At 33.2% G+C, this 45,805-nt stretch carries 60 protein-coding genes; 8 read left to right on the top strand and 52 right to left on the bottom strand.

Annotated elements, in window-relative coordinates; all coding sequences use genetic code 11:
* Positions 1 to 36: 36 nt before the first annotated feature.
* The 29 genes from PBV87_RS12945 to PBV87_RS12805 form a co-directional block, all read right to left on the bottom strand.
* Entirely contained in the window at positions 37 to 591 is a 555-nt protein-coding gene (locus PBV87_RS12945; protein WP_271012568.1) for a phage tail protein, read from the bottom strand.
* A gap of 4 nt (positions 592 to 595) precedes the next feature.
* On the bottom strand, positions 596 to 1,708 hold the full coding sequence (locus PBV87_RS12940; protein WP_271012567.1) for a baseplate assembly protein: 1,113 nt from the start codon (positions 1,706 to 1,708) through the stop codon (positions 596 to 598).
* Positions 1,705 to 2,019 carry a hypothetical protein gene (locus PBV87_RS12935; RefSeq protein ID WP_271012566.1) on the bottom strand — a complete coding sequence of 105 codons (315 nt, stop codon included), beginning with the start codon at positions 2,017 to 2,019 and terminating at the stop codon, positions 1,705 to 1,707. The genes PBV87_RS12940 and PBV87_RS12935 overlap by 4 nt, the downstream gene beginning before the upstream one ends.
* Before the next feature lie 3 nt (positions 2,020 to 2,022).
* Positions 2,023 to 2,562 (bottom strand): phage tail protein, encoded by a 540-nt coding sequence (locus tag PBV87_RS12930; protein WP_271012565.1) that lies wholly within the window; start codon positions 2,560 to 2,562, stop codon positions 2,023 to 2,025.
* Position 2,563: 1 nt separating this feature from the next.
* On the bottom strand, positions 2,564 to 2,761 hold the full coding sequence (locus tag PBV87_RS12925; protein ID WP_271012564.1) for a hypothetical protein: 198 nt from the start codon (positions 2,759 to 2,761) through the stop codon (positions 2,564 to 2,566).
* A 3-nt stretch (positions 2,762 to 2,764) separates the two neighbouring features.
* Positions 2,765 to 3,655 carry a phage late control D family protein gene (locus PBV87_RS12920; RefSeq protein ID WP_271012563.1) on the bottom strand — a complete coding sequence of 297 codons (891 nt, stop codon included), beginning with the start codon at positions 3,653 to 3,655 and terminating at the stop codon, positions 2,765 to 2,767.
* 4 nt (positions 3,656 to 3,659) lie between these two features.
* The gene (locus tag PBV87_RS12915; protein WP_053983741.1) at positions 3,660 to 3,869 is read right to left on the bottom strand and encodes a tail protein X; all 210 of its coding nucleotides are present in this window, start codon (positions 3,867 to 3,869) and stop codon (positions 3,660 to 3,662) included.
* Positions 3,862 to 5,721 (bottom strand): phage tail tape measure protein, encoded by a 1,860-nt coding sequence (locus PBV87_RS12910; RefSeq protein ID WP_271012562.1) that lies wholly within the window; start codon positions 5,719 to 5,721, stop codon positions 3,862 to 3,864. Before PBV87_RS12910 ends, PBV87_RS12915 begins: the two co-directional genes overlap by 8 nt.
* Positions 5,722 to 5,874: 153 nt before the next feature.
* Complete coding sequence (locus PBV87_RS12905) at positions 5,875 to 6,210, bottom strand: hypothetical protein (RefSeq protein WP_271012561.1); 336 nt, start codon at positions 6,208 to 6,210, stop codon at positions 5,875 to 5,877.
* A 33-nt stretch (positions 6,211 to 6,243) separates the two neighbouring features.
* Positions 6,244 to 6,756: a phage major tail tube protein gene (locus PBV87_RS12900; protein ID WP_053983744.1), complete on the bottom strand. Its 513-nt coding sequence runs from the start codon at positions 6,754 to 6,756 to the stop codon at positions 6,244 to 6,246.
* Positions 6,756 to 8,201, bottom strand: coding sequence for a phage tail sheath protein (locus PBV87_RS12895; protein WP_271012560.1), 1,446 nt, complete (start codon positions 8,199 to 8,201; stop codon positions 6,756 to 6,758). Before PBV87_RS12895 ends, PBV87_RS12900 begins: the two co-directional genes overlap by 1 nt.
* A 14-nt stretch (positions 8,202 to 8,215) precedes the next feature.
* Positions 8,216 to 8,737: a hypothetical protein gene (locus tag PBV87_RS12890; RefSeq protein ID WP_271012559.1), complete on the bottom strand. Its 522-nt coding sequence runs from the start codon at positions 8,735 to 8,737 to the stop codon at positions 8,216 to 8,218.
* Positions 8,738 to 9,397, bottom strand: a complete 660-nt coding sequence (locus tag PBV87_RS12885; RefSeq protein ID WP_053983747.1) for a hypothetical protein — start codon at positions 9,395 to 9,397, stop codon at positions 8,738 to 8,740.
* Position 9,398: 1 nt separating this feature from the next.
* On the bottom strand, positions 9,399 to 9,719 hold the full coding sequence (locus PBV87_RS12880) for a hypothetical protein (RefSeq protein ID WP_271012558.1): 321 nt from the start codon (positions 9,717 to 9,719) through the stop codon (positions 9,399 to 9,401).
* A gap of 14 nt (positions 9,720 to 9,733) precedes the next feature.
* Positions 9,734 to 10,777 (bottom strand): major capsid protein, encoded by a 1,044-nt coding sequence (locus tag PBV87_RS12875; protein WP_053983749.1) that lies wholly within the window; start codon positions 10,775 to 10,777, stop codon positions 9,734 to 9,736.
* A 15-nt stretch (positions 10,778 to 10,792) separates the two neighbouring features.
* Positions 10,793 to 11,134 carry a hypothetical protein gene (locus PBV87_RS12870; RefSeq protein WP_271012557.1) on the bottom strand — a complete coding sequence of 114 codons (342 nt, stop codon included), beginning with the start codon at positions 11,132 to 11,134 and terminating at the stop codon, positions 10,793 to 10,795.
* The gene (locus tag PBV87_RS12865) at positions 11,134 to 12,207 is read right to left on the bottom strand and encodes a head maturation protease, ClpP-related (RefSeq protein WP_271012556.1); all 1,074 of its coding nucleotides are present in this window, start codon (positions 12,205 to 12,207) and stop codon (positions 11,134 to 11,136) included. The genes PBV87_RS12870 and PBV87_RS12865 overlap by 1 nt, the downstream gene beginning before the upstream one ends.
* On the bottom strand, positions 12,208 to 13,746 hold the full coding sequence (locus tag PBV87_RS12860) for a phage portal protein (protein WP_271012555.1): 1,539 nt from the start codon (positions 13,744 to 13,746) through the stop codon (positions 12,208 to 12,210). It lies immediately after the preceding gene.
* 51 nt (positions 13,747 to 13,797) lie between these two features.
* Positions 13,798 to 14,031, bottom strand: coding sequence for a DUF6148 family protein (locus PBV87_RS12855; RefSeq protein WP_053983752.1), 234 nt, complete (start codon positions 14,029 to 14,031; stop codon positions 13,798 to 13,800).
* Entirely contained in the window at positions 13,973 to 14,152 is a 180-nt protein-coding gene (locus tag PBV87_RS12850; RefSeq protein WP_271012554.1) for a hypothetical protein, read from the bottom strand. Before PBV87_RS12850 ends, PBV87_RS12855 begins: the two co-directional genes overlap by 59 nt.
* A gap of 24 nt (positions 14,153 to 14,176) precedes the next feature.
* Entirely contained in the window at positions 14,177 to 16,006 is a 1,830-nt protein-coding gene (locus PBV87_RS12845) for a phage terminase large subunit family protein (protein ID WP_053983753.1), read from the bottom strand.
* Positions 15,999 to 16,532, bottom strand: coding sequence for a MerR family transcriptional regulator (locus PBV87_RS12840; RefSeq protein ID WP_271012553.1), 534 nt, complete (start codon positions 16,530 to 16,532; stop codon positions 15,999 to 16,001). Before PBV87_RS12840 ends, PBV87_RS12845 begins: the two co-directional genes overlap by 8 nt.
* Before the next feature lie 230 nt (positions 16,533 to 16,762).
* Complete coding sequence (locus tag PBV87_RS12835) at positions 16,763 to 17,344, bottom strand: hypothetical protein (protein WP_271012552.1); 582 nt, start codon at positions 17,342 to 17,344, stop codon at positions 16,763 to 16,765.
* A 361-nt stretch (positions 17,345 to 17,705) separates the two neighbouring features.
* Positions 17,706 to 18,515 carry a hypothetical protein gene (locus tag PBV87_RS12830; RefSeq protein WP_271012551.1) on the bottom strand — a complete coding sequence of 270 codons (810 nt, stop codon included), beginning with the start codon at positions 18,513 to 18,515 and terminating at the stop codon, positions 17,706 to 17,708.
* Positions 18,516 to 18,983: 468 nt separating this feature from the next.
* Entirely contained in the window at positions 18,984 to 19,628 is a 645-nt protein-coding gene (locus tag PBV87_RS12825; RefSeq protein WP_271012550.1) for a hypothetical protein, read from the bottom strand.
* Positions 19,629 to 19,739: 111 nt separating this feature from the next.
* Entirely contained in the window at positions 19,740 to 19,919 is a 180-nt protein-coding gene (locus PBV87_RS12820; protein ID WP_271012549.1) for a hypothetical protein, read from the bottom strand.
* A gap of 373 nt (positions 19,920 to 20,292) precedes the next feature.
* Entirely contained in the window at positions 20,293 to 20,742 is a 450-nt protein-coding gene (locus PBV87_RS12815; protein WP_053983758.1) for a sigma-70 RNA polymerase sigma factor region 4 domain-containing protein, read from the bottom strand.
* Between the two features lie 135 nt (positions 20,743 to 20,877).
* Entirely contained in the window at positions 20,878 to 21,051 is a 174-nt protein-coding gene (locus PBV87_RS12810) for a hypothetical protein (protein WP_271012548.1), read from the bottom strand.
* Positions 21,052 to 21,131: 80 nt separating this feature from the next.
* Positions 21,132 to 21,335: a hypothetical protein gene (locus PBV87_RS12805; protein ID WP_271012547.1), complete on the bottom strand. Its 204-nt coding sequence runs from the start codon at positions 21,333 to 21,335 to the stop codon at positions 21,132 to 21,134.
* 1,527 nt (positions 21,336 to 22,862) lie between these two features.
* Between PBV87_RS12805 and PBV87_RS12800 the strand changes: the two genes are divergently transcribed.
* Both PBV87_RS12800 and PBV87_RS12795 read left to right on the top strand, forming a co-directional pair.
* The gene (locus PBV87_RS12800; protein ID WP_271012546.1) at positions 22,863 to 23,225 is read left to right on the top strand and encodes a hypothetical protein; all 363 of its coding nucleotides are present in this window, start codon (positions 22,863 to 22,865) and stop codon (positions 23,223 to 23,225) included.
* Between the two features lie 176 nt (positions 23,226 to 23,401).
* The gene (locus PBV87_RS12795; RefSeq protein ID WP_271012545.1) at positions 23,402 to 23,569 is read left to right on the top strand and encodes a DUF6440 family protein; all 168 of its coding nucleotides are present in this window, start codon (positions 23,402 to 23,404) and stop codon (positions 23,567 to 23,569) included.
* A gap of 268 nt (positions 23,570 to 23,837) precedes the next feature.
* Here the strand turns inward: PBV87_RS12795 and PBV87_RS12790 are convergent, their stop codons facing one another.
* A complete protein-coding gene (locus tag PBV87_RS12790) occupies positions 23,838 to 24,299 on the bottom strand; it encodes a class I SAM-dependent methyltransferase (RefSeq protein WP_271011923.1) in 462 nt (153 codons plus the stop codon).
* A gap of 179 nt (positions 24,300 to 24,478) precedes the next feature.
* Complete coding sequence (locus PBV87_RS12785; RefSeq protein WP_271012544.1) at positions 24,479 to 24,850, bottom strand: hypothetical protein; 372 nt, start codon at positions 24,848 to 24,850, stop codon at positions 24,479 to 24,481.
* A 349-nt stretch (positions 24,851 to 25,199) separates the two neighbouring features.
* On the opposite strand from PBV87_RS12785, the gene PBV87_RS12780 reads away from it, so the two are divergent.
* Positions 25,200 to 25,463, top strand: coding sequence for a toxin C-terminal domain-containing protein (locus PBV87_RS12780; protein WP_271012543.1), 264 nt, complete (start codon positions 25,200 to 25,202; stop codon positions 25,461 to 25,463).
* A gap of 43 nt (positions 25,464 to 25,506) precedes the next feature.
* Here the strand turns inward: PBV87_RS12780 and PBV87_RS12775 are convergent, their stop codons facing one another.
* The 17 genes from PBV87_RS12775 to PBV87_RS12695 form a co-directional block, all read right to left on the bottom strand.
* Positions 25,507 to 25,878, bottom strand: coding sequence for a hypothetical protein (locus PBV87_RS12775; RefSeq protein ID WP_271012542.1), 372 nt, complete (start codon positions 25,876 to 25,878; stop codon positions 25,507 to 25,509).
* A gap of 59 nt (positions 25,879 to 25,937) precedes the next feature.
* Positions 25,938 to 26,471: a hypothetical protein gene (locus tag PBV87_RS12770; protein WP_271012541.1), complete on the bottom strand. Its 534-nt coding sequence runs from the start codon at positions 26,469 to 26,471 to the stop codon at positions 25,938 to 25,940.
* 25 nt (positions 26,472 to 26,496) lie between these two features.
* Positions 26,497 to 26,994 carry a Holliday junction resolvase RecU gene (locus tag PBV87_RS12765; protein WP_271012540.1) on the bottom strand — a complete coding sequence of 166 codons (498 nt, stop codon included), beginning with the start codon at positions 26,992 to 26,994 and terminating at the stop codon, positions 26,497 to 26,499.
* Positions 26,987 to 27,490, bottom strand: coding sequence for a hypothetical protein (locus PBV87_RS12760; protein ID WP_271012539.1), 504 nt, complete (start codon positions 27,488 to 27,490; stop codon positions 26,987 to 26,989). Before PBV87_RS12760 ends, PBV87_RS12765 begins: the two co-directional genes overlap by 8 nt.
* Complete coding sequence (locus tag PBV87_RS12755; RefSeq protein ID WP_271012538.1) at positions 27,453 to 27,653, bottom strand: hypothetical protein; 201 nt, start codon at positions 27,651 to 27,653, stop codon at positions 27,453 to 27,455. The genes PBV87_RS12760 and PBV87_RS12755 overlap by 38 nt, the downstream gene beginning before the upstream one ends.
* Before the next feature lie 4 nt (positions 27,654 to 27,657).
* Positions 27,658 to 28,452: an ATP-binding protein gene (locus PBV87_RS12750; RefSeq protein ID WP_271012537.1), complete on the bottom strand. Its 795-nt coding sequence runs from the start codon at positions 28,450 to 28,452 to the stop codon at positions 27,658 to 27,660.
* A complete protein-coding gene (locus PBV87_RS12745) occupies positions 28,427 to 29,314 on the bottom strand; it encodes a Lin1244/Lin1753 domain-containing protein (RefSeq protein ID WP_271012536.1) in 888 nt (295 codons plus the stop codon). The genes PBV87_RS12750 and PBV87_RS12745 overlap by 26 nt, the downstream gene beginning before the upstream one ends.
* Before the next feature lie 15 nt (positions 29,315 to 29,329).
* A complete protein-coding gene (locus PBV87_RS12740; protein WP_053983774.1) occupies positions 29,330 to 30,016 on the bottom strand; it encodes an MBL fold metallo-hydrolase in 687 nt (228 codons plus the stop codon).
* Positions 30,006 to 30,287: a hypothetical protein gene (locus tag PBV87_RS12735; RefSeq protein WP_271012535.1), complete on the bottom strand. Its 282-nt coding sequence runs from the start codon at positions 30,285 to 30,287 to the stop codon at positions 30,006 to 30,008. The genes PBV87_RS12740 and PBV87_RS12735 overlap by 11 nt, the downstream gene beginning before the upstream one ends.
* Positions 30,288 to 30,300: 13 nt before the next feature.
* Positions 30,301 to 31,158 carry a recombinase RecT gene (locus PBV87_RS12730; protein WP_271012534.1) on the bottom strand — a complete coding sequence of 286 codons (858 nt, stop codon included), beginning with the start codon at positions 31,156 to 31,158 and terminating at the stop codon, positions 30,301 to 30,303.
* Between the two features lie 23 nt (positions 31,159 to 31,181).
* Complete coding sequence (locus PBV87_RS12725) at positions 31,182 to 31,409, bottom strand: hypothetical protein (protein ID WP_053983777.1); 228 nt, start codon at positions 31,407 to 31,409, stop codon at positions 31,182 to 31,184.
* Positions 31,387 to 31,560 (bottom strand): hypothetical protein, encoded by a 174-nt coding sequence (locus tag PBV87_RS12720; protein ID WP_271012533.1) that lies wholly within the window; start codon positions 31,558 to 31,560, stop codon positions 31,387 to 31,389. The genes PBV87_RS12725 and PBV87_RS12720 overlap by 23 nt, the downstream gene beginning before the upstream one ends.
* Positions 31,561 to 31,566: 6 nt before the next feature.
* Entirely contained in the window at positions 31,567 to 33,462 is a 1,896-nt protein-coding gene (locus PBV87_RS12715) for an AAA family ATPase (protein ID WP_271012532.1), read from the bottom strand.
* Positions 33,463 to 33,507: 45 nt separating this feature from the next.
* Positions 33,508 to 33,888, bottom strand: coding sequence for a hypothetical protein (locus tag PBV87_RS12710; RefSeq protein ID WP_271012531.1), 381 nt, complete (start codon positions 33,886 to 33,888; stop codon positions 33,508 to 33,510).
* 334 nt (positions 33,889 to 34,222) lie between these two features.
* Positions 34,223 to 34,387: a hypothetical protein gene (locus PBV87_RS12705; RefSeq protein ID WP_154668800.1), complete on the bottom strand. Its 165-nt coding sequence runs from the start codon at positions 34,385 to 34,387 to the stop codon at positions 34,223 to 34,225.
* A gap of 74 nt (positions 34,388 to 34,461) precedes the next feature.
* On the bottom strand, positions 34,462 to 35,190 hold the full coding sequence (locus tag PBV87_RS12700) for an ORF6N domain-containing protein (RefSeq protein WP_271012530.1): 729 nt from the start codon (positions 35,188 to 35,190) through the stop codon (positions 34,462 to 34,464).
* Positions 35,191 to 35,219: 29 nt separating this feature from the next.
* Positions 35,220 to 35,432 carry a helix-turn-helix domain-containing protein gene (locus PBV87_RS12695; RefSeq protein WP_271012529.1) on the bottom strand — a complete coding sequence of 71 codons (213 nt, stop codon included), beginning with the start codon at positions 35,430 to 35,432 and terminating at the stop codon, positions 35,220 to 35,222.
* Between the two features lie 158 nt (positions 35,433 to 35,590).
* Here PBV87_RS12695 and PBV87_RS12690 point away from each other — a divergent pair, with 158 nt between their 5' ends.
* From PBV87_RS12690 to PBV87_RS12675, 4 genes are all read left to right on the top strand, one after another.
* A complete protein-coding gene (locus tag PBV87_RS12690) occupies positions 35,591 to 36,061 on the top strand; it encodes a helix-turn-helix domain-containing protein (RefSeq protein ID WP_271012528.1) in 471 nt (156 codons plus the stop codon).
* A 17-nt stretch (positions 36,062 to 36,078) separates the two neighbouring features.
* Positions 36,079 to 36,603 carry a hypothetical protein gene (locus PBV87_RS12685; RefSeq protein ID WP_198524880.1) on the top strand — a complete coding sequence of 175 codons (525 nt, stop codon included), beginning with the start codon at positions 36,079 to 36,081 and terminating at the stop codon, positions 36,601 to 36,603.
* On the top strand, positions 36,566 to 38,026 hold the full coding sequence (locus tag PBV87_RS12680; protein ID WP_271012527.1) for a recombinase family protein: 1,461 nt from the start codon (positions 36,566 to 36,568) through the stop codon (positions 38,024 to 38,026). Before PBV87_RS12685 ends, PBV87_RS12680 begins: the two co-directional genes overlap by 38 nt.
* Before the next feature lie 129 nt (positions 38,027 to 38,155).
* Positions 38,156 to 38,743 (top strand): dipicolinate synthase subunit B, encoded by a 588-nt coding sequence (locus tag PBV87_RS12675; protein WP_271012526.1) that lies wholly within the window; start codon positions 38,156 to 38,158, stop codon positions 38,741 to 38,743.
* Positions 38,744 to 38,819: 76 nt separating this feature from the next.
* Here PBV87_RS12675 and PBV87_RS12670 read toward each other — a convergent pair whose 3' ends face one another.
* Both PBV87_RS12670 and PBV87_RS12665 read right to left on the bottom strand, forming a co-directional pair.
* On the bottom strand, positions 38,820 to 40,571 hold the full coding sequence (locus PBV87_RS12670; RefSeq protein WP_271012525.1) for a sensor histidine kinase: 1,752 nt from the start codon (positions 40,569 to 40,571) through the stop codon (positions 38,820 to 38,822).
* Positions 40,572 to 40,574: 3 nt separating this feature from the next.
* Positions 40,575 to 41,801 (bottom strand): response regulator transcription factor, encoded by a 1,227-nt coding sequence (locus PBV87_RS12665; protein ID WP_271012524.1) that lies wholly within the window; start codon positions 41,799 to 41,801, stop codon positions 40,575 to 40,577.
* A 191-nt stretch (positions 41,802 to 41,992) separates the two neighbouring features.
* On the opposite strand from PBV87_RS12665, the gene PBV87_RS12660 reads away from it, so the two are divergent.
* Positions 41,993 to 42,961, top strand: a complete 969-nt coding sequence (locus PBV87_RS12660) for a DUF1861 family protein (protein WP_271012523.1) — start codon at positions 41,993 to 41,995, stop codon at positions 42,959 to 42,961.
* Between the two features lie 50 nt (positions 42,962 to 43,011).
* Here the strand turns inward: PBV87_RS12660 and PBV87_RS12655 are convergent, their stop codons facing one another.
* Complete coding sequence (locus PBV87_RS12655; protein ID WP_271012522.1) at positions 43,012 to 45,102, bottom strand: glutaminase domain-containing protein; 2,091 nt, start codon at positions 45,100 to 45,102, stop codon at positions 43,012 to 43,014.
* A 55-nt stretch (positions 45,103 to 45,157) separates the two neighbouring features.
* A partial coding sequence (locus tag PBV87_RS12650; protein WP_271012521.1) for an S-layer homology domain-containing protein occupies positions 45,158 to 45,805 on the bottom strand: 648 nt, incomplete at its 5' end.

The following is a 45,805-nucleotide window of genomic DNA, read 5'->3' as shown; positions in this document are numbered from 1 at the left end:
CCTCTTGTTGTAAAATCTACACTTCCAAAAGCCATTTCATCCCTCCTGTCTAATGATTATTTTGTCACCGGTATGTACTACAAACCCATAATAAAGATTTAGATTTGCACTCATCATCACTAATACTTCATGAAGTCGTGTACTTTTCCTTTTTACTGCTTCTACTGCTTTATGAAATTGATCTGCAAGTTCTCCTGTTACTTTCGTATTGGTTGTAAGTACTCTAAAATGATAAGGTTGTCCATCATACTCATACCATTCTTCTATTTGGCCATCTCCAAAATAGTCTGCTATAACTTGCTCTATAGCATAGTTAGTACCAAGTGTTCTGAATACCTTATTGCAATTTCTGATGATATTTCTCTTGATATCTGCATTCGCATTAGCATCATACCAAAATATATTTCTTTCTATTGCAATGGTATCTAATACTTCTTCTGATAAGTCCTCTAGTTGTGTCCTTATTAAACTTCTACCGATATCTATTTCATTTAATATCTCTGTTAGTACTAAACTCATTGCCTGTGTTGTCTTATCCTGCTTCATTGCTGATGTTTGCAATGTGAGTACATTAACATTACCTAGTTCCATTAAATCATCCTTTCAATCCTCCATAAATAATACTTTTAGTCGTCACTTTAGGAACTTGTGTCTCTTGAATTTCTGTATATATAGGTGATGTAATATCAACTTTATATGCTCCTGCATTTAAAATAAGTTGTTTTAAATAATCTGGATTAACTGATCTGCCTATTTTAGAATCCTGCCACTTAATATATTCATTTACAGACTCAACAACCTTAGCCTTTATAATGTTTTCACTCGCTGCATCATCTAAAGCAATGTAATAAGTTAAAGAAATACTATATTCTGATACTGTAGGCGCTGCTACACTCACTTTATCAGTCATTGGTCTTGCCTTTTTGCTATTACAAGACTCCTTTATTCTTTCTATAATAGTTTCTGATGGCAACTGGCCATTTTTCATTAGTGCTGTTATTAGTATTTCTCCTGGTCTAGGAGAAGTTACTATAACATCATCAATATCTGTATCTGCACTTTTAGCATGATAGATATAACCTAACTCATGTCCTGCTGTAGATATTTTAGCTGCTGCTAATCGAATTCTTTCTCTATAACCACTCCAAATATCTACTCCATTATCATCCTCTTCCTCTTGTGATCCACCACTGCTAGTTGTAATATTTGATACGCTCCCAACAAAAGGAATCATATCAACCAATGTCTTTATCTGTCCTGGTGCAAACCCATTATGATTCACTCCTGCTACAGTTGCCACTACATCTACTTCTAATGATGTAGTATTTGCACTAATAAACGTATCAGAAAGAGTTTCAAAAAATAATAATCCATCTGGTGTAACTCTAGTTCCTTTAGGAATATGAACTGTCTGCATTTGAGCACTAGATAATCTAAATTCTACTCTACACATTGCCTTTTGAGCTTGTAAGCGTTTTGTATCATATTCTATTCCTATAGCATCAAGAACTTGTCCTTTAGCATAGGTAAGTAAGTTTTGTTTAGCACTTTCATTAATTGCATTATAGATACCAACTATAAGCTGTACTTCTTGCTCTAAAAAGATACGTCTTTCATCTCCTGGATAAAGTACTTCTCCTAATGCTTGTTGAAACTGCACTAGTATTTCATTATATAATTGTTTTGCATCTACTTTTACAAAATTCAAATCTCAACCACCACCTTAAAAGCCATATGTCCCTCTTCATCAATACTTATAAATTTAACACTCTTTATCACTACATCTTCTTCATATGTCTCTATCATCCGATATATTTCTGATATGTAAAGCGCAATAGCTTCATCTTTAGGTAAATCTAATATTGATGGATCTAATCCTTTAGTCCTATCATAAGCTACCTCATATCTCCATGTATTGAGTAGTGTTCTTATATTTTGTAGTTTTCTCTCTACACCCTTTGCATTCCAATTCAAAGCATTTCTTTGTAATGTATCTATTTCATATAACAACTTTCTCACACCCTATTTAATTCTATTTAAATCTGCTTTTTGAGATGGACTAAGAACGTTATAAACAGACGTAGTATCTTTTTGCTTAGTACTCTTTGAGCTCTTTACAGCTTTTGTTTTTTTTGACCTCCTTGTACTTTCTTCTTTTTTACTACCAGCCTTAACAAATTCTTCAAATTTTAATGTTAGTGTAGCACTAAATAAGTTACCAGCTGCATCAAAGTTTGTTTCATTTACAGAAACATTTTTTAATATCCACTTTGTATTCATAAGTGGCTTCCCTTTTATCAAAAAGGGATATGCTTTAGCTTCATCTTTAACCTGCATCCATGATTCTATTTGTTCAAGAGGCTTAATGCCTAATTCTGCTTCTAGCCTAACCTTTATGCTAAAAGAATCAAGCCCAGCACCTTTGATATAGGTACTAGGCTTCTTATCCTTACTTTCTTGTGTTTCTGTATCTAATCCTGATTCGAGTCCAAACTCATCAAATGTAACTACCTTTTCACTACTTACTGTAAATCCCTTAGGGCCAAACATTGCTAAATACATTCTAGCCCTCCTTTACCTTTGCACTTATTATTCCATCTGTAAATGTATTTCCATAAAATGATACTACTACTTTATCATTTGTTTTTAATGGGCCAACGTGCTCTGCAACATCTAATAGATTTGTTAAAAGTCCTTTTTCTCTTATAAATACTTTTGCCTTATCATTTTTGATAACCGATATTTCACCTTTTAAATTCATGAATCACCATCCTGGAATCGTTCTTAACTTAAGCGAAGTCAAATTAGAACTTATGTTTTGAGTACATTGAAATACATAGTATTTATTATCTGCCAATCCAAATCCATTTAAATCCACTGTGCATCCTGCTGCAATACCAGGATTAAATTTGATATCAAACTCCATAATACTCTCGTACTTATTCACTGATCTTAGACCATTCTTTGCAAATCTCTCTGATTCACCAATGCTATTTGTTTCAATATCTAAGTTTATTATAGGTCCTATTGTATCTTCACACAGATAAATATAATCACCTATTCTCGCTCCACTATATGTTTTTGTTAACCCATCATAAAATCTAAATTCACCAATAACATCACTCACATGAATTTCAATAGGATGTTGAGCTTCCATAAATTTTTCATCATATACCACTAATGAGTTATTAGTAATCTTCATCACATAACCTTCAATCATGCATCTTTTACTTATGAATACAAAATCAGACTCCTCAACTTGTGTTAACCTATGGTATCTATAATTATTTATGTTATAAGTTTTAAGCTTTAGTGCATTTTTATTAGCAATTTCATTTAGTAGCTCCATTAAAGTGACGTTCTCCCATGACTTTGTGTGCTTTTCTTTAGCCTTAGTCTTAACAGGCAAACAAATCATCTTAATACATCCACTTAATTGTTGCATACCATTGATATACATTTGTCCAGATGAGAAACCTTCATGCTTAATTAGCACCATCTGGTTCTTTTCAGGCTTCCAGGAACTCCACTGATTCTTATGATTATTAAATATTATTTCAACTGAATCAAACTTTTCACCTGATAAGTCATGTATTTTACATGTTTGAATATCTACTTCCGATGCTATGTCTTTTCCTTCATATATAAGTTGCATATTTTCACCTCTTCCAAGGAGGGAGTGTTTCTGGAATATCCTCTTCAACAACTGGAACCTTAAGTACTACTCCCGCTTTAAAAGTGATTATCTTAGCGTATGAAGGGTTAGCTTGAATAATTAGATGTGATTTAAATTCATCATTGTACATATCCAAAGCAATAATATCAAAAGTATCACCATCAACTGTAGTGTACTCAATATAATTATCCAAAACTTACAACCTCCTCTTCATACTCTAATTCTTGTAATGCCTGTTTCACTGCTTCTTTAATATCTAATATAGATTGCTTACTTGTATCACCTGTAACATTAATAACGATATTTGCAACCTTCTGTGCCACTTTTTCAGTAACCGATTTATTCACACCTAAAAATTCTGCTGTTTGATTTAATAAATGAATAGATCTTGGTGTACGTTTTAAAGGTATTGCCATTTCAGGACCTGCTTCACCAAATATAGATGCTTGTGTTGCAATCCCTCCCATTGCAAATGTAGGAATTGTAGGGATATTAAATCCTAATGTCTTTCCACCCAAGCCTGGTACCCAATCTGGTACGCTAATTTGTATTTTATTAATACCTTCTGGAATCCTATTAATTCCACCTATAATAAAGTTTACAAATCCTTTAAAGCCTTCCTTTACACCCTCCCATAATCCACCAAACCATTCACCTATTCCCCCAAATGCAGACTTCATTCCTTCCCATAGCTCAAACGCTTTGACCTTAACTGTGTCCCAGTTTTTCCATAATGCTACACCTACAGCTATCAGCGCCGCTATACCTAAAACAACCAAACCTATTGGAGATGTGACAAATGCTAATACTGCTCCAAAAGCTCCCATTATCCCTGTACCTATAGCCATAATCCCGTTAAGTGCACCTTGAGCTGCTGTCATTGCCCATGTTCCTGCTGTACTTATGCCTTTTACAACAGCATCTTTTGAATATAAAGCCATTAGATATAATGTTTCTGCTTTATCCTTTATCTTAGCAAGGGTTAGTAATTTAGTAAAAGATGTAAGTTTTCCTACCCATGCAACAGTTTCTGAAATACTCCTAATAATATTTATAGCTTTTATAGATGTCATTACACCAGCTAAAGTTAGTCCTGTTGGTATAATCCAATCTATATTATCTTTCATCCAACCAACAGCATCTCCCGCTAATCTAAATCCATTTTCTATATTCAATATGACCATGTCTATATCAATTTGCTCTACGAAAGCATTAGCTTTAGCTGTTAAATCTGTCAATAGTGGTATGAATTTTGCTAATACAGCACTAGCCTTATCCATGATGTTATTCTTAAGAAGTCTTTTCTGATTCTCCCAAGATGTATCTAACGTTCTAGCAAAGTCTCCTTGAGCATCTGTAGACATTTCTAATAAATAGTTGTATCTCAATAGCGTTTGCTCTGCTTGTGTCATATCTTTATATGACTTCTTAATGCCTTCTCCTAAAGCGTATGCCTCTAGATTTGCTACGCTCATATTAATACCTAGTTGTTTGAGTGGTTCAGTCTCCCCTGACATACCAGCTCTAACCTTATTCCAAGCATCCTCATGAGATAGGTTGTAGAATGATGAAAAATCCCCAGCCAATTCAGCTAATGTTTTAGACATTATGAGCATATCATCAGCAGCTATACCACTACTCTTAAGCATTGCTCCCATACTCCCAGACCATTGTTTAGCCTGTAACTCTGTAATACCAAAAGCCTTTAATGTAGTCTTTGACCAAGCATCAATTTGAATAGCACTTGATGAGAATGTAGTATCTACAACGTTTTGCACTTCAATAAGGCTACTTGCAGTTTCTAAAGCTTGTGTTCCTAATTGTTTAACATAGTTCGTTACGGTCCTTATACCATCATAGACCATGTTACCTATCACAGAACCCTTAATGATATCCCCAAGTCTACTCGCATGCTTTGATGATTCTTGCATACTCTCTCCAAGGTCTTTAGTTCCTTTAGTTGCTTTAGATAATGCATTTTGCAAACTAGGATCTACTTTACCAGCTAAAGTAATTAATGCCTGTAATTCTTTTTTACTTGCCACTCTCTCCCTCCTTCCTCATAGCTTGTGATTCCTCTACTAGATATCTATAAAACTCAACAAAATCTATAAGAGTCATATTGTAGCAATGTTCTGCAGAAGTAGATGTATTAAGCGTTACCCTAGCTATTTGCCTATGAAGAATCTCATCTCCAATTATTCCTCCGAATTCACGTAGAAAAAACTCCTTGCCAGCTTAGCGCCTTTTTGAATATCCTTTGCACTTAATCTAAATACATCTGACATATCCATCTCTGGATTTGCTTTTACAACAGCACCTGCAAATAAGTACATGTGATAATCTGTATCTAGTTCTTCAACAGATATCGGGATACCATCTGATTTAATACGTTTACCTACATTTAACTTGTCTCTAGCAGTCATACTTTCAAAGTCGTAAATTAACTCTTTTACTTCTTTCCCATCAATAAAGATTGGTTTCGTAAGTGTTAACACGTTTGTTTTTAATGCTTCTACCATTTTTTCATTCATCTCATTTCCTCCTAAAATAAATTGAGCCACTCATTATAGAGCGGCTCTGATTTTTTCCATGTAATCTATTCCATTAATTTTGTATATGCTGTTAAGCTTATCAATAAGCAATACTTCTTTGCCATTAATTACTTGTCTGTATCTCAATACTTCAAACTCAATACTACCATCCATAGTAGCACCATTTTCTATTTTACCTGGATCATATTTTTTATTAACTCCAGAAATGAATATCTTAGTTCCCTCTGGAATCATACTCCCATCTGCTTGCATAATATCTCGGATAAATCTTAATTCAAGATTTTGCACTCCTGGCTTTGCAAGTTCAGAAGCACCACTATTAATTGAACGTGATGAAATAGAAAATACCATACTATTTACTTGACCTGTCATTGGCATATCAATAGGTCCCATAATACCTGCACCTTTGATTTCTTGAGTTGGTTTTTCAATTGATGGCAGTTGGCATGATACTTGATCATCAATCTCTACGTTATTTGATAGTAACTTATGTGCTATAATACTACCACTAATTACTTTTGACATTATTCATCACCTCCAAACAATACATTAATACCTTCTACTGTGTAACAAATCTTAGCTGTTAAACTTTTACCTGGTGGTGTAGTGGTTGTTGCTATATCAAATACAAAGTCACCTTCTACAACATCTGATGTAGGATTGCTTGTCTCTTCAAATACAATTTCTCCTAAAAGTATTTTCCCTTGTGCAATAAGATTATCTAACCATTCTTGCATATCATTTAAGATTGTATCTTTAAGCGCACGATTCATAGGCTTATCCACTTGAATACCATATCGACTCTGGAAAGTATTCGCTATGTACTGTAGCATACGAACGCTACAATCAAATACATTCTTCTTATCAATATCTTTTCCATATTCGTACTCTCCAGTATGCCCACCCCAAAGTACCCATCTTCCACCCCAGTATGAAAGTGTTCTAATACCTTTAGAATTAAGGTCATTTGCTTGTACTTGATCAAATATAATAGGTTTTCCATCTGCAAGGCACATACCAACTACATCAACTGGCTTGTTTGATGGTGTTTCATATGGTACTCCACCATTCTCATAATCCACCCATTGCATAGTTACTGTCGCTAATGTAGATAGATGATATTTTTTTGTGCCTTTATAAGCCATAGGCCAGCAAGGACTTTCATTACTACTCACATAGCTTTTTTCAACTTTAGCTTGCTTAGCATGTTTAATTGTTTTTACAGATGTACTTTCAATATCGCTATTAACAAAAGCATACCAATGGTTATTAATCTTTTGGCTTGCTGCTTTAAGTGCTGTGTCTACAGTTTCTTTCTCACTCCATCCTGGTGCACAAAATAGAGTAGGAACCATATTGTGAGTTAAATATACGTAATCAACTACGCTAATACCTGTTTTAATCCCTGTTTCTGCATCGGTTCCACCTATCAATTCTGATTCAGTAACTAATGCTAAGTCAACTTCCTTAAATGATACCTCTACAGGAGTTAAAATAGTTCCTTTGATGTCCTTAATTTCTAGCCTATTTCCATCACTAGTGTATTTTACATCATAATCTACCCCTAATTGTTTATCAGCTATACTAATGCTATTAAGAATCACTTTATTATTCTCTATATAGCCTGTCTTATTTAACAGCGATACTGTAACTGTTTTATTTTCTGTAGCATGTTTTGAAGGATCTAATACATTGATTAATACAATAGGCCCTATAGGCTTAATATTATTTCTGAAATGTGCATCAATAGCTTCACACAGTGTAAAACTGCTCCATTCATCATTATATCCAGCTTGAACCTGTGCAGCACTAAAACTAGAGACTAAGATAGGTGTATTAACTTTATCTGAGTACTCTCTAAATTGATGTACCGGTAGCGTACCGAAATAAACAGGTAACGTACCTAATGCCTTTGGTGGAATATAATCCTTTGTAGCCATAATCTCAGCAAATGCTCCATGTTTGTACATTACATCACCCTTTCCTAACTATTTAGTAATTTTTCTATATTGACTTTAGGATAAGCTTTACCAGAAATTCCAAATGTCATATAACCATACCAATATGGATATGGTTGGTCCTGATACATATCCCAAGATATTTCTTCTCCAATACAAAGTGTATTATTAATAATCTTTTCTTTAACAAGTTGTGATTTTGTTAAATCTATAAGATTTAATAAGTCAACATACCCATTAAAATTAGGTGTATATTCTCCTTGTTCCTTATGCTCTCCTGGAGAATACACTGCAAACGATATTTTTATTTTAAACTCGTTTATACTTCCATCATCTGAGCCACCATCCATTCCTACTATCAAGCATGGTACATCACCAATATTATCTGGCAACATACCATTAGGAGGTAGCCAGCCTGTGAATACGCTAGGACTAACTAGTTCGTAAGCAAATATATCATTGTCAGATGCCTTTTGAAGCTTTATCTGTTTTGATATATTTTCTTCAAGGAACGATTTAATCTCGTTTAACACATATACACTATTCAACTAATTCGCTCCCTTCACCTTTGATTGTATTTTTTCTAATGCCCTTTGGGTTTCATGCTCTAACCTCTGCTCAAATTTTTCTAAGGCAAAGTCTTGTATTCTCTTTTCCATTCCTTCTGAGGTAATCATTTGAGGTATAGAAAGTGTTCGAATAGGAGCAATCATTTCACGCTTATATCCTTTTTCAGCATATCTACCTCTTGTAGATTTCTTAAATACACCTATTCTCCTAAATACATTAAATTGAACCTTATCTTCACCTTTTGCGCCAGTCGTAGCTGTAAAACCAACTTTAGAAGGTACTTTAGGACTATTTTTTTTAATAGTAACCTTAACAACTGCACGTTTACCCTTTCTAATTGCTGTCTTAGGAGTAAAAGGAAAATGTGCAAAGCTTAAAAGCTTCCCTTTTGATGTTAGAGAAGCTTTTAAATTTGATTTAGTTGGATAATTAACTCCACCAATAAATGATTTTTTTATCTCTTTCTGCTTAATAGCATATTCTTTAGGAACTATTCTACCTATTTCAGTTTTTGTCTGATCTAGGCTTCTTTTAAGTGCATGATAAATAGCAGTTTGAGTTTGTTTAGGAAATGATTTAAGTTCTAAACTAAGTAAGTCTATTTCTTTTGTATCAATCCAAACACTCCCTTTACCCATATTAACCACCTACTAGGTTTTGATTTAGAATCACTTCATAGACTCCGTTATCTTCTCTTAACGAAAATACATACATTTGCTTTCCATCAAAAATAACTGGTCCATCTTGCTTAAGTTTTGCACTTAACCTTGATTTTGGCACAAAAAATAACAGCTCACCAACATATAAGCCGTCATACTCTTTTTTAGATCTCTCTTCAAGTCTATCATTATCTACTACAATACTTATTTTCTGTCCGTTAATAATGTGCTCTTCTGCAAATTCATCTATATTGAAAAATGTTTGATCTAAATCTTTATTTATTTGTTCTTTGAATCCCATTTAATTTCACCCTCTTAGCAAACACCTGTTGCCACTACATATGAATCTACATCGGGCATCCATGGTAACGGTCTTGACGCCAATCTCTCTGTATCAATTTCTTTTTCATCATCAACAGAGTACTTTGGAACACGTTTTTCCATGTATTTTACCCATTTACCATTTTCCTTTTGTGTAATTGCTCCGTATGTAATATTACCAGAACCAGATTGTGCAATAATACAAGTACCTTTTGGCAGTAATTGCTCTGCTACACCATTCGCTTTTACAATATTTGAGTAAGATACTACTTCAATTCCGTATTTAGTGAATCTACCATATGAAGTTACTCCTCTGCCTTTGTATTGTGCTTCAGCAAAAGAACCTGCTTGTGCTCTTAATTGAATAATTTCCTTTACAAATGAATTATTGGCAAATGTTTTCCCAGCATCAGGGTCTAAAAGAATAATGTCAGGCGTTGCTGATGATTTTGTTAAGATATTTTTTTCAATCCATTCTTCAATTTGTTCAATAGGATTTACTCCTTCTGCTGTCCACTTTTTAGCAGTGGCAACACTAATTTTATTGGTGAATCCAAAATCAACGTTGAATGTCCCAGCTTCTTTGCCGCTTTCATCATATTCGGTAATGTCAAATGATGATCCTAATAATACCTTTGCGCATAACCATTCTTCTGATAAAGTGATCTCTTGATCCATTTCAATTAAGTCTTGCATTAGCATTTCTGCTGCAATTTGATCAGGTGATTTTGTTGTATATGTATTATCCCCTGGTTGTCTCTTCTCTAAGTCTTCTCCAGTCAACACACGTTTAGGTGCTACTCTTGGAGTAGTGATTTCATTTGTTGTATAACCACGTCTAGTTTCAAGTACACCATTAACTCTTGGTGCAACAAACGGCGCTGCTGATACACCACCTTTGATAATATCAATAAGAGCCTTCTCTGTTTTCGCAAACTTTGGATTGTTAAAGAATGTATCTCTTAAGAAAGTATGTACTGGTGGTGTTTGTCTTAAAGCTTCTAGCATTGTAGCTGTTTCATAAATATTAATTCCCATTAGTTATTTCCTCCCTTATTTTAAAAAGATTCCTAGTTTTTGCAGTTCTAATTCAAAGGATGTTACTGTAACATCATCACCTACAGTAATTTCACTTGCTTTAAAATCACCACTAATATACATTAAAGCTGCAGTGGTACCAGATGAGTTTTGAGTTACATCATCACATAAAATCCCTACTGGAACATCTGATGTGGCTGTACACATAGTACCTGTTGCATTAATTAATGTACCCCTTACAAGTACACCTGATCCTGTTGCAATTTCTACCCCCTTTGTATCTATAGGATGCGTGTTCCCTGCAATAAGCTTATCTGGTGTGAATTCACCAACTTTTTGAAATGCTTTTCTTGACATTATCTTCTACCTCCCATAATTTTTTGACCTGCCGCAACTAATATGTTTACAGATTCATTTTTATCACTATTTTGTGGTGCTGGTTCATTGCTAATATTGTTAATACCGCTTTCATTAGCATCCTTCATAACATTTTGAAGATGATTTTCACCAATCTTCTTTTGTGCATTAATAATATTAATCGCTACTTCACCAGCACTAAGTCCTCTTTCAATGCCATCATCTATAACATCTTCTACGCCCTGCACTGATAAATTTTGAATTGCTTTAATACGTGATCTTTCATTTGTTACTGCTTCTTTTTGAGCATCTTCTACAATTTGATTATAGATAGATGGATGCTCTTGTTTTAATTTGTCCACCGTCATGATTTCTTCCTCCTTAGAATTTGTATTTATATTGTCAATGGTGTTTGTTACACCACTAATACCTAAATTTTTGTTAAGTAATGCTTTCTTCATATTCTCGACACTCCCAAGATTGATAAGCTTATCTATAACTTCTTGCTTATTCTCTAAAGAGTTGTAGACCTTTGGTACTGATACATCATTGTTTATAATTTCATCAATAATACCTACTTCTAATGCTTGTTCAGCTGTAAACCATGTTGTTTTATCCATCAAAGCAATCATTTCTTCATCTGTTTTTTTATTTCTCATTGTGTATGCTTTTACAATGGTATTATCAACCTGCTCTAGAAAACTTGCATTATCACGATGTGATGGAGCATTGCCTTGGTTACCATTTGCTGCTCTGTGAATCATTATCTGAGATAATGCACTTGCTTGAACTGTATTAGCAGCCATTGCAATAAATGATGCTGCACTCGCTGCAACTCCTACAATCTTTGCTGTTGTTTTCCCTGTGTATCCTTTAATAAGGTTAAATATTTCGTAACCATCGAATACACTGCCACCACCACTATTGATTAAGAAAATCACTTCTCCACCATTAGCTTGATTAAGAGCATTTTCAATCTGTCTAGGACATGTATAATCCCACTCCATCCAGTCATAAATCCAGGCATAATCATTTGGTATAATGTCACCTTTGATATTAATATTCTTTGGCATCTATTCACTTCCTTTCTCTTTAATTACTGTTACCATACTGAGTTCTTTCCTTGCTTTCTCTTCTCGTATTCGTTGTCTATTATTGTCAAAGAAATCTCCACCATTCATCTCAATAGTTTCTTGCTGTCTTGTAGAAAATCCTTGTTCTACTCTTATAGTAGCTGCATTAGCTTCTTTAACTGGATCTAATTGCCCAGGAGAAGGTCCACACCAATCACATTCACAGTATACTTTTCTTATAAGTGGGTCTGAAAAGAATCCAGGTGCATAAATGCGACCTTTTGCAACTGCTTCAGTCAGCCATTCCTCATAAATAGGCTGACAAAAATCATTTGCTAACCATGTTCTACGCATCCTAAACATTTTCCATGCTTCAAGTAACGCCCCCCTTGATGCTGAATAATTGTTAGTGAACTGCTTTAATAGTATTTCTGGTGGTATTTCTAATGCTGCACCGATTTGTCTTGCCATTGCATTTACAAAGCCCTCAAATGCTGTATTGGGTCTACCAGGATTAGCAAAACTTGCTTTTTCTCCAGGTGCTAAAGCAACCACTGCCCCACTTCCTAAAGCAATTTCACTTTCTTCCTCTTCGTATGTATTCTCTTCATTATCCTCTCCCAGTGGTTTTTGATCTATTGTTTGAGTCTCTATAAATACCGTATACATACCACTAACTACAGCAGCCATAAGTTCTGCATCAGTGTATCTACCTAATTGTTTTAGAGTTTCTATAACAGGTGCTAAAAGTGGAACTCCTCTACGTTGTCCAACTCTCTCACTTTCCATACAATGTATAACATTTCTTCTTCCAGTCTTTTCTCCATATGCACGAACACGCTTTATCTCTCTTCCGTTTGGATTCATAGATGATAACGGATGATAGTTTGCTATATGGTACGCAACAATTTCACCATCTGTATCACACTCTACTCCTTGAATGATATTTGACTCATATGTGCTGAATGTTGGATTACATACTCTATCAGCTTCAATAAGTTGTATTCTTAAATCATAAGGCATTTGTGGCCTAGGCTTATATGGTAATAATGCAAATACATCACCATTCATAATCCATGACAAAAAGGCTAATTGCTGAAGTTCATAAAAGTTATTTATACGTTCCATATCACATGCTGTAGATTCAGCCCACAAGCTAAATTCTCTCATAGTGTCACGTTCCCACTTCATTGCTTGTTCCTCTGTAAGTCCAATGAATTCACTATCTATATTTGGTCTTGGTTTTAATCCACTGCCTACAACATTAGTTCTTGTTGTTTTTAGAGCACTTGTTGCTATAGGTGCACCACCCATATAACTATCTCGTGAACGCTCTCTTAATGTTGGTAAATGATCTTCTATATCTTCCTTATGGCTTCCTCCACCATGCCTCCATCCTTTGCTTGCTTTTCTAGTGTGGCTAGCACCATAGTTACCATATCCACTATTAAGTATTTCTAACTTCTTCCTAGCTAATGTTCTATTTAAAGCTGCTTGTGGTGAAAAAATGCCTATTGCTTTGTCAATTAATTTCAACATTAATCCCTCCTTTCTTATAAATTTAGGGCTATGTGCAAACTTCACATAGCCCTAATCCAATGGTACTATTCTATATATCCTATTCCTTGCTTTTTTCTTACTTGATACTTCAATCTTTTCAACTTCATTTTTCCAAAATACTATTTGTTCTCTAATTTCTTTAAGATTTGCTCGTGTAAGCCTTCTCGAACCTATGGTGTATTCTTGTCCTGATGTTACAGTTAATTCAGCTTCTAACCATGCATTTAGATGGGTTCTTGCTTGTTCTAATGTCCACGCTGCCATGATTTTCACCTTCTCTCAATATTTTTTTATTTATTTTAATACCTAGTTTCTTTAACTCATCTATACTATCCGTACCACATCTTAATGCTTTAAAACATTCTGATATAGTTACATTTTCCATAAATACCTCCATAAAAATAAGACCCTATAGGCCTTTTGATAATACTCTTCTTTTCTTCTTAATTATTTTTTGCTCATACTTTGTTCCAGTAACACCTTGTTTTTTTAATAACTCAAAATTAGGATTAAAAATCTTAATAGCAGCTTGAGCATAGTTCCTTACATCTAGTGATTCATTTCTTATTGATGTACTCTTCTTTTCCCAGTAAATTTTCTTTCCTCTTTTTGTCATTTCTTCTACTTGTACCTCAGAAGTAAGACCTTTGAAATAATCCTCAGTATAACCTCGTATGTATTCTCCCTCTTCCCCCATAGGAAAATGGCAATATCCATCATTAACTCCACCTATATTTTCAAGCTTTAATCTCGATTGTAACATTTCTTTACCATCATCTACACCAAGTATAAATAGTACTGCTTTATTTCTTTTAGTATATGTTTGATGATAGATAAGAGGAATGCCTACACCACCTTTACCTTTGATAGCATAAATGCGCCTATGCTCTCTAACTTTTGTGAAATCATAAACATCGGATGTATAGTGGCCTCCTGAGTCTATACATGTACATGATACTCTTATTCCTGAACCATCTTTAAATCTAAATGTAGTTTGCAAATAATCATCTAACTGATCCCATACTGCCTTTTGTCCTGGGTCACCATAGAACACTTTATATTCTATCCCCCAGCTCTCCTCACCAACACCCCATCCAACAATCTCACATTCAAGACGATTATCTTGTGTGTCTACTCCGGCAGTAAGAACCAATACATCATCTGGAACTTGCGCTTCATAAGTTTCCCTCCTATCTTTAATCACTTCATAATCAAGTTGTTCCTCCTTGGCTTTCTCATATGGTAACCCTAATCTAGTATTAACAAATACCCTCATGAGTTCTTCTTTTTTCTTTGCCTTAACATATTCATCGGCTAACCTATCCCATGGTACCCATGGACTAGAAAAAGAAGTTAAATGAAAACCTCTTGTACGTCTTTCTGGATACTTAGCAATCCATTTGCCTTTTTCTCTTTTCCATTCATATTCAGTATGTACAGAACCACAGTAGGGGCACGTTAATGTGTAGTTGTTAGGATTAAATAGATCTATCGTAATAGCTACATACTCACCACATGAAATACATTTGTGATGCCACTCTTCTTGTGTAGACTCTTCATACTCAAATTCTATACGAGATTCACCTTTTACAAGCGGTGATGATACCATTACTACTTTTCTATTCCAAAAGTTTGATGTACGCCCATCTGCTAATTGTGATGGATCTCCTCCTGTTCCTGCACTAGGTGGGTAAGCATCTACCTCATCCATTAGGATTACTCTTAATGGTGCAGAACGTAAACTTGCTTCACTATTTGCACCAGCTATTTTAAGCCATCCACCAGGAAACATCTTCATCAAAGTATTATTTTTACCATCACGCTTACTTGAATCACTTATCTTATTAGTTAAACAGGGCGTATCTCTAACCATACTCATGACACGTGTTTTTGCAAAATCCTTACATAAATCAAGTTGTGGCATTACATACATCATAGGAGATGGTTCTATATCTATAAAATATCCAAGCATATTCAGTAAGAATTCTGTTTTCCCAAGCTGAATACCACACATGATGACTGTTTTTTCTGTCCTTACATCACTTATTGAATCCATCATTTCACGCTGATAAGGAGCTCTATCAGTATTCCACTTCCCTTTTTCTGCAGAAGCTTCATCAGAAAGCATACGATTCTCATCTGCCCATTGTGATATAGTCATTTTCTTTGGCGGTGCAATCATTCTTACTATTTCTTCAAGTACTATCTTAGATAAGTTAACTTGCGACTTTTTACTCATCACTATCAACCTTTGGCTCAATTTCATTTATATCTGTTTTTGATAGTTCTTCTAATGCTGCATAAATTTCTTTCGTAAGTATGTCTTGCACCGTTATTAAATTATCTATTCCTACTATGCTTGGCGAAACTTTATTAGGTAGCGCTAACATCTTTGATCTAAAATTAATGATTAATCCAGCATATAGCTGTTTAAATTCCTCGACGTTAACCAAGTCACCCGTAAGCTGCATCAATTCAAGCTCTGCTTTTTTTCTTTTTATTTTTTCAAGCTTTAGTTTCTCATTTTCAGATTCCTTCTTAACAAGGTTAACATTTTTATCTTCATTAATTCCTTCTATGTATTCATGATATTTTTGTAATGTTTCAATAAGCTTGTAACTTCCGTTTTTGTAGCGAGGTATTTTACCCTCTTGAACCATTTGCCTTATCCTGCGAGGGTCAACTCGGAATATTTCAGCCAATACTTGTGTACCAACGATTGTATCACTATTTATTTCAGTCTTTTTTTGTTTTGGCTCAGCCATTATTTGTATCACCCTTTCAGTAGACATTTTAGGAAGGAAACACCTTCTAAAAAAAATTTAGTAACTAGAGGAATATCGGGCCTCGCGAGACCCGCACCTCTTCACAGTCTCTCACAGTACCTTTTATTGTTCCTCATTTGGCCTGTGTTGGCTTTTAGTAGTATGTTGTGACTAGCACACCTACATCACTAAACACTCTCACAGACATTAAAAAAGAGCCATTGTCGGCTCTATTGTTCAAGTACTTTTAAAATTATAGGTATTATCTTGCAAGCTATATCAACACCTTTAGTAGATAACCAGTTAAATGAGTCTTTTAGCTTTTTCCATTTACCTGCACGCTTTTCATCAGTATTGGCTACTTTTTCAATTTCTCTAATCCTACTTATTATTTCTTCCACTTCTTTTTCGCCTAGACTCTCATCGTCTTCTATCTCACTAATTGTATTTTGTATAAGTATATTAATATCTATTGTATTACTATTTGAGTTTGAATTTGTATTATTGTTGGTATTCTCATTCGTGTTACTATTATTCACAATCAAACTTTCGGAATGTTTACATACAAGTTGTTTACCTCCTGAAACAAATAATTCAAGCTTCTTTTTAACTCTTTCAAGATCGCTTAAATAATATGTAAAATTTGTATCTCCTTTTCTCAATACACGCCTTCTAATACTTATCCCCGGAATATATGCTTCATAACAATCACACAATTCCTCAATCAATTTCTGCGCCTCTTCTACATTTCTATATTGTAATATTGGTTTGCACCTTTCGATATCGTTTAATATCCTCTCTTCAAAATTCATCGCATCCCCCTGAATAACACTATTTTTATTAATAATAATTCATTCAAGCAGATAAGGCAATATACGATAAAAACATTCCAATAACCCTCCTAATAATTTCCTATTCAATGAATAAACTTTGAACATAGTGTTACTATTCTATTAATGTCTACAATAACCATAGTTTCTGTTGCAATAACCCTAGTTTCTGTTGCAATAACCCTAGTTAATGTCAACATTAATCCCTAAAGTAAAGTATAGTAAAGTATAGTATAGTAAATAGAAAGTAAAGTAGTAAGTTAAAATACACTACTACTGCTTAAAAGTCAAGAACTATTTCAACACTTTTTAAAACAGAAAAAAATATTTTTAAAACAATATTTTAATACATAGCTATCTTATCAATAGACTTATATAAAGTATTCAATAGTTCTTCTGTTACATTTCTAACTTCTTGGTATTGAGATATAACCTCACTCTCTATTTCATCATATCCAAATCCTCTATTTATCTGAAGATTATCACATACACGTTCTAACTCTTTGTGACAATCTATTGAAAACCATTGATCAGCGCTCACTGCCTCTTCACATATAAATCCATTCTCTACTTGATCCTCTAGTTCATATATTTCTACATCTATTGCCGTACAGTTAAACTCTTCTCCTGTATAAAAATAAATATCTTTAATATCCCACAGTGAAATATTTGTCATACTTTCCATTTGCAATAAAACTTTCCTAATCTTCTCTTTAAAATCATCTGACATGGTTACTTCAAGCGCATCATAGCCATTTTTACATATATTATTCTCTATATGTTGTTTAATAGAATAATATATACTTCTAGTTCCAGTTGCTAGTATCTTGTCATATTTATTTAAAAGAACTATATATCTCTCTAATTTTGTACGCATTTTTTTATTCAAATATATCCTTCTATCTACGCTTATATATTTTTCTATTTCCCTTATGCTATCTGTAATCTCCATAGTTTCAGATTTATATACCTTTTCTAACTCTTTTCCTAGAGGTATTAGAATATCTTGTACTATCATTTGTTTATTTGCTAACTTAAGCTCATGCCTCTTCACCCTAATGCTACTCATATAAGTTACTCCACCACCAATAACAACTCCTACCAACGGTAATGTAGCCTTGATGAGTTCCATAGTATCTTCTATATCACTCATTCCTATCCCCCTCGTTATTTTAACTAGAGTATAAAATATGTTTTATTTAAAGTAAACTATTTTCATTTACTCCCCTACATAATAAAAAGAGATAAGGCGCACACTCTTATCTCTCTTCCTCTTCTCCAAATAGCTCAGTATAATTTGGAAATACAATAGCTTCTTGTTATTTGTTGATAATACTATCTTAGCAGCCTCACCCCTTTCGTGATTATTTAAATTCGTACTATAAAGAATCTATGAAAATTAGTTTTTGCAACATTAACCATAATTAATGCAACAATAACCCTAGTTAATGTTACATTATGTATGCAATAATCCCTAAAGCAAAGTAAAGTAAAGAAAAGAAGAGTAAAGAAAAGAAAAGTAAAAGAAAGCAGTAGCAAAAATAGTTTCTGCAACATTTTGTTGCAATAACTAAATGTTGCAGAAACTACTTGCTATTTAATCAATAAAAAAAGAGCTCTATTAGCTCTCGTTTAAAATATTATCAATAGCAATCTGTATACATATTAGTTTCTTTTTTACAATCTTACTCTGATAATTTTTATATATCTTATATATTGCATATACTATACCCGTAATATATATTACTATCATGCCAAAATACATTATATCTAATGTTCTCAAAAAATCTTTATTAATCTCTAGCATAGTCTTTACTTCTTCTGCTTCTTCAATTTTTTGTGTATCTTGTATCTGCTGTACATCTTCTTTCTTACTATCAAGCTGATTAATTAATACTTCAGCCTTTCCTATATTGTTACTTACTATATTTATACCTAAACTATATGCTGAGAAAACGAATCCTAATACAGATACAAGTAACGCTACTACACTAAGCATTCTCCCAATATGATCTAAAATATTTTCATTTGATATCATATCATCTACAACAATTTTCATTTGCTTTAGTTGCGTTTCTTCATGACCTTCTAATCTTTCTTGTAACTTATTAATGGTTGAATCATTAATATCTTTAATAAAAAAATCATTATATGTAATATTCCCTTTGGGCATATCACTCTTAACGATTTCAGACATAATATCTTCCTCAAAATCTATGGTAGACATTAATTCTCCTATATACTTGCCATATCCTATTAAATGCATTTTCTTATAATCCCCCTATATATAAATGATATATATAGAATATTACAAATATCGTCACAAAACAACTAGATTTGCTATTGTAATATCAGCAGAACATGCTAAAGCTTTTTACTACTTATCATCAGTAGGCCTAAAATTAGTTCTAAAAGCTTGCCAATATACTCCAAAAGGATCATGTTCTTTTTGGCTTATCATTGCAAAACCTTCTATCCAACCATGAAATCTAGATATTTCTCCTGTAAGCATATTAACAACATATCTACAGTTATACTCACCTTCATAAGTACTCAAATCATACCACCTCATATTTTCTAATATTTTAAGCTATAATCAATTATAGACTTCTAGGTATATAATTAATCACCTTAAATACACAAATTAATTTAAGGTATATTTTTTTAGATTTAAGGATGTATTTAGATAGTCATTTATACTTACACTATTAGTTATATTAAAAAAGCTACTAGGAGCATATACTTCCTAATAGCTTTTTTAATTTTATTTCCTTCAACTTAATGACGATACGAAGATAAATACAATGGACTTTGTAATGTTAGTGCCTTTTGTTTTAACTTCGATAATAGTATTCTAGCACTTGTAAGTAATACACTTCAACATACATATTGCATACTTTTCATATATGTTTTGTATGATTATTGTATGTTTATAGTATATTTATTAGTTCTAATATAACTGGCTTTCTTCGTTTTGCCATACCATCTTTAGTTATATCAAACACTTCTCCTGCTTTTTCAAGTGTGTATCTCTTGAAGTATATTAACTCAACTAACTTTCTTTCATCCTCTTTAAGTAAGCTTAGTGCATTGTCAACCTTTCTTATGTATCTCTCTTTATTTCTAAGTAGTCTATTCATATCATTAATCCTATCAGGAAGATTCTCTTCACGATCTATTACTTCATTCTCTACATTTGAATTAAAGGCATTGGTTGCACTTGAAGGTTTAATCTTATTATTACCTGCCCCCTTTATGCCTACTACATCATTTAGCTCTTCTATATCTATTTTAATGTTTTCTATTTCAACTTTGACTTTTGGATAGTTATAGAGTATACCCTCAACTCTTGCATAATTATTGTCTTTTGCACCTTTCATTTAAAACCTCCTAAAATCGTTTCTAAGATGTTTTTCATATGCACCTGTATAATTTATCATTTAACATTTCAAAATTAAATTCTAGTGCAAAATCTTAGCCATACGCCCTATATCTAGATATATGAGTTACTGTAATCACCTTTTAAATGCTCCTCCTATTAATCCTATTAATGCAAAACCTATGTAATAAAAGCTTGTTGTTAGTTGTACTTCTGTAAAAGTCTGACATACTTCAAGTACCATATGGTCTACACCAAATAAACTTAAAAGCCAAGCTACTATTAAACCGCCTATAAATCCTTCTAACATAACTCTCACCTCTACTAATCATACTTGTTCACAATATATGCTGACTCACGCTATTTACATACAAAATAAGATATCAATTTCTATTGTTTTAGCATGACAACAATAGTTAATACAACAAGTGATGCATTGAACCATCTCCACCTCTTATCTCCATTAAATAAGTAATACATCCCAATCAATAATGTTCCCACTTGAATTAATGATCTTATAATTATTTCAATCATGGTTACTAACATACTCACCTCTTCAAAACTAATTTTATTAAATAGCTTCTTCCATTCCATAACATTGCTCTTGCATATTAGCTGCTACTATAGCTTTTGCTAGTGTCGAAACTCTCTCCTTCTTTTCTTTAAAATTTAGTACTAGTAGTAATTTTATTAAACTCAAGTTCATATATTTTATTAAAGACGTGTACGGGTTCCTTTCGAGGGGGGATTTAGCATTGTATCTCACAGCGCTTAGAAAGGATGTGGTATAATGCTAGAAACAATATTAGCCATTCTAGTTGTTACTCTTGTAATAAAGCTATTAGGTTAAAATATTGCCTGGGGGATACACGTCTTTCACTATGTTAAAAAAACATTTTTTATTAAATACTTCTATTGAATAGTAAAAAATTATACTTTATAATAATTATTAGATAGGTTTTACACTCCTAAATGTCTACCTATCTTAATTAAATACCCCTGGCGATTATAAAATTAAGATCCACCTCCCGTGGCATGTTATTATACCTATCTGCCAAGGGGTATTTTTTTGCTCAAAAACTAATTTTATTGTAATACATACTATATTCTTTTATAATAGAACCTAAATATATAAAAAATAAAAAGGGTGGTTGCTCTGCTAAAAATGAATCTATTTAAACATTTTTTAACATGCTTATTTACTAAACCAAAAGATAAAAGACTTAGCAAAATTTTCTTCTATTACTTTTATATCCTAAACCTTATATGGGGAGTAATTGGATACATTTATAATTTATTTGTGGGAGTTGGATTTTTAGTAGCTACTAGTAACCTATTGCTATATGCCATCCTCCTACATCTTTTTAGACTTGATGTAATAATCAAGTTCTTTAAAGATATAAAGAAAAGTAATAAACCATGAAAAAACTATTTTATTTATTTATAATTTTCCAGACTTAAATATTTATTCAGTCTAAATTATACATAATTGGGGGTGTTATTTTGAATTTATATAATAAAAAGGTACTATTACTCTTTATTACAATTGCTATTGCCTTACTTGCGCTCATTGTCTATATTTTACCATTATCAGTTTGGTCTATACTTTGGTTGTTATATGGTCTAGTCAGTTTGAGAAAGGCTTATAACTATCGTAAAGCGGCTAAAAAAGATAGCTATAATTGGGCTTTCATTTTTTCTATAATCTGTTTTATTAATGTTATTATCTTTTTAATTATAGCCTAGTACCCCCCAGACCACTTTATAGGCAGGGTAATAAAGAATTATTTTATTTACTCATAAAAAAATTCTTGTTCAATCTTTGCTATAAAGCCAACTACTGCATATAACTCGTTTTGTTTGCAAATTGCATCTTGATATTGTTGTCTTGAGTGCAAATCTAGTCACTCTGGATGGTGCTGTTCATTCTTTTTGTAGGCATTTTTGAATTGCTCAATCCTCTCGTCTAATCTTTCTGCTTTTTTCTCGCATACACTTTTTTCTTTTCCAAATACTCTCTAAGCTTTTCTATGGCCTCATTCTTTCAAAAAATTATTTGTTTAGTCTAATACTCTTTGTGTATGTTACGATTCAATTATCTATATACTAGGAGGAACTATCATGTATTCTCGTATAAAGCAATTACTATTTAATATCATCCCGTATATTTTAGTACTCATTTTCTTTAGTTACATAAATTATATAAACTTAAAATTAATTAGCGAATTTTATTTACCTATATTTTTATTATCAGCTATAGCAATCTTTTTTAAAAAATATTATTTTGGTCACATTTTTCTTGTTGCCTCCCAAATCGGCTTAATTGCAGATTACCTAATAAATTTATCAAACGCAGATACACCAAATATGTTTGGCGGATTCTTAAACGTATTTATCGTAGTTATAGGGGGGATTATAGGAGCTATTCTTCAAGTTATAAGAACTATTATTGGAGTTATAATAACAAAAAAGCGTCAACTATAATTACACTCTTTTCCCTTAAGACCTCACTCATTTAAGTAGTGAGGCTTTATATTATCATTTACCCTCATCCAAACAAACTTAGATTTTTTAACTAAAATAAAATATTAATAATTGAATATATCAATCCATCCTGCTAAACTTTATTTATATAATCAACTTTTGAGAGGTGCATTAAAATGGATCGATTCGAAAAAATTTACAAACAAGGTACTATGGCTCAAACAACTGAAATTTGGAGAGACCAAGAAACAGGAGTAAACTATTTATGGCATAGATATGGAAATTCTGCTGGATTGACACCTCTACTAGATGCTGATGGAAAACCGGTTATTACTAAAAAGTAATCTATGTAAGAACTCACGCTGAATCAGTGGGTTCTTTTTCCTTTTTATTAATTCCATATATACTTACCTTTCTCTTGACCAAAAATTATTTTTATATAGCCTTTCTAATAATCACTATCCTGAATTCAAATACACATCCTATTAGTGGGCATTGAAAACCTCCATCTAATATTGGAACAAGTATAAGAATGTTGTCTGCCTTATGCTTGTTCCAATTCCTATTTTTATGCTTTCTTTAATCAAAAGTTACTTTTATTAAATTGGCCAACTACATTTTCATAAATGCTAGCCAATGCGTTTTACTTCTCTTATTCCCAAACAATGGTTCTTGATCTAGTACCTTTAGTACATCTTTTAACTTTACCTGGTCCTCATTCCACTTGAATATCAGAACCCCATAATCATCAAGTACCCTCATGCATTCTTTGAATCCTTGATTTATATCTTCCTTCCAGGTATCAGATAACCTCCCATACTTTTTGGCCAACCATGAATTTTCACCCGCCTTAACTAAATGTGGTGGATCAAACACCACTAATTTAAAAGATTTATCTGGATAAGGCATGTTTCTAAAATCCGCGATAACATCTGGATTAACTTCTAGCTTTCTACCATCACATAATGTATCTTCTAGCTGACGATTATCCATATACACCACTTTGTCATGCTTCTTATTAAACCAAAACATTCTACTGCCACAGCAAGCATCTAATATAGGTTTATCTAACATCTTCCCACCTCTAAAAATTTACTTTTAGCTATTGTAATATACAACTCTTTTTCTAGAATATCTTTTACCTTTTTACGATATCTTCTTGCACTACCCTTAACACTTTTCAATTGCCATTAAGTTATCTACTAACACTAAAAAGTTCTCTGTTACTGGATACTTTTTCATAATCTATTACCTCACCTTAAATTGTTCATTTTTCCTTCTCTCCACTCTGTATACTCTGTTTTCTCTTTCAAATTAAGATTGGCCTTCTCTTCCATTCTCTTTGTGGTTTCTTCCAGTTCTTGAAGTGTTATAACTCCACTGTTTATACATTCTAAGTGTTCTTCCATTCTGTCCTGGTACCTCTGTAATCTTTGGGATCCAAAACCAAACTCATCATGCAAAGTAATCATAGAAGCTGCTACTATGGTACGTATTGCTATGTTTCCAAAAGCTTCTCTATCACGTTGCACCTTTTCTTGTGCTATTTTATCTGCAACTTCTATTGTCATTTTAGCTATACTTTTGGCATTACCTTTTGATTGATAGGGTTTAAACCTTTTCATGTGTATTCTCCTTTCTGTATTCCTTTCTTAATAACCCATTCATTCTTCAGTTACTTTCTGAAAACAACCTCTTATAACACTGAAATTCCAGTGTTATTTCGTTAGATCTCTCCTTTAACATCAAAAATCACATTTTTTCTTATATTTTTTTTGAACAATATATTATAGGGTACTCACCCTATTAGGCCTATTTAGGCCTATTTTTTTTGCCTTTTTCTAAAAAGGCAAATATTTTCCAACTTTTTTTCTATCTTCTTTGTGCCACCACACAGAGGAGATTTTTTTTTGGAATCGCGTGTGTAAATGCACCTTTCCCACAAGTAATGACATTCACAAAGGAGGTCGTACAATGACTAAACAACGACAAATAAGAATCAAATATACAAACAAAGAAATAAAACAAGTAGCAGCAGAATTAGGACATACGCTAACCAACTACCGCACGTTCAATGACCAACTAATATTTACTGATGGTAAGAACTTTATCTCTCACGATATCGACCAACATAATGGCGGCTTCTGGAAAGTAGCCAAATCTGTTAAAAAGCTAAATTCAAAAGATAAAAGGTACGGTACTTTCTCTCGTGATTTAAAAACACGCATAGGTGGTTAGATTATTTAGAGGGGAGTAAATCCCCTTTATGGCTACTAACCTACTACTCTAAAACGTACTTGAATCTTAGCACTTTACTTTTTATGTATCCATCACGGTTTCTTATTGCATTTCTTATTGTTTTACTGCTTATAAAGTTATCTTCTGCTGCAGTTTCTGCATCATCGTACTTCTCAATAACCTCTCCTGTTTCGTAATCAATTTGAGCAACCCTATAATTACATAATGGTCTATTAGGACCATCTGCATATGCAAATCTAAGATGTTTATTATTTAGCTTACCGCTATTCTTTACAATGGCGTTTGTAACGTCTACTCTAAATAATCCAAACTTCTCAAGAGCCTCTTTCATACTTCCATATGTTTCAACAACTTCTCCAGTTTCAAAATCTAGTTGATTAAGCCTTCTTACCATTGGCATTTATAAAACCTCCTTAGTTGCTTTAAAGGAGGTTTTTCAACCTCCTAATTTTGCTATGCTTCTAGTTCATCTTTATTATTTTTAATTACTTCATCCACGTTCATTTGTGCTCTACTTTCTGGTTTCTCTTTATCTTCACTTTGATCAACCACTTCTAATTCTTCTATGCTAATTTGAGCTTGTTGAAGAGGTTTAGCAATAAGCTTACCACCTTCTTCCACCAATTCATGTGTTGTATATGTAACGTCACCATCTGTTGTATCTTTTTGTACCAGCTTAGCTGTAACCCTATGCTTAATACGTGGTGCTTTATAAACAGCTATCTTTGCATTGCTTCCATTTCCACTTTCAATAGTCTTGGTAGCTTCTTTTTCCTCACATGATATTTTGATTGTAATTGCAATAGTTGCTTCCTCAAATTCTTCATCATAAACATTTGCTGTAGAGTTTTTAACTGCTCTATCAATATCTTTTGCAATCCCTGCAAACATAGGTGAGTAAAAGCTTAATTCAAGTTCCTGCTTAGCAAGTTTAGCTGCTTCAATTTCTTTTTGTTCATACTCTGTAAGTTGTCTTTCGTTTTCCATTTTTAACCCTCCAGGTATATTAGTATTAAATTGCTAATTTAAATAATTCGCTTAGATCATAACTACTACGTACTTTTTTAATTCTTGATGGTATGATAACTGCCTTCCCACTTTTTACAATATCTAATTCACTTATGCTTTTCTTACCAAACATTCCGTAATTAGTAATCTCATCAAAGGCTTGAATTGATAAGAAATATGTATTATTAGATTTTCTAAAGTTAATGATAAATCCTGCTACACAATGAAGTGCTGCCTTCCTTAAGTTCTTAAGTTGATGAGGTTTTATTGTTGGTGTTTTACCTTCAAAACTTAGTGCTGTTGTACCTATGCTTTTAAGTTCTAAAGCATACATCATAGGTTTTTTATACAATACATAATCATAAGGTGATTTAGGAGCAAACCTCTGTGTACTTGCTGCTACATCAAAACCTATCGCACTATCTGTTAGCCTTAAGCAATATACGTCTTTTGGTATTGAATCCTTAAAGTCTGCTTCAAACTGTTTACCTACATTAGCCAATATTAAGCACCCTCTTCCACCATGACTTGTTGATACATTGATGATATAAATTTTTGTAGTGGTCAGTTTTCTTTTTCCAGTATATTGCTACGTCCTCTGCCTGATTTTTATCCATAAGTAAATCATTAGCACGATCTCTTTCAACTTCATACATATGATAAATTCTTTCAGTTTCTTTTATCTGTGCTTCATATGACGCATTAGCTGTTGTTGCATCTTTTTTATGGAATTCAACTAACTCTTCTAGCTCTCTAATCTTATCAGCTGAATTCATACACATAGCCTTTATACTTTGGTCCTTTTGTGTAATTAGTTCTTCTTTTGCCATTATGATATCTGATAGATTAGCCACTGCTTTATTGAGCTCTATATTTTCTTTTTCGAGATTATCAATTTCTATAAACAATTGGTGTAATGTTACTTGTTGATTTTTAACACGTTCTTTGGTGGTTAAAGCTTTACAATTTGAAGTTTTCTTCTTCATTCTCTTGTTCATCTATTTTCATCCTTTCGTATCCATATATTTCTCTGTACGCTTTTTCTTCAAGGATTAACTTAATGGTCAGTTGACTCATGGTTATATCCTGTTCCCTCGCAAGTTTCCTTAATATCTCGTATACCTCTTCATTAACATGTACACTCCAGCAATCTCCTTGCATAGAATCACCCCATTAATTCTTTGAGCATTTCCTCATTTTTGCTTTTAGCCTTAGTTCTTCTTACACTTTCCTCTGGCATCACTACTTGCATCACCATATCTTCTAATCTATTTATAAGTCTATAATCGAATCCTAGCTTATTCATTGGTATGTTAGATGTTATAAGAGTCACTTTCTTATTCGTAAGCCTTCTATTGATGATTCTGTAGAAAATATTGTTTATCCAATCCTTATTTCCCTCAACACCAATATCATCAAGTATCAATACAGGTATGGTTACAAACTCTTCAACAAGTGCTTCTTCACTGCTACCGCTTTTGTCATTCCATGAATCTCTTATCTTACCCAGTAGATCAACAGTAGTAATAAATCTAACATGCTGCTTTTTGTACTTAACAAGTGAATTTCCAATACTTACTGCAAGTCTTGTCTTTCCACTTCCAGCTTCTTTTGAGTAAAAGTAAAGTCCTCTACCAAGTTCCTGCATCTTTTCAAATTTATCTACATACTTCTTGGACACACTTACTGCTCTACTCGCCTTTACTTTAGACTCTTCTAGCTTATAAATATCAATATCGAAGTCCTTTATTGCTAAGTTTTGAAACTCTTTGGGTATCTGTGCAAAATCAAGCTTGTTATAGATAACTTGCTCTTCATAGCACTTACACTTTTTAGCAAATAACCCCTCCGGTTTATTAACTAAGTAATGTCCTGAACCATCACATATACCATAAGGGCATCCACATGTTCTTTCTGGCTCAGTCTGTGCTTCTTCATTGAATTCCGTGCTGCTCAGCATATTTTGCGAATTCATCTTCAACTGGTTCGCTATCCTCTGTATTTGGTCCTGTGTTATTTGCCCCATTTCCTTTCACCTTCTTTTGTTCTTTCTTAAGCTCTTGGTCAGCTATGTATTGATTGAGGGTAAGTATTTTCTCTTTAGTACATCTTTCAAGTATGCTTTTTGTGTACTTGAGGTTTCTTACTCCATTCTCAATGGTTTCTGTTAAAGATTTTTCTATTAGCTCAATCTCCATACCATCTTCTATATAGCTTGTTAACATTTCAATTTCATATTGACTAGGCATACGTCCAAAAGTACTCTCTAGCATAGTCGCAATTCTTTTAATGTTAGTAGCAGCTGTATCCTCATCACTACTACTTTCCTTTTCTTTCTTTTTACTTTCTATTTTCTTTACTTTACTTTGGGGATTACTGCTAGCATTAACTTCGGTTTTTGTAACAATAACTAGAGTTTTTGTTGCAGAAACTTCATTTTTGGTTAAAAGTAGGTATTCTTCATAAATTTCCATTGCGCTTCTACGTCCTATTGCGAATATAAATCTCTGTTGAATTCCATGAGAAGTTAAGATTTTGTACTTGTCATACATTTGCTGATTAAATAACCCCCACTCTAAACATGAGGTTATTACTGCATTAACTATAGTTTCTGCTGCATTAACTCGTTTACTAAAGATTAATTGCTCCTTTTTAGTCCACTCTAAGTAGTAACCACTTTTGTAGATTGACTGAAGTAACTTTATAAAAATTGCAAATCCTACAAGTCCGTGTTCACTTTCTACAAGTTCTAGTTCATCATCTTTTCCAGCAGCAACATCCAGTGGAAAGTATTCTAACCCATCCTTTTTAGGCCTTGCCAATTCATTCACCCCTTTCTAAAAGGGGCATAGGCTTAAATCAATTTCTAGCCCCTTTTCAGCTATGTAAGTTGATTTATTAGTCAACTCATGTATTTCTCTTTTAAATTCCTCTGCATGACTATTTGAATCACTCAGATGCAATAAAACAATATTCCTAGTCTTACTTAAGTCATTTGCCTGGAGAAAGTCTTTACAAGTCTCCAGGCTCATATGATCTCGAACTATACGGTCTGCCAGTACTGGATTGAGTCCATTATCTACATGTTCATCAAGTATCTCTTTTGAATAGTTACACTCTATAAGCCAATGATTAGTTTCCTTAAACGTGTATTCTATATAACCTGTATCTGTTCCAAAAATTAACTGACCTAAGCCTTTATGATTAATTTTAAATCCATAACAGGGTACATCATGGTGATTCTTGAATGGTATGTAATTAAATCCACCAAACCTTAGAACCTCTTCATTCCTGTTAACTGTATAAGGCGAATAAACCTTAATTCCTCTCATAATGTACTGCCCTACATATCCTGCATGGTCCTTATGTTCGTGACTTACTAAGCATCCGACTATCTTCCTATAGTCCACATACCTTATGAGTTCTTTAAACGGTACCCCAGCTTCAATCACTAGGGCCTCCGTTTCAGATTCTAAGATATAACTATTACCAGCCGAACCACTTGCTAATACTTTAAGCCTCATCCTCATTCCTCCTAAATTCATCATCTTCTATGAACTTAATATCTTCTCTATATACATGAATGAATGTAGGATCATCTTCTGTAAAGCCAGCTTCTTTGATAAAACCTATTACTTTAACTATTTTCGAATTGGCATATCCTTCGCAAAAATGTAACTCTGCAAGATGTATATTAGGGAACTGCCTTACTTCATCAATACTATATAGTTCTGTCACTTCTCCTGCTCTAGCAAGTGAAAATGTTTCATTAATAACCTTTACTTTTCTAGGCATTTAGAACACCACCTTAAATAGGACATACTATTTCTTCTTGAGTTGGTGCAGTTACTTGCGCTGGTACTTCTTGCTTATCTTCAACAAATGGTACATCTACAAATTCCTTACTTGCAGTCATTTCCTTTTGTTCTGCTTGTGGTGTAGGTGTAGATTCTTCATCTGCACCTTGATATGTATCAATTAGATTTCCATCATCACTGGAGTTAATAAGTGTTTTACAAACCCTTGTGATAATAGTTTTTTTACACATTTCATCCGTAAAGTTTGTGTGTGCTCCTGACTTCCCTTTTGCATAGCCTTGATTCCATGATTTCTGGATTTGGTCGTAACTCATATATACAAGGTCACCTCTTGTACCATCTTTAAAGATTGGAATAGCAAATGCACCTGTAATTTTTGACAAATTAACATTAAGTGGATTTGGTTTGTAGGTTTTAAGCTGCATGGTGAGATCATCAATATTGAATTCCATTTCAAATTCATCACCTTCATAAATTACAAACGCCTTTACCTCTTCAAGACCTGAAACTCTTTTAGCAATAGCCAGCTTGCCGAAGTATGAAGTCATGAGTTGAAGCTTTCCTCCGAATGCTACAAAGTAGCATTGTTTTTTGTTTGGCTCTAGTCCCATCTTAACCATGTCTAAAAGAGAGTTGGCAATACTTTCTTTGGTACAACTTTCAAGCACTGGTTTCTTCGCATTATCTACTGTTTCAGCTAAAATTAATGCAGCACTTTGAAGTGCATTTCCTGCTACATAGTTTTGCGGTAATACTAATGACTTGTTCTCTTGAAGCTTGTTTACCTTTGCTAATACACTATCTGTAATTTCCTTTTGTGGTTTTACTGCTACTTGGTTATCTGACATTATCTGTTCCTCCTTGGTTTTAATTAATTTAATGGCATTTGAAATACTTCATCATCTTTTGTTTTGTTTTGAATAAAGTTTGCTATAATAGCCATAACTTCTTTTGCTCTTTCCTTTGTTCCGTAATCCCCTAGATGCACATAATCTTTTCCATAATTATTTACTATTCTTCCACTCTCCCAAGCCTTTACTGTCTTGCATAATGTTAATGTTGTTCCATCTTGACTTCTAATCCAAATACCCTTCATCATTTAGTTCCCTCGCTTTTCTTTTTGAATTTACATGTCCAACAATCATTACAAGTTGCACATTTTTTCTCTTTTCCATAATGGCTACACATAGCGCATGCTTTTGAACCATTGCATAAATGATTTTCTTTATCCCAGTTACCACATGTATCACGCTTCATTATTCAATCCTCAACTCCTTATCAACTGCACTCACAATAAGGTCGATTACTTGGCTTTGAGTTACTGGAATGTCTGTTACAGATTCTCTATTATCAATGAAGATAGGAGCATTCATTCCATAGTGTTCACTTAAAACATTTATAATCTCTATACCGGCTTGAACTTGGGCTGCATTATTTGCATTACTGAAAGGAACTCCATTGATAAGTGATTCGCAACACTCTACAAGTCCGCCATTTATTTGTTGATCAAATAACTTGAAGCTTACGTTTTTAAACTTGCTATTGATATTAGCTTCTAGCATTTCTACTTTAGCCTTTGTAAAATCCTCTATCATAATTTCTACTTGTTCTGCATCTGCAAGCTTGCATTGTAAATCCTTAAGTTGCTCTTGAAGCTCTTTTATTCTTGCAAGCGTTTTAGTATTGGAATCATGTTTAGCCACTCTTAATTTGATATTTTGAATATTAATCTCTTCCATTTTGATGGCTTGCTTAATGGCTTCATTGTCTACAGTGGCAAATGCCTGTACCTCTTTTTTGAGAATATCTATTTGAGCATCAATTTCAGATGTATCACATGGTGTAGAGTCTATTGGCTGCTCAAGTATCTTTTCAACCTCATTAATGTTTGATTGAATACTTACTAATTGGCATGCAATCTCTTCAAATCTAGTAGTTAAATTCTGCATGTTATGCTGTGTATTTAATAAATCTGCTTTAATTATGTTTGCTTCATTAAGCACATGTTCTTGTCTTATAGCTTTTTCATCTATATATTTGCTTTTAAGCTTTTCAACTTCTTCACTAGGTAGATCCTGGCCACAAGTAGGACAAATAGCTTTATGCTCATCAAAAGTTTCTTCTGCTATTTTCATCCATTCATTACGTCTGTCTGCTACTTTTGAAGTAAGGATAACTTCATCTTCTTTTAACGCTTCAATTTTCTTAACAATACTATCCTGCTCATATGTATGATTAGATAAATCACGTTTTAATGCTTCTAATCTGTCCTTGTTTTGGCTGTATTCTTCATATGTAGATTTATTATGCGCTCTTTTAATCTCTTCTCTTGTGCGCTCTAAGCTTAGTATTTGACGTTGTTTTGTACGTATCTCATCAAACTGTGCATCTGTAGCTTCTAATTGTTTTTCTAACTCTGCTTTATATGCTTCTTTTTGATCTATTTTTGCCTGGAGAACTTCTAACGGTTCAATCCCTTCCTCTAGACTTCTAGTTTGCTCATCAATTCTTGGTGGAATGTTCTCGATATCTGACTTAAGCTTCTTCTTAGTAGCTGTTAAAGACTTCTTGTATTCATCTGCACTTTTACCTGCTAATGTTTCTTGAAGTTTTTCATAACCCTCTATTTGGTTATCAGCAATATTGCCACATACTTCAAATAGGAACTTTCTTTTGTCTTGCCACTTCATTGCTTCAAATGCTAATGGATTGGTTAAAAGCTTAAATGTCTTTTCATTAATAATTTCATTAACGTACTCTTGGTACTCACTCTTTTTGCAAGGAACCCCATCTATATAGTAGACAGTCTCATGACCACTAAACTCCTGTTCTGCTTGTCCACGCTTCTTAACCCACTTTTCTCTAAATAACTTTCCTAGTGTGAATGTCTTGCCATTCAATACAAAGTCAGCTGCAACTTCTGTATTAAGAAAATGAATAGGCTCATTGTGTTCTGTGAGTGGTTTAATCTCGAAGTCCTTACGCTCTTGGCTATCTTTGTCATATAATAACCAACTAAACGCATCTGCTATTGTTGTTTTCCCTGTTCCATTTGCTCCATATATCCTAGTTTCTGTTGTGTCGAAAAAAATTCTTCTTTCTTTAATTCCCTTGAAATTCTTCAACTCTAGTACTTTTAATAAAAGTTTCATCTTACAAATACCTCCCAATTGGTATATAATCTAACTGATAAATTTTTATTTATCTGCACCAGTATGCTTGCCGGCGGCTGGTGCATTTTTAATTGTATCTAATGCTCTTTGGTAAACTGCTGCTTCATGAATAAGTTCTTGTACTGCGAATAATACATATTCAACTATGATTTCAAGTTGATGATTGATATCTGCTATAGGCTTATTCATCTTAATCATTTCCCAAAGTTCTAATTTATGAATGTGCAACCAATCAAGTTGTTCAAATGCTTCTTCATGTTCTTCTAATGCAAGTCCCCACATTTCATGATGATTGTGCATGTCCCCCCATTTCTCTGTGTTAAACTCAGTTTGCTCTTGCTTAAGTTGCTTGATCATATCAAGTATGTATTGGTCTTTTTCTTCTTTTGACATTATCTTAGTCATTGCTATGCTCCTTTTTCCTTTCCTCATTTCTAGCTATGTATGATGCTCCTACCATTGATGTAATTCCTATCAAGTAACCAAATGAAAATATCAAAATATCTTTCATAAGTCCTCCTTTTTAGTTAGAAACTATGTACATTGAAATGCCAAAGATACCAAGTGTTATAAATGATGAGATTATATATTGTGTAAAATTAAGTAAGTCACATTCTAATCCGCCTGCAAGGCTTAAAAGCATTACAAATGATAATACCGAAATGGTACCCATTAGCTTTTTCAATTAACTCTCACCTCATTTTTAATTGCTTGTCCAATTTCATCGCTGTAGATGAAGTTAATCATCTACTTCTTGTTTAACATCAATATCTTTAATTGGATTTACAAACTCGTATCCTATCTTATGTACTGCATTAATAAGCATTTTTGTAAGCATTATCTTCTGTTCCTCTTTCGAATATGAATCTAAATCCTTTCCGTTAACTGTATAAATTACTTTCATACAATCACCTCTATTTATATCTATGTTTGTATAAAATTGTCCTATTAGCACTTTTACAATTTATTTGTATTATGCTATGCTCCTTTCTTCTCAAATAAACTTGTCTGTTCATAAGGTCTTTCCATCTTCAATATCCTTATACTCTCATCAATAATATCCATAGAATTTCTAAGCGTTTCTATGTCTATATCCTCCCACTTTCTAGCACCTAACCTAATAAGTACACGTTCTTTAACCAGTTCGTATTCTTCATCAGCTTTGGCAATTCCTAAACGTTTCTTTATGTAATGGCTGATACTTGATTTATCTGCACAAGATGGCTTGTAGTATTCAGAGCATTTCCTTTCTACTTGCTTAATTGCGTTTCCTATTTGCTCGTCTACTAAGCCTATGATTTGTCCTCTGAATTCGGCTAGGGTTTTGTGGATGTCTAGTCCTTGCTCTTTAACTTTGAAGTATGTTTCTTCTAGGTAATCGAACTGTTCCCATGCTTTGTCTGTATCTAAGATTTTGCAATGGCGACTTGCCCCTCGTTCTGTCCAAAGATAAAGTTGTGAAGTATTCTTTTTAACCACCTGACTATTAGTAGGTTGGCTCTTAAACTCTTTTAATTCCGCACCTTGCAATAATATGTAATGTTTACCCTCTTCAAACTTATCTTTGTTTCTTGCAAAGTTTGCTTGAATATTATTAGTATCTGTTTCATAGACACTTGCCAACATTTCCGTTGTAATAACTACTTCTCCTTTGAATAGCACTGGCATATTTAGTTCTTCTTTCTTACATAATGCATTCCTTGGCATATATTATGCTCCTTTCCATAATGTATCTTTTAGGACACTTGTTTTTTAAAAAAAATGTTATATACATCTTCAGGCTGTAATTCTAACAAATTTGAAATCTTAAAGATCTCTTCCCTATTAAACTCGCTAGAACCATGTATTTTTCTGTAAAGTGCACTTCTACTTATCCCCATTTTTTCAGCTAAACGTTCTACTTTAAAACCTTTTCTAACCATTTGTGCCCTTAATTCATTGCTGTCCATAATTTCTCACCTCACTTTCGTGTCATTTAAGACACTTTCATGTTACATCGCTCAAAATAGAATGTCAAGTCTTAAAAGACACTTTTTTCGATTTTTTGTCTAATATAGTTGCATAAATGACACACAATAATTATAATACAACTAAGGAGGTGCTGGTCTTGGAACTATATGAAAAAATAAAAGCTAGACGTTTAGAATTGGGGCTTACATTAGAAGATGTAGGAAATATAGTTGGAGTTGGTAAAAGCACAGTAAGGAAATGGGAAACTGGAAATATAGCTGATATGAAAAGGGATAAAATAGCGCTGTTATCAAAGGCATTAAAAGTTTCCCCACTATTCATAATGGGTATTGATGAGGAAGAACCTCAGCCGGTTATTTCTAAACAAGAAAGTATTCTACTCTCTTACTACAGCCAGCTAAACGAACTCGGTAAAGATAAACTCATAGAACATGCTGAGGACTTAACACATAATACAAAATATAGTAATGTAATTGAATTAACTGCTACCACTGAAGAAACTGACTATTTAATGCCAATAGCGGCACATAATGATAATATTAATGATGAACAATTAGAGAAAATAAATAGAGATATAGAAAACATTTTACTTAAGAAAAAAAGATAATCTTATAATTTTTAAAGGTGATTTGCTTGAATGAATACGAAATTTTATTGCACAAAAGTTCTAAAGAAGGACTTGAAGTATTTGAAATGGCTTTGGAATCAGATTCTGATGCATTATGTGTTGGTGATACATTAGCCTTAAATACAAGACTATTAAGTACAGTACCCGAAAAAAGATGTACTTTAAGTGAGGAAGTCTGGCATAGCAAAACAACTGTTGGAAATATAATTGATACTCGTGACATTAATAATCTAAAACAAGAATGTTTTGCACGAAAGTGTTCTTTTGAAGATTTAATTCCGCTTGATAACATTGTGCAAGCATTACTTAATCACTGCTTAAATTTACAAGATGTATGTGAGTACCTGTGTGTAACAGAAAAGTACTTCTGTGAAGCAATTGCTTACTATAAGCAAAAATATGGTCCATATTATAGATGTAAAGAATACACATTACATTTTGAACCTTTGTCAGTTATAGGTTCATCAAAAGGAGATGGTTTAAATGACAGCAGCTCTTTATATTCGAGTAAGTACAGATGATCAGCTAGAGTTCTCTCCTGATGCTCAAAAAAGAGCATTACTTGAATACGCTAAAAAGAATAATATATTAGTAGATGAACAATATATTTTTGTTGATGAAGGTATTAGTGGCACAAGTGCTAAGAAAAGACCTGCCTTCCAAACTATGATTGCTACAGCGAAGAAAAAGCCTAAACCATTTGATACTATTTTAGTTCATAAATTCGATCGTTTTGCACGTTCTAGGGAAGACTCTGTAGTATATAAAAGTCTTCTTCGTAAAGAATGCGACATAAAAGTTATATCTATAACAGAACAAATGGAAGATGATAAATTCAGTGTTATTCTAGAGGCTATGCTTGAAGCTATGGCAGAATACTACTCTCTTAACTTAAGTGATGAGGTTATGAAAGGAATGACTGAAAAAGCACGTAGAGGGTTACCCCAGTCAGAAGCACCATATGGATATAGGCGTGATGGAGATAAATATGTTTTAGTAGATGATGAAGCTGAAATTGTAAAAATGATATTCTCAAAATTTAATAGTGGTGAACTTGGATACGGGGAAATTTGCAGGTTTTTACTTCTAAATGGAATTACAAATAGAAAAGGTCAATCATTTACTGTTAGTGGAATAAAATATATGCTAGAAAATCCAATTTATTGTGGTAAAGTTCGTTGGAACTACTCTACTCATAAAGGTGGGCGTAGGAAAAATCCAAAAGAAAAATGGATAATAACCGACGGTGAGCATCAACGTATTATTAGCGATGAACTATATGAAAGTGTTCAGCAAAAGATTAATTCGTTAAAAAAAGCGCCTGGACATTATACTCCAAATAAAGAAATTAAGCACTGGCTAAGCGGTCTTTTAAGATGCTCCAACTGTAAAAAGGTATTAGTGTATAATAAAGGTTATCATAAGTACCCATTTTATAGATGTAACGGATATAATAAAGGCGTATGCACTACCAGTAATATGGGACCATTACATTTTTATGAAAAAGAAGTTTTAAAAGCATTATCTCTTAAATTTAATGAACTTAGTCAAGGACTAGGTAACATAGATTCAGTAGTTGTAAAAACAAATAAAGAAACATCCAATAAAATTCTTCTTCAAAAACAGTTAGAAAAGGTTAGAAGAAAATATGAAATTGCTAAAAAGGCTTATTTAGCTGAAATTGATACTTTAGAAGAATATGCAAATAATAAATCAGATATTGAAAAAGAAGAAAGAGATCTATTAGATAAACTTTCTAAAGAAATTAGTTCTGAGGATGTGTCAAAAATTATAACTTCTAAATTAGAACATGCCATCCAAATATTAAATGATGATTCAAAAAGTAATACTGAAAAAAATACATTTTTAAAGAGCTTTATAAATAGTATAGATGTAGATAGAAACAATGATCTACTAAAGATAAATATGTACGTAGAGTGCTAATCATAAGCACTCTTTTTGTTTATGTACCTTTAATACTCCAAGGTTACCTGGAAAAGTTGCCCCTATGACAGCAGCAGCAATCCTCTATCAAGGTCTTACTCTCATCATGCGCGAACAGGGGGAACAAATATGACAGATTTGAAAAATTTAAAATTAGGTGTTGCACTTTGCGGCTCCTTTTGTACGTTTAAGAAAGCAATGGTTATGCTTCAAAATTTAGTTGACTTAGGTGTTGATGTCTATCCAATTATGTCTTTCAATGCGTACTCTATTTCTACACGTTTTGGAAGTGCCACTGACTTTATAGATCAAGTTGAAACGATTACTGGAAAACCAATCATTCATTCTATTCATGATGCAGAACCTTTAGGACCAAAAAGTATGATTGATGCACTTCTCATTGCACCTTGCACAGGTAATACACTTTCTAAAATTGACCATGCAATTGTTGATACACCTGTTGTTTTAGCTGCAAAATCTCTTATGCGTAATGGCAAGCCTATCATTCTTGCTATTTCTACTAACGATGGCTTAGGACTCAACCTTGAAAACATTGGACATTTAATGCCAAATCAAAATATTTATTTTGTACCTTTCGGCCAAGATAACTACATTGCTAAACCTTACTCACTTGTTGCTGATTTATCACTTGTACCTGACACCATTCAACTTGCATTAGAAGGCAAACAAATTCAACCTGTAATTGTTAAATACTAAAAATAAACCCTCATCACTTTTTTATAAAAGCGGTGAGGGCTTTTCTATAATTATCTTGTCTATCTCATAGAAATGGCTACTTATTGATTGAAAAACATAGCTCCTCAATACCTACATATACACTTACTCTTGTTCCCATACCAGGTTTACTTTCAATATCTATTCCAGCTGATGAACCATACTCAAGTTCTAGCCTTTCCCTTACATTCTTGATACCATAACCACTTGGCTTCAGTCCTCCTTTATCATCTGGTGGACGTTTAGCATTTATATCAAATCCAACCCCATCATCTTCTATAAAGAAGAAAATTTTATTCTCTATCCTTTTAATTTTAAGATAGATATTTCCATCTTTTCTTCTACGATTCATGCCATGTTTAATTGCATTTTCTACTATAGGTTGTAAAATTAATTTGACAATCCTATATGTCTCTACACCTTCTTCAATTTCATAATGCATGGTAAAACGTTTGGGCGCACGCACTTGTTCAATGGTCACAAAACTCTTTACAATATTAATTTCTTGTTCAATGGTCACATACTTCTTGCCACTATTTAGACTTAACCTAAAAAACTTGGCTAATTGTATAACCATTTCTTCAATTTCTGGTTGTTTTTGTATTTTTGCCATCCAACTAATCGTATCTAACGTATTATAAAGAAAATGAGGATTAATCTGAGCCTGCAAAGCTACAAGTTCCATTTTTCTTTGCTGTTCTTTTTCATAATTATTTTTTTCAATTAATAAGCGGATTTCCTCTACCATCTTATTAAAGTTTTCTTCTAAAATGTTCACTTCATTTTGAGTCGTATCATAAATGACATCATCCATATTGCCTTCACCTAAAACTTTAATCTTTTTAGCCAAAACATGTAAACGTGCACTTAATTTATTGCACATAAAGAAAATACCTATAATAATTCCTAATGCAATGACTATACTTAAGATAGCTAAACCTTTGTTTACTTGCTTAATAATACTAAAAATTTGTTCATAGTTAAGAGAAGTCACCACATACATATGTAAGCCCAAATTACGACTTAATGTTTTATTTTCTATCTTAGATAAAATAACCTTTTCTTTCCCTTTGCCACTCATCGCATAAGAAAACTCTTTTTTGTCACTATCTGCTCCAATAAATAGAGCAGCATGTCCAATCAAGGCTTCATTTTCATGTGAAAGAATAATATCATTTTCATTTACAATAAAGATCGAACCCATATCTTCAAATTTGCTTCTATAGGTCTTGCGAATAGCTTCTTCTTTAATCCATACAATGACATGTCCACCTTTTTGCATCGTATAATAATTATACAAAGGTACACCATATCCTAAATAAGCTTGTCCAGAAGAATCTTTTACAACCTCACTCCACACACCTAATTTACTTCCTTGCACTTGTTGTAAAAAAGTTGAAGGTAGGGAGTCTATTTTTGCCTCAACCCAACTATAGGTATATGTATTTTGTTCTCTATCAACAATTTCTATCTGTGCAATTTTATTAGTATCTAAATTTAAACTTTCAATACAAACTTTAATTTCTTCTTCCTTCTTTAAATAGTCTATGTGTTTATCTGCTAGTATACCATATAATGGATCATAGGTTGTAAGCCTTACCACATTAATGATGATATCTTCAATCAATTGGCTTACCGCTGAATTAACCTGCTCTTGCCTACTTTCTATATAACCAGAAGTATAATCATCTATAATTTGCTTACTAAAAATATAAACAACTATACTATTTATCAAAATATAAACGAGAATGCCTATGATTAGATAAAGAGAGATTCGCTTGCTTATTGACAGATTTTTTATTCCCTTCATGTACTAGTCCTCGTCTTTTAGGAGATACGATCTTTTAGCATAGGATTTAGGTGTCATGCCAACATGTAGTTTGAATATTTTCCCAAAATACTTTACATCTGTATAGCCTACTTGATTTGCCACTTCATATACTTTATATTTGGGATTAACTAATAATTGTTTAGCTACCTCTATTCTCATATCTACTAAACATTCTATCATTGTTTTCCCAAGCTCTTGTTTAAATAAATGCATAAGGTGAGATGCACTCATATATAAGGCACTTGCTATATCTTCTATTGTAATACTTTCATGAATATGTTCTCTCATATAGTCTAACGCTAGATGAATTTCTCTACGATTTTCTCCTACTGTTCTCGAAACATCACATAATTTAATTGCCTCTTGATAAGCTTCATACATCTGATAGCATTTATTTTGTACACTTGAAATACTTACCCATAAATTTTGTATGCATATTTCTTTCTTAGCTCTTAACATATCCATAAGTTGGTTTTGAATTACTTTTAGAATATTTCTTTCTTCCTTACCTTGGTCTTCTATTAAAATTCCCCATTCATTCATACCTTTTTCTAAAACAATAAAATCTGGTCCCACATACTCGCACTTGTTGCCTATCACTTTAAAGGCTTGCTCTATCTCTTCTATGGAAAAGATATTTAGACCTTCTCCCTTAAATCTTACAGCAACAACCCGATACTTAGTAAAATCAAACTTAATATTTAATGCATTTATACTTTCATCTATCTTTTTTATATCTCTTATTTTATTATTTAACACTTCCTTTAAAAAAATTTCTTGGTAGTATGGACGTTCTTCATTCATATATTGAGCTCTTTTATGTTGCTCTTTTTCTTGTTTAATCTGCTCAGCCAATTGAGTTACTTGTATGATCAATTCCTTATTTTCAACTGGCTTAAGCAAGTAAGAACTTACCCCTCTATTTAAAGCTGTCTTTGCATATTCAAATTCGTCATAACCACTCAGTACAATAAATTTAGTCTGTATAGCTTGCTCTCGAATATGCTCAATCATCTGCAGGCCATCCATTATGGGCATACGAATATCTGTAATAATGATATCGGGTTTATATTCTATAGCCATTTCCAAGCCTTCTTCTCCATCATAGGCAATATCAACAATCTCTATATCATAGTCCTTCCATGCTATAGTTTGTTGAATCCCCATCCCTACATGATATTCATCATCTACTACAAGTACTTTAATCATTCATCTTCCCCCTTTGTACTTATAATATAAATTATATCAAATTTACATTTATATTTAAAATTTTTTAGTTGTTTTTTCTTGTATTTTGTAATCTTCACATTTTGATAACCCTTTTAACAGGATATTCACCTATTTTCCAATTTCACTCCATAGGATAATAAACTTATATCATTAATCTATGGAGGTATTTTATGAGCGCACCTGTACAATCTGCCAAGATGCTTCGTGAAGCATTTCAAGTATCGAAAAAAATTTATGAATCTCATCTCCTCACCTTTAAAGGGGTTGAAGGCTATGACGTTTATAATTGTTCTATTCCTTTTACTTACAATAATAAAACTTATCTATTTGGTCGTGTAGAACGTCGCCATGAATGGGCAAGGTCTTGGGTCAGACTCTTTGAGCAAATTGCCCCTGATACATGGCAACTTGTTCCTGATTCAATGATTTATGCACTAGAGGATCCTTATATCTCTTTTATACATACTCAAATTATTCTAGGTGGGACCCATGTTCGCTATACTTGTGGCAAACAAGATGCCTATTACGGACATTTCTATAGAGGTACTCAATTAGATGATTTATACTATTTCACTACAGGCCCAGACAATATGAAAGATATTCGTATTGTAGAACTTTTAGATGGCCGTATTGGCGTTTTTTCTAGACCACGAAGCCAGCATATTCAGCAAACCTACGGCAGTGAATCTATTATAGGCTTTACACTGATTAATACTTTAGATGAGCTTTCCCCTGATGTTATCCAGCAAGCAAAACCTATAAATGGCTTATTTGGACAAAATGAATGGGGTGGCTGTAATCAATGTTACCTTTTAGATACAGGACTCATTGGCGTTATTGCCCATAAATGTTATAAATCAATAGATCAAAATGGCATAGAACATCTTGTTTATATGAATAGTTCATTTGTCTTTGATCCTTCTATGCATCATCTACTCGATTCACGTATTATTGCCACACGTGATTGCTATCCAGAAGGTCCTGCCAAATTAGATACCCTTGAAGATGTAGCTTTTTCTTCTGGAATTGTCCTGCGTAAAGATGGAAAAGTAGATCTCTATAGTGGACTTGGTGATTGTCTCGAAGGACGTGTAGTCATTGATTATCCTTTTGAAGGTTTCGGTAAAATAATTAATTAAAAAACAGGGAGATTCTGATATAAGAATCCCCCTGTTTTTAATTAATCTATCTACTCATATGTTTTTTTACTTATGTATTTTCTCAGGAGCGGCAAAAATAGCCCCCCTTGTACCGTACGATTTCTAAATAAGTGGTGCACTCCAGTTACTGTTTCATACCAATCTGTAAAAGGTACTTTATCTGGTGTTTCATCCAAAAAGCGTGCTACCGCATCAACCATTTTTTGAGCCTTACTCCTATCTGTCGTCAATGCCGCACACCACACAGACCAGTCCGATTTGGTATACGTTACGCGACTATCTAATGGTACACCGTAGGGACCCATCTTACTCATATACCACTCTACCTCTTGTTCTTTCACTTTCTCATCAAAAAGATTAAGTTCTAATAGTTCATCCCATACTAAGTTATATTTTAGGCTCCAACTTTCTGGCTCTGTAAAGCTTAATGGCGTATGTTTCTTTCCTCTAGCTCTATCCGTCCATTCTTTACTCATCTGCTTGGCAACTACTTTATACTGATTGGCCTTTTTCTTTTCTCCTGCCTCATCTAACAACACTCCAAAACTTGCAACACCTATAATTGCTTTTAGTGATAAATTTACATTATGTGCAAGATGGCCTGCAAAATCATCTGTACAGAGTTGTTCTCCAGGATCGATACCATAGCTTACTAAATAATTTGCCCATTTTTCCAAAACTTCGATATAAGGTTTTACAAATTCAGTATGTCCTTCACACTTACAAATTGCTGCACATAGAATCAGCATATTACCACATTCCTCTATGGGCATCTGATAATGTTCATCATAAATCATTTTTTCCTTCGGATAATGTGTATAGTTTGGATAAATACCAATGCCACCTTCAATGATTCTCTCTTTACCTTGAATATATTTTCCTTCTTCACTCAGTCCATATACTTGACCTGTTGCATAGGGGTAGCGTCCTACATCATGAGGTGCATACTTAAAAGGCCATATTGGAAGTGCCTCAAATCTAAAAATAGGACGTAGCATCCCCTTCAATAATTCAGTATTATAGAGCAAAAAGAGTGGACTTGAAGGATAGCTTACATCCACTGTCCCAATACATCCATTTGAACAACACTCTTTCGATAAAAAAATGACTTCTCCCTTCTCATCTTCTATAAGCTGATGTGCCGCTATAGTTTGTCTATAGGCCAATGTACAAATCACTCTATAGGATTCACCTAATAGCTTATCTGTCTCATCCTCTAGCTGTTTATCAAAAGTTTTGCATCTACTTAAAACCTCCTCTTTTTCATCTAGGGCTTTTGCAATGACATCAATAATTGTTTTACCATCTCTTGCCCAATAAGGTGGCAAAGCACGGTTAAAATACATAATGGCTAACATTTCATCATAAGTAATGAGACTATATACTTCTTTTTCCTCACGTACTTTCCCTAAATCTATATGTAATACAATTCCTGCTCCTTGATCCTCTTTGGCTTCACAATTTAGTATTTTGCTTCTTACTTCATTAAGATGCTGAGTACTATCTATCTTTCCTTTTACGTCTTCTTGATTAGGTAAAACCATGTATAAATATCCCCAGTCTATACCTACACCATCTCCACTATGTGCTAATAAATTTTGTTGTACTTGACCAAGAAAACCTAATTGATAAGTCTCATAGGTCAGTGTCTCACCAATAACTGGTTTAAGACTTTCCCCATTTTGCACATGTGATTGATTCATATCTATCACAATCTGAATATCATGTACTTGGTCGTCTTTGCTTGTAACCTTAAAGCATACGTAAGTACAAGGTCTTGAAAGTAATTCTAAATCATCTAGTAAAAGAGGACTTGTAAACTTAACTTCTAAAGAGATTTGTTCATTTTCAAAATAAAATGAAGTACTTGTAGGTGTTAAATCTATGCCTACTTGTTCAATAACGTCTTTACCACCCTCTACTCCCATAAAACGATAGACTTTACCATCTATTAAAATATGACCATTTATCGAACGTTTTAACCCGCACCAATGCTCAATGCATGCTCCATAAAGTTCTTTAGCTGGAAGCCATAACGATAAATAAGGATGGTGTACAATAATAGGTAAACTTGGTACTTGTTGATTTAATATCATACTTCTGCCTCCGGTTCTTTTCATTGATTCAAGAAAAGGTAAGCCTTAAAGACCTACCTTTTCTTCATTATTTTAAAACTTATTTACTTTCTACTAAATGAGCCATTCTATAGAGCATTACAGCACTTTCAGCTCGCGTTACATTTTGCTTCGGATAGATCCATACGCCATCACCTTTTATGATTCCTATTTCTATTAAGTGTTTAATACTCTCTAGTGCATACGGTGCTATAGTATCTATATCCTTATACATATCCCTATTCAGTTCTTTTGTGAATAGGATAGTTTGAGTGCTTTGTAATATACGATCAATCAATACCATAGCTTCTTCTCTAGTTAAAAATTGATCTGGTTCAAATTTATTGTTGCCAATTCCTTTTACAATGCCATAACTTCTTGCTTTATGAACTGCTTCAAAATAAGATGCTTCAGGATCTACGTCACTAAAATATTCTACTGTTTGTTCCGATAGATCTACTGCATCCATCAGTGCTTCAATAAATTGACCACGTGTTACATGCTCTTTTGGTCTAAAATATGTGCTTCCTTGCTTTATCATAATACCCTTTTTAGATAAGTAATCAATAGCTTCTAAGGCCCAATCAAAGCCTTCTAAGTCTTCATATATGACTTTTTCTTGTTCAACTTTTTCTTTATCAACTGAATGGGTGCCTTCCGCCCCTTCTGGATTAGGGCTTGGATTCGGATTTGGTGTTGGACCTGGATC

This window comes from Holtiella tumoricola, from assembly GCF_027857615.1.
Lineage (GTDB): Bacteria > Bacillota > Clostridia > Lachnospirales > Cellulosilyticaceae > Holtiella > Holtiella tumoricola.
This window is presented reverse-complemented; position numbering and strand designations above follow the sequence as displayed.

Excerpts from the sequence above, each read along its gene's own strand:
- PBV87_RS12945 (WP_271012568.1), bottom strand. The coding sequence starts at position 591 with ATGGAACTAGGTAATGTTAATGTACTCACATTGCAAACATCAGCAATG.
- PBV87_RS12930 (WP_271012565.1), bottom strand. The coding sequence starts at position 2,562 with ATGTATTTAGCAATGTTTGGCCCTAAGGGATTTACAGTAAGTAGTGAA.
- PBV87_RS12925 (WP_271012564.1), bottom strand. The coding sequence starts at position 2,761 with ATGAATTTAAAAGGTGAAATATCGGTTATCAAAAATGATAAGGCAAAA.
- PBV87_RS12920 (WP_271012563.1), bottom strand. The coding sequence starts at position 3,655 with ATGCAACTTATATATGAAGGAAAAGACATAGCATCGGAAGTAGATATT.
- PBV87_RS12905 (WP_271012561.1), bottom strand. The coding sequence starts at position 6,210 with ATGAATGAAAAAATGGTAGAAGCATTAAAAACAAACGTGTTAACACTT.
- PBV87_RS12900 (WP_053983744.1), bottom strand. The coding sequence starts at position 6,756 with ATGTCAAAAGTAATTAGTGGTAGTATTATAGCACATAAGTTACTATCA.
- PBV87_RS12895 (WP_271012560.1), bottom strand. The coding sequence starts at position 8,201 with ATGTACAAACATGGAGCATTTGCTGAGATTATGGCTACAAAGGATTAT.
- PBV87_RS12885 (WP_053983747.1), bottom strand. The coding sequence starts at position 9,397 with ATGGGTAAAGGGAGTGTTTGGATTGATACAAAAGAAATAGACTTACTT.
- PBV87_RS12880 (WP_271012558.1), bottom strand. The coding sequence starts at position 9,719 with ATGGGATTCAAAGAACAAATAAATAAAGATTTAGATCAAACATTTTTC.
- PBV87_RS12875 (WP_053983749.1), bottom strand. The coding sequence starts at position 10,777 with ATGGGAATTAATATTTATGAAACAGCTACAATGCTAGAAGCTTTAAGA.
- PBV87_RS12870 (WP_271012557.1), bottom strand. The coding sequence starts at position 11,134 with ATGTCAAGAAAAGCATTTCAAAAAGTTGGTGAATTCACACCAGATAAG.
- PBV87_RS12865 (WP_271012556.1), bottom strand. The coding sequence starts at position 12,207 with ATGCCAAAGAATATTAATATCAAAGGTGACATTATACCAAATGATTAT.
- PBV87_RS12860 (WP_271012555.1), bottom strand. The coding sequence starts at position 13,746 with ATGTTGAAATTAATTGACAAAGCAATAGGCATTTTTTCACCACAAGCA.
- PBV87_RS12855 (WP_053983752.1), bottom strand. The coding sequence starts at position 14,031 with ATGGCAGCGTGGACATTAGAACAAGCAAGAACCCATCTAAATGCATGG.
- PBV87_RS12850 (WP_271012554.1), bottom strand. The coding sequence starts at position 14,152 with ATGGAAAATGTAACTATATCAGAATGTTTTAAAGCATTAAGATGTGGT.
- PBV87_RS12845 (WP_053983753.1), bottom strand. The coding sequence starts at position 16,006 with ATGAGTAAAAAGTCGCAAGTTAACTTATCTAAGATAGTACTTGAAGAA.
- PBV87_RS12840 (WP_271012553.1), bottom strand. The coding sequence starts at position 16,532 with ATGGCTGAGCCAAAACAAAAAAAGACTGAAATAAATAGTGATACAATC.
- PBV87_RS12835 (WP_271012552.1), bottom strand. The coding sequence starts at position 17,344 with ATGAATTTTGAAGAGAGGATATTAAACGATATCGAAAGGTGCAAACCA.
- PBV87_RS12830 (WP_271012551.1), bottom strand. The coding sequence starts at position 18,515 with ATGAGTGATATAGAAGATACTATGGAACTCATCAAGGCTACATTACCG.
- PBV87_RS12825 (WP_271012550.1), bottom strand. The coding sequence starts at position 19,628 with ATGCATTTAATAGGATATGGCAAGTATATAGGAGAATTAATGTCTACC.
- PBV87_RS12815 (WP_053983758.1), bottom strand. The coding sequence starts at position 20,742 with ATGAAAGGTGCAAAAGACAATAATTATGCAAGAGTTGAGGGTATACTC.
- PBV87_RS12810 (WP_271012548.1), bottom strand. The coding sequence starts at position 21,051 with ATGTTAGAAGGATTTATAGGCGGTTTAATAGTAGCTTGGCTTTTAAGT.
- PBV87_RS12805 (WP_271012547.1), bottom strand. The coding sequence starts at position 21,335 with ATGGAATGGAAGAAGCTATTTAATAAAATTAGTTTTGAAGAGGTGAGT.
- PBV87_RS12800 (WP_271012546.1), top strand. The coding sequence starts at position 22,863 with ATGTATTCTCGTATAAAGCAATTACTATTTAATATCATCCCGTATATT.
- PBV87_RS12795 (WP_271012545.1), top strand. The coding sequence starts at position 23,402 with ATGGATCGATTCGAAAAAATTTACAAACAAGGTACTATGGCTCAAACA.
- PBV87_RS12790 (WP_271011923.1), bottom strand. The coding sequence starts at position 24,299 with ATGTTAGATAAACCTATATTAGATGCTTGCTGTGGCAGTAGAATGTTT.
- PBV87_RS12785 (WP_271012544.1), bottom strand. The coding sequence starts at position 24,850 with ATGAAAAGGTTTAAACCCTATCAATCAAAAGGTAATGCCAAAAGTATA.
- PBV87_RS12780 (WP_271012543.1), top strand. The coding sequence starts at position 25,200 with ATGACTAAACAACGACAAATAAGAATCAAATATACAAACAAAGAAATA.
- PBV87_RS12775 (WP_271012542.1), bottom strand. The coding sequence starts at position 25,878 with ATGGTAAGAAGGCTTAATCAACTAGATTTTGAAACTGGAGAAGTTGTT.
- PBV87_RS12770 (WP_271012541.1), bottom strand. The coding sequence starts at position 26,471 with ATGGAAAACGAAAGACAACTTACAGAGTATGAACAAAAAGAAATTGAA.
- PBV87_RS12760 (WP_271012539.1), bottom strand. The coding sequence starts at position 27,490 with ATGAACAAGAGAATGAAGAAGAAAACTTCAAATTGTAAAGCTTTAACC.
- PBV87_RS12755 (WP_271012538.1), bottom strand. The coding sequence starts at position 27,653 with ATGCAAGGAGATTGCTGGAGTGTACATGTTAATGAAGAGGTATACGAG.
- PBV87_RS12750 (WP_271012537.1), bottom strand. The coding sequence starts at position 28,452 with ATGCTGAGCAGCACGGAATTCAATGAAGAAGCACAGACTGAGCCAGAA.
- PBV87_RS12740 (WP_053983774.1), bottom strand. The coding sequence starts at position 30,016 with ATGAGGCTTAAAGTATTAGCAAGTGGTTCGGCTGGTAATAGTTATATC.
- PBV87_RS12735 (WP_271012535.1), bottom strand. The coding sequence starts at position 30,287 with ATGCCTAGAAAAGTAAAGGTTATTAATGAAACATTTTCACTTGCTAGA.
- PBV87_RS12730 (WP_271012534.1), bottom strand. The coding sequence starts at position 31,158 with ATGTCAGATAACCAAGTAGCAGTAAAACCACAAAAGGAAATTACAGAT.
- PBV87_RS12725 (WP_053983777.1), bottom strand. The coding sequence starts at position 31,409 with ATGATGAAGGGTATTTGGATTAGAAGTCAAGATGGAACAACATTAACA.
- PBV87_RS12715 (WP_271012532.1), bottom strand. The coding sequence starts at position 33,462 with ATGAAACTTTTATTAAAAGTACTAGAGTTGAAGAATTTCAAGGGAATT.
- PBV87_RS12710 (WP_271012531.1), bottom strand. The coding sequence starts at position 33,888 with ATGACTAAGATAATGTCAAAAGAAGAAAAAGACCAATACATACTTGAT.
- PBV87_RS12705 (WP_154668800.1), bottom strand. The coding sequence starts at position 34,387 with ATGAAAGTAATTTATACAGTTAACGGAAAGGATTTAGATTCATATTCG.
- PBV87_RS12700 (WP_271012530.1), bottom strand. The coding sequence starts at position 35,190 with ATGCCAAGGAATGCATTATGTAAGAAAGAAGAACTAAATATGCCAGTG.
- PBV87_RS12695 (WP_271012529.1), bottom strand. The coding sequence starts at position 35,432 with ATGGACAGCAATGAATTAAGGGCACAAATGGTTAGAAAAGGTTTTAAA.
- PBV87_RS12680 (WP_271012527.1), top strand. The coding sequence starts at position 36,566 with ATGACAGCAGCTCTTTATATTCGAGTAAGTACAGATGATCAGCTAGAG.
- PBV87_RS12675 (WP_271012526.1), top strand. The coding sequence starts at position 38,156 with ATGACAGATTTGAAAAATTTAAAATTAGGTGTTGCACTTTGCGGCTCC.
- PBV87_RS12670 (WP_271012525.1), bottom strand. The coding sequence starts at position 40,571 with ATGAAGGGAATAAAAAATCTGTCAATAAGCAAGCGAATCTCTCTTTAT.
- PBV87_RS12665 (WP_271012524.1), bottom strand. The coding sequence starts at position 41,801 with ATGATTAAAGTACTTGTAGTAGATGATGAATATCATGTAGGGATGGGG.
- PBV87_RS12660 (WP_271012523.1), top strand. The coding sequence starts at position 41,993 with ATGAGCGCACCTGTACAATCTGCCAAGATGCTTCGTGAAGCATTTCAA.
- PBV87_RS12655 (WP_271012522.1), bottom strand. The coding sequence starts at position 45,102 with ATGAAAAGAACCGGAGGCAGAAGTATGATATTAAATCAACAAGTACCA.